The organism is Amycolatopsis sp. NPDC114478 (genome assembly GCF_055633805.1).
On sequence record NZ_JBVKDO010000006.1, the window covers coordinates 167,894 to 222,210 of the forward strand.

Below are 54,317 nucleotides of genomic sequence, written 5' to 3' on the forward strand. Positions count from 1 at the left end.
CTTCAGCGGCCAGCTGCCCACACGCCGCGGCGACCTCCTGGCCCCGCGTGTCGCGCACCGTGCACGCTACTCCGCCCGCGTTGACCAGCCGCACGAACTCCCGCTCCACCGGCTTCGGCGACGCATCCCACTTGCTACCCGGCGTCGGGTTCAGCGGGATCACGTTGACGTGCACGAGCTGACCCAGGTGCTTGCGCAACCGCTTCGCGAGCAGCTCGGCTCGCCACGGCTGGTCGTTGATGTCCCGGATCAACGCATACTCGATCGAGACCCGCCGCCCCGACGTGTCCGCGTAGTACCGCGCCGCCGACAAAACTTCGTCCACCGACCAGCGCTCGTTCACCGGCACCAGCGTGTCCCGCAGCTCGTCATCCGGCGTGTGCAGCGACACCGCCAGCCGAACCTGCATCTTCTCGTCAGCCAGCTTCCGGATCGCCGGCGCCAGACCCACCGTCGACACCGTCACCGAACGCTGACCGATCCCCAAACCACCCGGAGCCGGGTCGGTGATCCGCCGAACCGCAGCCACCACGCGCTTGTAGTTGGCCAGGGGCTCGCCCATCCCCATGAAGACGATGTTCGACAGCCGCCCGGGACCGCCGGGCATCGTGCCGTCGCGCATGACCGCCGCCGCCGAACGGACCTGGTCCACGATCTCCGCCGTCGACAGGTTCCGGTCCAGACCACCCTGGCCGGTCGCGCAGAACGGGCACGCCATGCCGCAGCCCGCCTGGCTCGAGATGCACAGCGTCGCGCGGTCCGGGTAGCGCATCAGGACGCTCTCCAGGAGCGTGCCGTCGTGCGCGCGCCACAGCGTCTTGCGCGTCGCGCCCCTGTCAGCCTCCAACGCGCGGACCTCGGTCAGCAGCGTCGGCATCAACGACTCGACGAGCCGGGAGCGCGAAGCCGCCGGGATGTCCGTCATCTCGGCCGGGTCGACCGTCAGGCGGGAAAAGTAGTGGTTCGAGAGCTGCTTCGCCCGGAACGGCTTCTCCCCCAGTTCCGCCACCGCGGCAGCGCGCTCGGCCACGGAAAGGTCGGCGAGGTGGCGCGGCGGCAGGCCGCGCTTGGGGGCGTCGAAGACGAGCGGGAGGGCAGTCATAACCTGACCAGTGTCCCACGCGCCCACCAGCACCGCCCGAACCGCCCTGGCGGAATGTACGCCAGGTCACCGGCGAAACCGGGAAGGCCGTCCGGGAGTCCAACAGCGGACGAAAGAGGTGAGCCCGTGTCCTTCCGGCACAGCGTCCTGGCCATCGCGGTGGTCCTGAGCGCCGCCGCCTGCAGCACGTCGACCGCCGGGCAGGCGCAGCCCGTGCCGACGGTGACGAAGGCCGCCGGGCCGCAGGTCGTCGTCGGGACGATGCACGTCACGCTGCCTCCGGGCGCGAAGTACACCCAGGCGAGCGAAGACGGCCTGCTCGACGGCTGCCTCGCCGAAGGCACCGTCGTCTGCGAAGCGCGGCTCCTCGACCTGCACGAAGCGACCGCGGACCCCAACGCGCCCATCAACCTCCCGAGCGCGAAGCGGCCCTTCGGCTGGTACACGGGCACCGACGTGCCGACGTGCATCACGCCCGCCTCGCCGCCCGGGCAGGCCGCGGAGGCGACCGGAAGCAACCTCGTCGAGTCCGGCTTCAAGCCGATCGGCCCGAAGACGGCCGAGTACGGCCGCTGGGAAGTCACCTGCAAGGACGAGACGCAGAACAACCAGGTCCGGATGTGGTGGCTGCCGACGAGCAAGATCCTCGTCGTCCAGTACGGGGCGTTCGAAGGCTGGAACGAGAAGATGGACGCCCTGCTCGCCGGCGCGACCTTCAGCTGACGGCGTCGAGCGCGGCCCGGATGATCGCGTCCGTGTCGATGCCGTGGTAGCGGTAGACGTCCTCCAGCGATCCCGACTGCCCGAACTGCGTGACGCCCAGCGCGACCGACGGCACCCGGTTGACCCCGGCCAGGAACGCCAGCGTGTGCGGGTGCCCGTCGAGCACCGTGACCAGCGGCTTCGCCCGCGAAGCCGGGAACACCTGGTCGAGGATCCACGACTCGCCGCCGCCCCGGCCCGACCGCGCCTGGACCGCCTCGAACAGCAGGCCCGGGCTGGTCACGCACACGACGTCCGCCTCGACGCCCACCTGCGCCAGCCGCTCGGCCGCCGCCAGGGTGTCCGGCACCAGCGCGCCCATCGCCGCGAGCGTGACCGAAGGCTCCGAAGCCCGCCGAAGCAGGTACGCGCCCGCGACGACCTGACGGCGACGGCGTTCGCGCGCGGCCGGGTCGGTGGGCACCGCGGCGAGCGTCTGGTCGACCGGGCGCGTCGAGAGCCGGAAGTACGACGACGTCCCGCCCGGCTTGCCGAGCCGGCCGAGCGCCGCCAGCAGCGTCCACTCGGTGTCGATCGCGAACGCCGGTTCGTAGCTGACGCAGCCGGGCTGCTCGATGCCGATCGACGGCGTGGTGATCGACTGGTGCGCGCCGCCCTCCGGGGCGAGCGTGACGCCGGACGGCGTGCCGATCAGGATCGACTGCCCGCCCGCGTAGATGCCGAACGACCACGGCTCGAGCGCGCGCTCGACGAACGGGTCGTACATGACGCCGATGGGCAGCAGCGGCTCGCCCCACCGGCTCCAGGTCGCCCCCAGCTCGCCCAGCAGGCCGACCAGGTTCGTCTCGGCGATGCCCAGCTCGACGTGCTGCCCAGTGGGCTTTTCGCGCCAGTGCATGATCGTCTCGGGGTCGTCCTCGAACCAGTCACGGCGCTCGGTGGCCGACCAGACGCCGACCTTGTTGACCCAGCCGCCGAGGTTGGTCGTCGAGCTGACGTCCGGGCTGACCGTCACGACGCGCTTCGCCGCTTCGGGCGCTTCGCGCGTCAGGTCCAGCAACACGCGGCCCAGCGCCGCCTGCGTCGTAGCGGTCCCAGACGGCGTACGCCCGATGTCGACGGGCAGTTCCAGCGAAGGCGCCGAAGGAACGTCCGGACGGCGAAGACGCGAAGCGACTTCAGCGCACAACGCGGCTTCGGGCGATCCATCAGCGAAGCCCTCCCACGGCGAAGCGAGGTCCGCACCCAGCGAAGCAGCCAGTTCTTCCATCTGCGAAACGGTCAGCAGCGACGAGTGGTTCTGCGGGTGCCCCTGGGTGGGCAGACCGCGTCCCTTGACGGTGTAGCAGAAGATCACCGTCGGCCGGTCGTCCGCGATGGACGCGAAGACCTCGTCGAGCGAGCCGAGGTCGTGGCCGCCGAGGTTCCGGATCGCGGCCAGCAGCGTCTCGTCGTCCAGCGACGCGACCAGCTCGGACAGAGCGGCGTCCCCCGCGGGCAGCCGGTCGCGCACCTGCGCGGCGTCGCAGCGCAGCAGCCGCTGGTACTCCGGGTTCGGCATCCCGTCGATCCGGGCGCGCAGCTCGGCGCCGACGGGCCGGGTGAACAGCTCCTCCAGCAGCCGCCCGTACTTCAGCGTCAGCACCTGCCAGCCGGCGGCGTCGAACATGCCCTGCAGCCGCCCGGCGGCGATGTTCGGGACGACGCGGTCGAGCGACTGGCGGTTGAGGTCGACGATCCAGACGATCTCGCCCAGTTCGGCGACGGCCGGGTCGAGGATGGCCTCCCAGATCGCGCCCTCGTCCAGCTCGGCGTCGCCGACCAGCGAGTACTGGCGTCCGGTGCCCGCGTCGGACCCCCGGGTCGTCAGGTAGCGGCGCGCCAGCGCGCCCCAGATCGGGGCGGTCGCGCCGATGCCGACCGAGCCGGTCGAGTAGTCGACGGGGTCGGGGTCCTTGGCGCGGCTCGGGTAGCTCTGCAGGCCGCCGAACTCGCGCAGTGTCGGCAGGTGGGCCTCGTCCAGCTCGCCGAGCAGGTAGTTGATCGCGTGGAGCACCGGCGACGCGTGCGGCTTCACCGAGACGCGGTCCTCGGGACGCAGGTGCCGGAACCACAGCGACGTCATGATCGACACGAGCGACGCGCACGACGCCTGGTGCCCGCCGACCTTCAGCCCCGACGGGTTGGGCCGGACCCGGTTGGCCTGGTGCACGATCGCCGTGGCGAGCCACAGGACCCGCTGCTCGATCGCGGTGAGCGCCGGGGCGGTCACGGGGGCATGGGTCATCGTCGACTCACCTTTCGTGCAGGAAGCGCACACCAGGACAGCACTGGTGCGCGCTTCGCACAACCGATACCACCGTGAGTGCGCAGAATGCCCACCGAAAGCGAACGGCTCAGGTCTCCGGGTGCGCAGAATGCACGCGCGCCAGCAGGGGCGTCAGGCGGTACGGGACGAGCTCGCGCATGACGAGCGAGATGTTCGTGCGCTCGACGCCCGGCGAGGCGAGGATGCGCCCGGCGATGCGGTAGAGGCCGTCGGCGTCGACGGCCACCACCTGCACCATCAGGTCGCTCGCCCCGGTCAGCCCGCACACCTCGGTAACCTCGGGGATCGTAGACAGGGCGTCGGCGATCTCGGCCAGGCGCCGCTGGTCGACCATCGCGTTGACGAAGGCCCGCAGCGGGTAGCCCAGGCGGGCCGGGTCGATGCGGCGTTCGAACGACCGGAGGACGCCGCGCTGCTCGAGCCGTGCGAGCCGGGCCTGCACGGTGTTGCGGGACAGGCCGAGCCGCTCGGCCAGCGCGACCGCCGTGGCCCGGGGGTCCTCCCCCAGCGCTTCCAGCAGGCGCGCGTCGATCTCGTCGATGGTTTCGGGCACGCCGCCGATCATCCCAGTTCGGAGCCGGGTTGCCATCCGACTGTTTCCGATATATCGTGAACGTGTCGCAACCGTTCGAGAAAGGAACAACCGACATGCGTAGGCAACGACACCCCTTCACACAAGAACACCCCTTCGCCCAGGAACGTGGGCGTGCACCCTTCGGTGGCTTCGGCGACTTCGGCCCGGGCTTCGGGCCGGGTTTCGGTCCGCGCGGCGGACGCGGCCGGGGACACGGACCGGGCCGGCGGGGTCACGGCGGACGGCGCAGCCGCCGCGGTGACGTCCGCGCCGCGATCCTGGCGCTGCTCGCCGAGCAGCCCCGGCACGGCTACGAGATCATCCGCGAAATCGGCGAGCGCTCCGGCGGCTTCTGGCGGCCCAGCCCCGGCTCGGTCTACCCGACGCTGCAGCTGCTGGCCGACGAAGGCCTGGTCATCAGCAAGGACGAGCACGGCAAGAAGCTCTTCGAGCTGACCGACGCCGGCCGCACCGCCGCGGAAGAGCAGGACAGCACCCCGCCGTGGGAGCAGATCGCGCAGGACGTCGACCCGAGCGAGGTCGGGCTCGCGAAGGCGGGCAAGAACCTGGCCGCCGCCGTCGTGCAGATCATGCGCGCGGGCTCCGAGAGCCAGCAGGCCCGCGCGGCCGAGGTGCTCAACGACGCCCGGCGCTCGCTCTACGGCATCCTCGGCGAAGACGAGGACGAGTCCTCGGCGCCCGGAGAGGCAGCCGAGTGACCTGGCAGGACGAGGCCGGTGGGCTTCACCCGCGTGTGGACGCGGTAGCCCACCGGCAGCGTCAGGTCCTGCGCGCGATTCCCGTTACGCTGCAAGGACTCCGCCATCGCCTGTTCGGCGACGCGCTTGCTGAACTCGATCTTCAGCACGGCTTCCAGGTCGGCGGCGGCCGGGAAACGCCATTCCGTGGCGACCCGGCGTAGGCCGAACCCGGCGCGGGCGAAGAACCGCTCCACTGCCACCGGGTCGTAGTGCGGCAGGTCGGCGCGCATCCAGCCGCCGTAGGGCTCGCTGGTCACGTCGAGGTCGACGATCACGATCGTCCCGCCCGGCCGCAGCACCCGCTCGGCCTCCGCGAGTCCCGGCTCGCAGCCCGGCCCGAAGAAGTACGCCGTGCGCGCGTGGACGACGTCGACGCTCGCGCTGCGGACCGGCAGCCGCTGGGCTCGGCCCATCCGGACGTCCACGTTCGACAGTCCCTCGACGCGCTTCAGCGCGCTTCGCACCAACGGCTCGTGCGGCTCGATCCCGAGCACTGAGCGGGCTTCGCGGGCGAAGCGCGGCAAGTGGAAGCCGTCCCCGCACCCGACGTCCAGCACGTCCCGGCCGGCCCAGCCGACTTCTTCGCGCAGCACGCGCCAGATCTCGCCGCCGCTGTCCTGCGCCCGGTTCTCCAGCTCGTAGTCGGCCGGGTGGTACCAGATGTTCGGACTCGGCACGACCTCCGCGCGCCGGGACGACCACCGCACCGCTGCTCCTTTCGGGCTCTCCTGCGCCGGCAGTGATTTTCCGGCGGCCGAATCTTGGCGGAAACCACACAGTTCACGCTTAGAATTCGGTGGGTCTCGGGAGGAGCACTTCATGTCGATCGGCCCGTCCAGTCCCCCTTCCCCGGTTCCGGCCGGGCTTCCGTGCTGGATCGAGCTGGCCTGCCGTGAGCAGGCCGTGGCGGAGAGATTCTACGGTGCCCTCTTCGGCTGGGAGTACACCACTCAACGGGATCCGGCGACGTCCGACGGCCGGTACGCCATCGCGTCGCTGACCAACCTCCCCGTCGGCGGCCTGTACCGCGCCGCGCAGGGCGCGCCGCTGGGGTGGATGCCGCACCTGTCCGTGCCGCACACCGCGAGCGCGGCCGAGTGGGTGGAGCACCTCGGCGGGCGGCTGACGCTCGGGCCAATGCCGATCCCGCGGCGCGGCACGATCCTGCACGCCTACGACGCGTGCGGCGCGCCGGTGGTGTTCTGGGAGGTGCCGCCGGACTGGGAGTTCGTCACCGGGATCCCCAACACCTTCAGCGGCGCGGACCTCAACACGCACGACGGCGTCGCGGCGGATCACTTCTACACCAAGCTCTTCACCTACGGCAGCCACCAGATCGGCGACGGCGAGTCCCTGGACTACGTCGAATGGCTCATCGAGCACGAGCCCGTGCTGTACCGGTACGTCATGGGTTCGGAGTACAGCCTCGACACCCCGCCGCACTGGCTCGTCTACTTCGACATCGACCCGGCGCGCGGCGTCGACGCCGTGGCGGGCGAGGCGCTCATGCACGGCGGCACCGTCGTGATCCAGCCCTACGACACACCGTTCGGCCGGATGTCGATCCTCGCCGACCCCGAAGGCGCCGTCTTCGCGGTGATCGACCACTCGCGCGTCTCCGAGGACTGGGGCCGCGCCGAGGTCGACGACCCCTACGACGACTGACGCTCGGCGAACGCCAGGCCCACGACCAGCGCGTACCCGCCCGCCACCAGCCACATCCCGGTGGCGGGCAGCAGCGCGCCGACGAGCGCGACCCCGATGGCGCCGCCGGTCTGGCGGGACGCGTTGAGCACGCCGGCGGCCAGCCCGGCCTTGCCCGGCAACGAGTTCATCGCCAGCGACGTCATCGCGGGCATGGCCAGCGAGCAGCAGCCGAAGACGACCGAGACCACGACGAACGGCACGAGCGCGCGTTCCGCGGGCAGCAAGGCGAGGCCGATCGCTCCGGCGAGGCCGGCCAGCGCGCCCGCGACCATCGGGACCCGCGGGCCGAACCGCCCGGTCAGCCGTCCGCTGAAGAACGCGTTGAGCCCGACCGCCATCGTCAGCGGCACCAACGCGAGCCCGGCCGCCAGCGCGCCCAGCGACCAGGCGCGTTGCAGGAACAGCGCGAGGCAGAAGAGCGTGCCGTAGAGGCAGAAGTTGAACAGGCCGCCGATCCCGGTCGCCACCGCGAAGTTGCGGATCCGCATGGTCTTCAGCGGCAGCACGGGTCCGGGGACGCGCTTCTCGACCGCGACGAACACCGCACCGGCCACCACTCCCCCGGCGAGCAACGCGAGCGTCGCCGGCGCGAACCAGCCGGCGTGCCCGGCTTCGATGAACCCGGCGACGAACGCGGCCAGCGACGCCGTGCCGAAGAGCTGCCCGGCGAAGTCGAGGTGGGTCTCCTGCCGCGGCGGTTCCGTGACCGCGCGGCGCGTCAAGACGATGGCGACGATCCCGACCGGGACGTTGACCGCGAAGACGAGCCGCCAGTCGGCGAGGCCGACCGCGAGCCCACCCAGCATCGGCCCGGCGGCCAGCCCGACGCCGCTCATGCCGCCCCACACACCGAGGGCGCGCGCCCGCTCCCGCGCGTCCGGGAACTGGTGGACGATCAAGGCGAGCGACGACGGCAGCAGCGCGGCGGCACCCGCCCCTTGGACCGCGCGTGCCGCGATGAGCCAGGTGGCGTCCCCGGCGAGCGCGCAGCCGACGGACGCGACGACGAAGACGGCGACACCCGCTTCGAAGACGCGTCGCGAACCCCACCGGTCACCGGCGGCGCCCCAGGTGAGCAGGAACGCGGCGAGCGTGACGGTGTAGGCGTCGACGACCCACTGCAGCGCGGCGATCGACGGCTCGCCGAAGTCGGTGCCGATCGCGGGGAGGGCCAGGTTCACGATGGTCGCGTCGAGCGTGATCATCAGGAAGCCCAGGCAGACGGCGGACAGGGCGAGCTTCGCCGGAGCGCGGGTTTCGGTGGTCATGCCCCCGAGTCAAACCCGCGGAAGCTTCGGCCGTCCACGAACCGTTGCCTCCGGGCTGGGAGGCTCAGGCTCCCACCGCGGGTCAGCCGATCGGGACGAACGCCGAAAGCAGCAGCCAGGAGACGACCGCCGAGGGCAGCAGCGAGTCGAGGCGGTCCATGATCCCGCCGTGCCCGGGCAGCAGCGTGCCCATGTCCTTGACGCCGAGGTCGCGCTTGATCAGCGACTCGACGAGGTCGCCCAGGGTCGCGGTGAGCACGATCGCGACGCCGAAGATCACGCCCTGCCAGACGTGCCCGTCGAGCAGCAGGCTCAGGGTGAGGGCACCGGCGACGACGCCACCGACCAGCGAACCGCCGAAGCCTTCCCAGGTCTTCTTCGGGCTGATGGTCGGGGCCATCGGGTGCTTCCCGCCGAGCACGCCGGCGATGTAGCCGCCGGTGTCCGACGCGACGACGCCGATCAGGAAGGTGAGCACGCGCCCGACGCCGTCCGACGGCGGCACGAGCATGGCCGCGAAGGCGCCGAAGAGCGGCAGGTAGGCGGCGGCGAACGTCGACGCGCTGATGTCGCGCAGGTAGCCCTTCGCGCCGCCGGGCAGGCGCCAGAGCAGGCAGGCGAGCACGGTGAGGACGAAGGCGGTGAGCGCGCCTTCGCGGCCGAACGGCCAGGCGAGCCAGATCATCGCCTGCCCGCCGACGAGCACCGGGATCATCGCGACCTTGGTGTCGGCGACCCGGCGCAGCACCCCGGCGAACTCGAAGGTGCCGACCGCGATCGCGATCGCGATGATCCCGATGAACAGGAAGCGCACGGTGAGCAGGGAAACGATGATCGCGGCGCCGAGCAGCAGCGCGACGCCGATGGCCGCGGGCAGGTTCCGGCCGGCTTTGGAGGCCTTCTTGGCCTCCGGCGCCGGTTCCGCGGCCGCCGGCACCGAGGTCGCCTCGGCAGCCCCGGCGGCCGACAACCGGCCGGCTTCGCTGGTTCCGGGGCCCGCGGGCACGGCCTGCGAGGTCGCCGAACCGGCCGCATCGCCGTTCGGCGAGGGCGCCGCCGAACCCGCGTCGCCGATCCGCGAGGTCGCCGAGCCGACCGCCTCGCCGGTCTCGACGCCCGCCGGAGCCACCCCGGCGGTACCCGGGAACTCCGGCGTGGCCGGGATGCCGGCGTTCGCCGGCCCCGGCGTCCCGGGAGCGCCGGCCGGTTCTTCTCCGGTCGCGTCCACCCGGTCCTCGCGTTCCTCGCTCACCTGTGCCATCAGACCTCGAGCAGCTCGGCTTCCTTGTGCTTGACCAGCTCGTCGACCTTGTGGACGTAGGTGTCGGTCAGGTTCTGCAGTTCCTTCTCCGCGCGCGCGACGTCGTCCTCGCCTGCCTCGCCGTCCTTGGCGATGCGGTCCAGCTCGTCCTTGGCCTTGCGGCGGATGCTGCGGATCGACACCCGGGCGTCCTCGCCCTTGCCCTTGGCGACCTTCACCATCTCCTTGCGCCGCTCCTCGGTGAGCTGCGGGATGACGATGCGGATGACCTGGCCGTCGTTGCTCGGGTTGACGCCGAGGTCCGACTCCCGGATCGCCTTCTCGATGGCGCCGAGCTGCGTCTGGTCGTAGGGCTTGATGAGCGCCATCCGGGCTTCCGGCACGTTGACGCTGGCCAGCTGGTTCAGCGGGGTCGGCGAGCCGTAGTACTCGACGACGATCCGCGCGAACATCGTGGAGGAAGCCCGGCCGGTGCGTACCGACGTCAGCTCGTCCTTGGCGACGGACACCGCTTTTTCCATCTTCTCCTCGGCATCGAGGAGGGTCTCGTCGATCACGGTCACTCCCGTAGTTGTGATGGGTGGCGCTTGCTGATCCCAGCAGGTCTAGGCCGGCACCCCGTCGGCGGGGGTGCTGACCAACGTGCCGATTCTTTCACCACTCACCGCGCGGGCGATGTTCCCCTCGGTGAGCAGGTTGAACACGATGATCGGCATGTTGTTGTCCATGCAGAGGCTGAACGCCGTCGCGTCGGCGACCTTGAGGTCCCGCTCCAGCACCTCGCGGTGGGTGATCTCGCGGAACATCTCGGCGGTGGGGTCGGCCTTCGGGTCCGCGGTGTAGACGCCGTCGACGGCCTTGGCCATCAGCACGGCCTCGCACCCGAGCTCCAGCGCCCGCTGCGCCGCCGCGGTGTCGGTGGAGAAGTACGGCATGCCGACCCCGGCGCCGAAGATCACGACGCGCCCCTTCTCCAGGTGCCGCTCGGCGCGGCGCGGGATGTAGGGCTCGGCGACCTGGCCCATCGTGATGGCGGTCTGCACGCGGGTGGGGAGGCCTTCCTTCTCCAGGAAGTCCTGCAGCGCCAGGCAGTTCATCACGGTGCCCAGCATCGCCATGTAGTCGGCGCGGTCGCGGTCCATGCCGCGCTGCGAGAGCTCCGCGCCGCGGAAGTAGTTGCCGCCACCGATCACGACCGCGACCTGGACGCCGGTGCGGGCGACGTCGGCGATCTGCTGCGCGACCGAGTGGACGACATCCGGATCGACGCCGATCGAACCACCGCCGAACATTTCGCCGCCCAGCTTGAGCAGCACCCGCCGGTAGCCACCTTCGACCCGGTCACCCATCTATGTCGCCTCCTACGCCCCTCGACCGCTGCAACTTCTCTGGACCCGACAGTGCCCCGTCCCCGATGGACGGAGACGGGGCACTGTGGGTCTGAAACCTACGCCCTGGCCTGAACTCAGGCCTGGCCGACCTCGAACCGCGCGAACTTGGTCAGCGTCACGCCGGCCTCGTCGAGCAGGGCCTTGACGGTCTTCTTGTTGTCCTTGACCGACGGCTGCTCGAGCAGGACGTTGTCCTTGTAGTACGCGTTGACCTTGCCCTCGACGATCTTCGGCAGCGCCTGCTCCGGCTTGCCTTCCTCGCGAGCGGTCTGGTCGGCGATGCGGCGCTCGTTCTCGATGATCTCGGCCGGCACCTCGTCGCGGGTCAGGTACTTCGCGCGCAGCGCGGCGACCTGCATGGCGGCACCGCGGGCGGCGTCGGCGTCGTCACCGGTGAACTCGACGAGCACGCCGACGGCCGGCGGCAGGTCCGAGCCGCGGCGGTGCAGGTAGGTCGCGGTCTGGCCCTCGAAGGCCACGACGCGGCGCAGCTCGAGCTTCTCGCCGATGCGGGCGGACAGCTCCTGGACGACCTCGTTGACGGTCTTGCCGTCGAGCTCGGCACCCTTGAGCGCCTCGACGTCGTTGGTCTTGAGGGTCTTCGCGACCTCGACGATCTTCGCGGCGAGCGCCTGGAAGTCGGCGTTCTTCGCGACGAAGTCGGTCTCGGAGTCGAGCTCGATGAGGACGCCGCCGTCGCCGGTGACCAGGCCCTCGGCGGTGGCGCGCTCGGCGCGCTTGCCGACGTCCTTGGCGCCCTTGATGCGGAGGAACTCGACGGCCTTCTCGAAGTCGCCGTCGTTCTCCTCCAGCGCCTTCTTGCAGTCCATCATGCCGGCGCCGGTCATCTCGCGCAGGCGCTTCACGTCAGCGGCGGTGTAGTTCGCCATTCTGGTAAATCCGTCCTTTGCAGGAAATCTGTGGGTTGCTACGCCGGTGCGGCCGACCCCAAAGGGCCGGCCGCACGGGCGGTGGGACATCAGGAGGAGGCGGTCGCCTGCTCGGTGGCGGCCTCGGTCGCGGCAGCGGCCTCGGTCGCGTCGGCGGCAGCGGTCTCGGAGCCGGCGAGCAGCTCCTTCTCCCACTCGGCCAGCGGCTCGTCGGCGGCGACGCCCGGCTCCGGCTTCGAGTCGGCCGAAGCACCGTTGCGGCTGGAGCGCTGCATCAGACCGGCGGCCGCGGCCTCGGCGACGACCTTGGTCAGCAGCGCGGCCGACCGGATCGCGTCGTCGTTGCCCGGGATCGGGTAGTCGACCTCGTCCGGGTCGCAGTTGGTGTCCAGGATCGCGACGACCGGGATGTTCAGCTTCCGAGCCTCGCCGACGGCGATGTGCTCCTTCTTCGTGTCGACGATCCACACGATGCTCGGCACCTTGGCCATGTCGCGGATACCGCCGAGGGTCTTCTCGAGCTTGTCCTTCTCACGGGTGAGCGTGAGGATCTCGCGCTTGGTGAGACCTTCGAAGCCGCCGGTCTGCTCCCGCGACTCGAGCTCCTTCAGGCGCAGGAGGCGCTTGTGGACGGTCTGGAAGTTGGTCAGCATGCCGCCGAGCCAGCGCTGGTTCACGTAGGGCATGCCCACGCGCGAGGCTTCGGCCGCGATGGCTTCCTGAGCCTGCTTCTTGGTGCCGACGAACATGATCGTGCCACCGTGCGCGACGGTTTCCTTGATGAACTCGAAGGCGCGGTCGATGTAGGTCAGCGTCTGCTGCAGGTCGATGATGTAGATGCCGTTGCGCTCGGTGAAGATGTAGCGCTTCATCTTCGGGTTCCACCGACGGGTCTGGTGCCCGAAGTGCACGCCGCTGTCGAGCAGCTGCTTCATGGTGACGACGGCCATTGCCGGAATCAACCTCTTCTGTGTCGCGCGCGCCCGCTGGACGCGCTGCTCGGTTTTGTCGCTCGCGGCCGGGTGGCCGTTCGCCCTGGTGCCCGTGCCGGAGCCCGGACCCTGAGGGGTGAGAACCCCAGGGACCGCCGGACCCCGTGCGTCTCCCGCGGTAGGAAAAAGTCGAGGGAACGCGCACGTGCACGCGAAGTCAGCCCGCTCACGCGGACCGCGCAGAAGATTCTACCCCCTGCCACCAGCCCCTCCCCCACCGGCGGCCGAGTTGTCCACACCGCCTCCGGAACGGCCCGAGTTGTCCACAGATTCGCGACCGGGCCCCCACGACCGCTCGGGGTGACGCAGGGTGGAGTCATGGAGTTGATCAACGGTTTCCGGTGGCGGGTGACGGGTCGTGTTTGGGGTGCGATTGCCCTGGTCACGGCGGGTTTTCTGGTAGGCGTCGGCGTGGTTGTTGCGGTACCGGCGGCCTCGGGCTGGGCGGCTGGCCCGAGCGCGGCGGCGGGGTCGGCCGGGCTGGGGATGCCTGACGGTGCGGCCGGCGGGTTCAGACCCCCACCGGCCCCACCGCCCCGAACGGGTGAGCCCCCACCGGCGGCGGCCGAAGGGTGGCTGGCCGAGCGCGCGAGAGCCGAGCTGCCGACGCCGGCCGAGGGGGCCACCGCGCTCGGATCAACCCCGCCCGAAACGGCCGGGCCGCTGGCCCTGCCTTGGCCCGCCGCGGCTCAACCGGCGCCGGGCGCGGCCTGGGCCACCGCACTCGTGGCGAGCCAGCCCTGGCCGACCTCGGCCACCTGGAGCTCGCCGGATTTCCTGCCAGCGGTGCACCAAGGGCGGCTCTCCTGGCCGTTATCACCCGTTCCGGTGGTCACCAAGTACTTCGACGCCCCCGAAACGCCCTACGGCGCCGGCCACCGGGGCGTCGACCTGGCCGCCGTCCCCGGGCAGGAGGTGCTCGCGGCCGATGCCGGGGTTGTCGTCTTCGCGGGGCTTGTCGGCGGCCGGCCCGTCATGTCCGTCGACCACGACGGGGGCCTGCGCACCACCTACGAGCCCGTCGAGCCGAAGGTCGCCGTCGGGGATCAGGTCTATCGCGGGCAGGTGCTCGGGACCGTTCTCGCCGGCCACCCCGGCTGTGCGATCGCCGCTTGCCTGCACTGGGGCGTGCGACGGGGCGACGAGTACGTCGATCCCCTCGCCCTCACCGGTGAGCTCGGCGAATTCCGCCTCAAGCCGTGGGGAGGTGGTCCCTGATCAGGAGCCGGTCTGCTCGACCAGCTTGGCGCGCAGCCGCATGACCGCCCGCGTGTGCAGCTGGCTGACCCGCGACTCCGTCACGCCGAGGACCTTGCCGATCTCGGCGAGGGTCAGGCTCTCGAAGTAGTAGAGGCTGACCACGATCTTGTCGCGCTCGGTCAGCTGCGCGATCGCCTGCGCGAGCTGGCGGCGGTTGTCCTGGTCGACGAGCACCGCGACCGGGTCGACGGCGTCGTCGTCGGGCAGCGTGTCGACCAGCGAGCCGCTGTCCTTGCCCGCGGCGACCAGGTCCTCCAGCGCGACGACGCTGGTGAGCTGCAGCTGACCGTAGAAGTCGCGCAGGTCGTCGAGGCCGATGCCCAGCTCGGCGGCCAGCTCCGCGTCGGTCGGGGTGCGGTTCAAGCGGGCGCCGAGCCGCTCCATCGCGCGCTCGGCCTCCTTGGCCTTGCTGCGGACCGCGCGCGGCACCCAGTCCTGCGAACGGAGGTCGTCGAGGATCGCGCCGCGGATGCGCTGCATCGCGTACGTCTCGAAGCGCAGGCCGCGCTCGGGGTCGAACTTCTCGATCGCGTCGACGAGGCCGAAGATGCCGGACTGCACGAGGTCACCGACGTCGACGTGGGTCGGCAGGCCGGTGCCGACCCGGCCCGCGACGTACTTGACCAGCGGGGCGTAGTGCAGCACGAGCCGATCGCGCGACGCCTGGTCGGGGCTGTCGGCGAACTGCCGCCACAGCGCCGCGATCCCGGCGTCGACGTCGTAGCCGGCGCGCGATTCCGCGGGCGCGGCGGAGTCACCGTGAGTGGTCACTCCGGCGGCTTCGGTCACGTGCGGTCCTGCGGTCATTGCACAGTCGTTCTCGGCATGCGGCTCAGTGTCGTCTCCGTGCTCGTGCGGATGCGCGTGCGCCGCCGGGCCCGCTTGTAGCGACCCCGGCGAGACTCCCCGGGCCGCCTCAGGCCCTGGGGTGCGCTCGGTCATGGATCGCTTTCAACCGGTCGACGGTCACATGAGTGTAGAGCTGCGTCGTGGCAAGCGTAGCGTGACCGAGCAGTTCCTGAACGCTCCTGAGATCGGCACCCCCCTCCAGCAGATGCGTCGCCGCCGAATGCCGCAGGCCGTGAGGCCCCATGTCGAGCGCTCCGGGCACCGCCGAGACGGCGTCGTGCACCACCCGGCGCACCGCCCGCGGGTCGACGCGTTTTCCCCGGACACCGAGGAAAAGCGCGGGCTCGACGCCGTCACCGGCGGTTTCCGCGACGATCTTCGGCCGCCCCTCGGTGATCCAGTCGTCGAGCGCTTGCGCCGCCGGGACGCCGAACGGCACCACGCGTTCCTTGCCGCCCTTGCCGAGCACGGTCACGACACGACGGGAGAAGTCGGCTCCACCGAGGTCCAACCCGCACAACTCGGACACGCGGATTCCGGTGGCGTAGAGCAGTTCGACGATCGCGCGATCACGCAGGGCGACCGGATCGCGTTCGGCCGCCCCGGCCGCCGATGCCTGCATGACCTCCCCCGCCTGCGCGGCGCGCAGCACCCCCGGCAGGGTGCGGTGCGCCCGCGGCGCGGCCAGCCGGCCACCGGGGTCGGTCGCGAGGACGCCGGTGCGGTGCGCCCAGGCGGTGAAGGTCCGCGCCGAAGCGGCGCGCCGCGCGAGCGTCGTCCGGCTCGCCCCACCGGTCTGCTGGGCGGCGAGCCACGACCGCAGCCGCGCGAGGTCCAGCTCGGCGAGCGCACCGCCACCGTCCACGACGAACCCGAGCAGCGACACCGCATCGCCGACGTACGCCCGGACGGTGTGCGCGGACAGGCCGCGTTCGAGCCCGAGGTGCCGTTCGTACGCGGTGACGACGTCCTGGACCGGCTCGGGCAGCCCGGCCCGGAGCGCGCGCAGGTCCGGACGGCCTCCTCGGCCGGAGTGTGATGGCGGCGGCATGGATGTCACGCTGCGCGAACAACCGCCTCCGGTCAAGGATCGCCACGCGGGCACACCGGACCGGCCGAACACCTTCGACGATTTCGCCCGGATTTCGTGGCGTTCACGCGCTTTCCCTCCGTCGTCGCCAGCCCGCGTCTCCGCGGACGGCGAATCCGTCGATCTCCAGCGCCGGCAGCAGGGCTCGCACTTTCCGCAGCGGCAGGCCGGACTCGGCCGCGATTTCGGAGTCGGACCGGTCGGCGCGTGCGGCAAGCGCCTCGTAGGCGCGCAGCGCCTCGGGGCCCAGCCGGTCGGTCGGGCGTTTCGGCCGGGCGGCGGGGTCCTCGGCGATGCCGAAGCGGCCGACGGTCTCGAGGATCTCGTCGACGGTCGAGACGAGCGTCGCGCGGGAGTCGCGGATCAGGTCGTGGCAGCCGACGGACATCCCCGACGAGATGGGCCCCGGCACGGCCATGACGACCTTCCCAAGGACCCCGGCGGTGCCGGCGGTGTTGCGCGCACCGCTGCGTTTCCCTGCTTCGACGACCAAGGTGCCCTCGGTGAGGGCGGCGATCAGCCGGTTGCGGACCAGGAACCGGTGCCGGGCGGGCGGCGTGCCGGGCGGGTATTCGCTGACGACGGCACCGCCGTTGCGGACGATCCGGTTCAGCAGCCCGACGTGGCCGGCCGGGTAGCCGGCATCGACGGCGCAGCCGAGCACCGCGACGGTGACTCCCGAAGCGGCGAGCGCACCGCGGTGGGCGGCGCCGTCGATGCCGTAAGCCGCGCCCGAGAAGACGGGAACGCCCCGGGTGGCCAGGCCGTAGGCCAGCTCGGCGGCGTGGTGCTCGCCGTACTCGGTCGCCGCCCGAGCCCCGACCACGGCGACGGCGCGGTCGGCGGCGGCGCCCAGCGCGACCTCGCCGGAGACCCACAGCGCGAGCGGAGGAACGGCTTCGGACACACCACGCCGAGCCGCTTGCTCGAGGGCGAGCAGCGGCCAGGCGGGCCACTCATCGTCTTCCGGGACGACGAGCCGAGCACCGGCCGCGGTGGCTCGCGCGAAGTCCTGATCGACGAGGTCGTACTCACGGCGCGCCTCCGTCGCCTTGAGCACTTCGGGCGGACAGTCGCCTCGACGGACCCGGGCGGCCGCCTCGACCGGGCCATGTGCGGCGACAAAGGCGCTCAGCGCCGCGGCTGGGGGTTCCGCGACCCGTAGGAGGTAGGCGCGGGCCCGGCGCAGCTCGTCGGCGCTCATGCCGCCACCCGCTCGCGGAACGCAAGGGCCGAGCTGACCTGGTCGGCGCCGGGACGGGGTTCGCCGTCCAGATCGGCCAAGGTCCAGGCGATGCGCAAGCACCGGTCGGCACCGCGGCCGCTCAAGGCACCTCGATCCAGAGCCCGGTCCAGGAGGACGGTCGCAGCCGGTGGCAGCGTGAACTTCCGCCTCAGGGCCGGACCGGGTACCTCCGAGTTCGACCGCCAGCCGTGCTCGCTCCACCGTCGCGCGGCGCGCTCGCGCGCCTGCAGCACCCGGCCGCGGACGATTTCCGAGGACTCCGACGGACCGGTGTCGTGCGCGCTTATCGCGCTCAACGGCCGCAGTTGAACCCGCAGGTCGACGCGGTCCAGCAGCGGTCCGGACAGCCGGCCCAGGTAGCGCCGCCGCGCTGTCGGCGAGCACACGCAGTCAGCGTCCTTCGGTGGTGCGCACGCGCACGGGTTCGCCGCCAGCACCAGCTGGAACCGCGCCGGGTAGGTGATCGCGCCCTTCACGCGCGCGATGCGCACCTCGCCTTCTTCGAGCACCGTCCGCAGCGACTCGAGGCATTGACCGCCGAACTCGCAGACCTCGTCGAGGAACAGCACGCCGCGGTGGGCGCGGCTGATCGCCCCGGGCATCGCGATTCCGCTCCCGCCCCCGATGAGGGCGGCGATGGAGATCGAATGGTGGGGTGCGACGAACGGTGGCACGGTGACGAGCGGCGAGGACTTCGACAGCGAGCCGTCGACCGAATGCACCGCCGTCACTTCCAACGACTCGTCGGACGACAACCTCGGCAACAGGCCCGGCAGCCGCTTCGCCAGCATCGTCTTCCCGACGCCTGGTGGCCCCGTCAGCAGGAGGTGGTGGCCACCCGCCGCGGCGACCTCCAGCCCCCACCGTGCCTCCGGCTGGCCGACGACGTCGGCCAGGTCGGGAGTTTCGGGTACCGCCGCCGGGGAGGGCGGGGACGGCGCCGGGAGGTCGAGCTCGCTCTTCAACCACGCCACCAGGTCTCGCAGGTGCGGCGCTCCCGCGACCTCGATGCCGTCCACCAGGGCCGCCTCCGCCAGGGAGTCCTGCGGCACGACGGCGCGCCCGTATCCCGCGGCGCGCGCCGCCAGCAGGCCGGGCAGGATGCCGCGGACCGCGCGGATCCGCCCGTCCAACGCGAGTTCGCCCAGCAGCACGGTGCCGAGCAGCCGCGTTGCCGGCACGGCGCCCGTCGCCGCGAGGATCGCGGCCGCGATCCCCAGGTCGTACGCCGAACCGACCTTCGGCAGGTTCGCCGGCGAGAGCCCGAGGGTGACCTTGCCGTCAGGCCACGGCTGGCCCGAGTTGCGGATGGCGGACCGGACGCGGTCCTTGGCTTCGCGCAGCCCGGCGTCGGGAAGCCCGACGAGCGTGACCCTGCTGAGCCCGCCGCCCAGATCCGCCTCGATCTCGATGATCCGGCCGTCGATCCCCAGGAGGGCGGCGGACCAGGCTTTGGCGATCGGCATCAGAACGCCGCCTCGATGTGCTGGACGCGGGGGCGTCTGCCCGGCTCCGCGAGGATCGTCACGACGTCGTAGCGGACTGGGCACCAGCCGATCCGGTACTCGCGCAGCCACCGCTCCGCCGCCCGGCGTACTCGGCCCGCCTTCTCCTCCGTCACCGTCTCCGAGGGCAAGCCGAACTCCGTGCCCGTGCGCGTCTTGACCTCGCAGAACACGACGCGGGTGCGGTCGGTGAGGATCAGGTCGATCTCACCTTCGCGGCAGCGCCAGTTGCGGCCCAGCAGGACCAGGCCGCTGTCCTGCAGATGCCGGGACGCCAGGTCTTCGCCCCACGTGCCCAGGTCGCGGCGGTGTCTTGCGAGCTGGTCGGTGCCCGTCATCGTGTCGCCCCCTCGTCGGTGCGCCCGTCACCGGGGCGGTCCCGGCGATCACGGTGCGTGTGCGTTCGACGATGCCAGGGGGCGGCACGGCGAAACCAGGCCGGAATCGCCGGGCTGTGGACAACCGGGGGTATGTGGACAACTCGTCCACGGATCGCCGCGGGACGGCCGGAACTGTCGGGCCGCTGTGCTACGGGGGCGAAGAAAAACCCGCGCCGGTTCGTCCAGGACTGGACGAACCGGCGCGGGTGGCGAAACGGGAGCTCAGCCCGAGAACGGGCCGTCCTCGGGCAACCTCAGGTCCGGCTTGTCCAGCTCTTCGACGTTGACGTCCTTGAACGTGATGACCCGGACGTGCTTGACGAACCGGGCGGGGCGGTACATGTCCCAGACCCACGCGTCGGACATGCGGACCTCGAAGTACACCTCGCCGCCGCCGTCGCGGACCTGGACGTCGACCGCGTTCGCCAGGTAGAACCGCCGCTCGGTCTCCACCACGTACGAGAACTGGCCGACGATGTCGCGGTACTCGCGGTACAGCGAGAGCTCCATCTCGGTCTCGTACTTCTCGAGATCCTCTGCGCTCATGAAATCCGCGCCCCTCCTCGGGCTCGTGCTGCTCCGGCGGAGCGTTCATTGTGACCCACACCCGCGCCCGGGGCATGCAGCGGCAGGCTGAGTTGTGGCTCGAGTGCCTCGTCGAGGACCGCGGTCAGGCTCGCCGCGGTCCCGGACTCCATGGCCTTCTCCAGCGCCGCGTACGTCAGCACGACCGGCCGCGAAGGCCGCAGGCCGTGCTTGACGGCCACCGTCGCGACGTTCGTGTACGACCACCGGTGGACGTCGCTGGGGCCGTGCTCGCGCAGCGCCGCCAGGTGGTCGGACGTGCTGTAACCCTTGTGCACGTCGAAACCGTAGTGCGGGAGGTCGTCGTGGTAGCCCGCCATGATGCGGTCTCGCGTCACCTTCGCCAGTACCGACGCGGCCGCGATGCACGCCACCGAGCGGTCGCCCTTGATCACCGCCGCGTTCGGCGCCGTCAGGCCCGGGACCCGGAACCCGTCGGTCAGGATGTAGCCCGGCGACACGCGCAGCGCCGCCGCGGCGCGCCGCATGCCCTCCAGGTTCATCACCCGGATGCCGTAGAGATCGACCTCGGCTGTGGGGATGACGATCACGGAGTAGTCGACGGCCCGCTTGAGGATCAGGTCGTAGACCCGGTCGCGCGCCTTGGCCGTCATCAGCTTCGAGTCCGTCAGCTCGGTGAGCTTCGCGTCCCCCTGCTTGAGCACGCAGGCCGCGACCACCAGCGGCCCCGCGCACGCCCCGGCACCGGCTTCGTCCACACCGGCGACCGGGCCGAGGCCACGGCGGTCGAGCGCGCCCTGCAGGCCCCAGAAGAGGTCGCCGCGCACCACGGCCCGCGGCGGCCGGATGGGCTCGGCCGCGGTGAGGGGAACGGGAAGAGTCAAGGCTGGATCACCCGTCTGCCGACACGGATCGGGGTGGCTAGCGTTTCCGGCGCAGTCCGGACTTGAGCTTGCGCCCCACGAAGAGCGCGGGCCAGGCCGCCGCGATGCCGGCGCCGAGCGGGACGCCGCTCTGCCAGGCCGGCGCGCCGAGCGCCACCGGCTGGGCCGCTTCCTGCGGGTTGTGGTCGGTGATGCCGCCCCACCGGCTCGGCGGCAGGACGATGATCCGCGCCTTGCCGATGATGTTGTCCACGGGGACCGCGCCGTTCACGCCGCCGCCGCCCTGGAACCGGGAGTCGTCGGAGTTGTTCCGGTTGTCACCCATGACCCAGACCGTCCCCGCGGGGACCTTGACCGGTTCGAAGGGACGCTCCGTCTGGTTGGCCGGGTCTTCCCAGTGGACGTACGGCTCGTCGAGCCCCTTGCCGTCCACGACGACCCGGCCCTGCGTGTCGCAACACTGGACGGTCTGGCCGCCGACCGCGATCACGCGCTTGACGAAGTCGCGCTCGTCCGGCGGGGCGAACCCGACCAGCGAGCCCAGACCGCGCAGGCCCTGGACGACGATGTTGCTCGACTCCTGCGGCGCGATCTCGTTGTTGACCCACGCCGGCGGACCCTTGAACACGATCACGTCGCCCGGCGAGGGCTCGGTGAAGTCGTAGGTGACCCGGTCCACGAGGATCCGGTCACCGGTGCAGCCGGGGCACCCGTGCAGGGTGGCCTCCATGGACCCCGAGGGGATCATGAAGACCTTCGCGAGGAATGTCTGGATCAGGATCGTGAGCACCAAGGCGATCACGAGCAGGATCGGCAGTTCCTTCCAGAACGACCGTTTCTTGGCGGGCTTGGCTCGCCGCCGTCGGGACCCCCCGCGCTCCTCGGAGCGGGACCGCCTCGGCTGGTCCTCCTCGGAGCGATCGGGGTCATCCTCAGGAGCGTTCTGGGACACGGGTTCGGCCACGTCGTCAGGCTACCGGTAACCGGGTTGTGACTCAGTTAGCCGAGGCCGTCTCGCGGTTCTCGCGGCGCTCCTTGATCTTGGCCTTCTTGCCGCGCAGGTCGCGCAGGTAGTACAGCTTCGCGCGCCGCACGTCACCGCGCTTGTGGACCTCGACCTCGGCGATGTTCGGCGAGTGCACCGGGAAGGTGCGCTCCACGCCGACACCGAAGGAGATCTTGCGAACGGTGAAGGTCTCCCGGATGCCACCGCCCTGACGACGGATGACCACGCCCTGGAAGACCTGGTTGCGCTCGCGGTTGCCCTCGATGACGCGGACACTCACCTTGAGCGTGTCGCCCGGGCGGAAGTCCGGGATGTCGGAACGCAGCGACTGCTTGTCCAGCGCGTCCAGGGTGTTCATCGGTGGTCCGTCCTCGTCTTCGTATGGCTTGCGTACACGTCCCGAAGGCCGCACAGCGCGCAACGGTGAAGCTGCGGGCGACCCAAGGGGGCTGATGGCGGGATCGTGAACGAGGAGGTCCACTCACGCCAACCTGTCAAGTATTACAGACCGGGATCGGGCGGCGGGAACCGGCCCTGAGCCTGCTCGGGGTCCAAGCCCTCCAGGACCCCTCGATCGTGCTTGTCGAGACTACCTTCCGGCAGGCCGGCCAGGAGATCGGGGCGGCGGCGGGCCGTCCGCTCCAGGGCCTGGTCGCGCCGCCAGCGGTCGATCAGCGCGTGGTTGCCGGAGCGCAGGACGTCCGGCACCGCCAGGTCGCGCCACACCTCCGGGCGGGTGTAGCTGGGCCCTTCGAGCAGGCCGTCGGAGAACGAGTCCTCGGCGGCCGAACGCGCGTTGCCGAGCACCCCGGGCAGCAGCCGGACGACGGCCTCGACGATGACCAGCACCGCCGCCTCGCCGCCGACCAGCACGTAGTCGCCGATCGACACCTCGTCGACCGGCATCCGGCGCGCGGCGTCGTCGACGACCCTCTGGTCGATGCCCTCGTAGCGGCCGCAGGCGAACACCAGGTGCTTTTCCTCGGCGTACGCGTGCGCCAGTTCCTGCGTGAACGGTTTGCCCGCCGGCGTCGGCACGACGAGCCGCGTCTCGGAAGTGCAGACGTCGTCCAGCGCCGGACCCCAGATCTGCGGCTTCATCACCATGCCGGGGCCGCCGCCGTACGGCGCGTCGTCGACCGCGCGGTGCACGTCGTGGGTCCAGTCGCGCAGGTCGTGCACGCCGACCTCGATCAGGCCGCGGTCGATCGCCCGGCCCAGCAGCGCGGCGCGCAGCGGGTCGAGGTACTCGGGGAAGATCGTGACGACGTCGATGCGCACCCGGTCACCAGTTCCAGTACTCGGTGGCCTCGGCGTGCCACGGCGATTCGACCTGCTGGTCGATCGTGAAGGCCATGCCGAGCCCCTGCGCGATCCGGACGTCCCGGCGCTCGGTCTCGTGGATCGGCGAGCCGGCCGGGAGGTCCTTGTCGTCCCACCAGGACTCGCTCTGCGTGATGCAGGTCCGCGCGCCGAACCGGGCGGACGCGCACGGCGCCGGCGCGTGCCAGGTCTGCTCGTGCTTGAAGAGGAACGTCTTGCCGCTGCTCTGCTCGGTGACGGTCCCGTTCGCGACGAGCCGGTAGTCCGAGGACGGCACGGTCCACCGGACGTAGTGCTGCTGTCCCCCGTGCGACGGGATCGGCGTGCAGGCACTCCCCCGGCAGAGCGACTCGCCGGTCACGCGTTCGGTGTAGTAGGTGCCGTTGCCGCCCCAACCGTCGAGCAGCACCCAGTCGCCGTCGCGGACGAAGTGCTCCGCGTAGGACGGCGGCCAGGTGACCGGGTCACCCCAGGAGATCTGCGATTCGGTCGCCGACTGCGGCGACCAGGCCCACTGGTACGCCTTCTCCCCCGGCGGCGCGTACTGGCCCGCGCTGCGCTGGAACATCAGCGAGAAGTCGCCGTAGGTCGGGCCCGCCGCCTGGGCCGGGGGCGCGAAGACCGAGACGATCAGCAGTGCCGCGAGAACGGCCGTCCAGCGCCTCATGCGTCGAGCAGGCCTTCCGGCGGGTCGAGGACGACGCGGCCGCCGTCGACGTCCACCGTGGGCACGATCGCGCGGACGAACGGGACCAGCACCTCACGGCCGTCGACGTCCAGCTCCAGCAACTCGCCCGCGGGCGAGTGGACGACCTCGACGACCTTGCCGACGACCGTCCCGTCCGCCAGCTCGGCCCGCAGGTCGGCCAGCTCGTGGTCGTAGAACTCGTCCGGGTCCGATGTCGGCGGCAGCGTGTCGGTGTCGGCGAGCAGGAGCGCGCCCCGCAGCGTCTCGGCGACGTCGCGGGTCAGCACCTCCTCGAAACGCACCAGCAGCCGCCCGCTGTGTTCGCGGGCGGCTGCGATGGTGAGTTCCCTCTTGCTGCCGTCACGCAGCTTCGTCGTCACGGCCGCGCCGATCCGGAACCGCTCGTCCGGCGAGTCCGTGCGCACGTCCACCGCGAGTTCCCCGCGGATGCCGTGCGCCTTGGCGATGCGGCCGACTACGACGTCCATCCTGACCGTTTTCCGAAGAGGCTCAGCGATCGGTGTCGACGACGTCCACGCGGACGCCGCGGCCACCGATGCCGCCCATGACGGTGCGCAGGGCGGTCGCCGTGCGACCACCCCGGCCGATCACCTTGCCGAGGTCGTCGGGGTGCACGTGCACCTCGAGCGTGCGGCCACGGCGCGTGGTCAGCAGCTCGACCCGGACCTCGTCCGGGTTGTCGACGATCCCGCGCACCAGGTGCTCGAGGGAGTCAGCCAGAAAGCTCACTCGGCCTTCTCACCCTCGGTGGCTTCGGCCTTCTCGGCCTCGGCCTTCTTGGGGGCGGACTTCTTCTTCGGCGTGGTGGCCTCGCCGGAGGGCTCCTCGCCGGCCGCGGCGAGCGCCGCGTTGAACAGGTCCTGCTTGGACGGCTTCGGCTCGGCCACCTTCAGGGTGCCCTCGGCGCCCGGCAGGCCCTTGAACTTCTGCCAGTCACCGGTGATCTCCAGCAGGCGCTGGACCGGCGCGGTCGGCTGCGCGCCGACCTTCAGCCAGTACTGGGCGCGCTCGGAGACGACCTCGATCAGGCTCGGCTCTTCCTTCGGGTGGTACTTGCCGATCGTCTCGATGGCCTTGCCGTCCCGGCGGGTGCGCGCGTCGGCGACGATGATGCGGTAGTACGGCGCACGGATCTTGCCGAGGCGCTGCAGCTTGATCTTGACGGCCACGGGTGTGGGTTCTCCTCGAGTCTCTCTGGTGCTGGGCTGGGCGCACGCGGGCCGAGTGGGGACACGGACGCGGGCACCCGAAGGTCAGGAGCTTTCGCGCGGTGAGAGGGTCCGGCGGAAGCAGGCAGTGACCCATTCTGCCAGACGGCACCCGCGCACTCAGAAAGAGGCCACCCCGAGCGCCCCGAGCAGGATGGTCAACGCCGGGAGGAAGTTGTTCACCTGGTGCGCGACGATACTGGCCGGCAGCCGGCCGGTGGCCAGCCGGGCCAGGCCGATCGGCACCGCGATGACCAGCAGCAACGTCGTCCGCAGCGGCTCGAGGTGGCTGGCCGCGAACACCGCGGTCGACAGGAGGAACGCCGCGACGCGGCCCCAGCGCTCGCTGCGCCACTGCAGCTGCTCGGCGGCGCCCCAGAGCAGGCCGCGGTAGATGATCTCTTCGCAGATCGGGCCGAGCAGCCAGAGGTAGACGAACATCACGACGGCGGCCGAGATGGACATCTTCCGGTCCTCGACCAGCGCGCTGATCGCCGACGTCGCGTTGGCGTTGCCGACCAGCTGCGTCCACAGGTACGCGCCGAGGGTGGTGAAGACGAGGCCGATGCAGCCGTAGCGGAACCCCGTGCGGACGTCGGCCCAGCGCCACTCCAGCCGCAGGTCGGCGACGGGACCGTTGCCGCGCAGGTAGGTGATCAGCACCGCGACGCCGGCCGCGATCATCGTCGGCAGCATGGTGCCGAGCAGCACGACCCGGATCGGCAGCGGGCCGGGACCGGTGTCGCCGACCAGCACCGACACGAACGCCGCCGACGCGAGCAGCACGGCCTCGACGAGCAGGAAGGCCCCGAAGCCCCAGCGGTGCCGCCGCTCAGGCTCGAGGAACGCTGCCGGCTCCTCGGGTTCCGGCAGCGCGTCGGAAGCCGGGTCCCGGGGCTGGGAAGTGGTCACGCCTGGCCCTCCGCGGTCGCTCGGCTCCTGCCGACGAGCCTAGCGGCCGCAATGTGATCGCACAGTATCCGTCCGACTACTGTCCACGATCTTCGCAACACTCAGTGCGCGACGAACAGCAGCACCGCGGGCGGCAGGTTGTTGGCCGCGTGCGCGATCACCCCGGCGCTCACCCGGCCGGACAGGTGCCGGGCCAGCCCGATCGCCATGCCCTGGCCGATGAGCGCGATCGTGCGCGTCGGCTCGCCGTGCAGCTGGGCGAACACCACCGACGTGACCAAGAGCACCACCCACGGCGGGACCCGGTGGAACGCCAGAGCCTTCCACAGCGTGCCGCGGACCAGCAGTTCCTCGGTGATCGGCGCGCCCGCGATGACGATCACCGCGGCGAGCACCAGCCAGACCGTGTCGCCGTCGAAGGTGTCGGCGAGGTCGGTCAGCGGGCTGTCGGAGACGTCGTCGGCGCCGTAGACGGCGATCAGCACGAGGTTGAGCCCGTAGCCGACGACCAGCGCGAGCGCGCCGCAGGCGAGGCCGATCCGGACGTCGCGCCAGGTCGGCTTCAGCCCGAAGTCGGCGCGCAGGCCCTCGCCCCAGTGCCACGAGCCCGCCGCCGGGCCGAGGCCGAGCAGCAGGTTGGGCACGAACGCCAGGAGCAGCAGCGGGCCGATGTCGTGCAGCTCGAGGGGGTCGAACTCGCCGACGTTGCGGTTGACCGCCGCGGCGATCACGAGGTTGATCAGGTAGTAGCCGGCGATCCCCGCGAAGAACGCCACGAAACACCAATGCGCACCCAGCACGCGCCGTGCGCCGTCGTCGTCCGTCACAGGGCCAACGCTAAAGTGCCGACCCCACAAGGAAAACAGCGGGGGTCACGCGTACACGACACCGCCGAGCACGATGTGCTCCGGGTGCCGCAGGACGCCCAGGTCCTCGCGGGGGTCGCTCGCGTAGACGAGCAGGTCGGCGGGCGCGCCGTCCGCGATGCTTGGGTGGCCGAGCCAGTCGCGGGCGGCCCAGGACGCGCTCGCCAGCGCCGCCTCGCGGGTCATGCCCGCGCGGTGCAGCGCCTCGATCTCGTCGACGAGCCTGCCGTGCTCGACCATGCCGCCCGCGTCGCTGCCCGCGAAGACGCGTACGCCCGCTTCGATCGCCGTCGCGACCATCTCGCCGACGCCGGCGTGCAGCGCCCGCATGTGGTCCGCGTACACCGGGTACTTGCCGGCCTTGTCCGCGATGCCCGGGAAGTTGTCGATGTTGATCAGCGTCGGGACCAGCGCGACGTCGTGGCGCGCCAGTTCGGCGAGCTGGTCGCCGCTCAGGCCGGTGCCGTGTTCGAGGCAGTCGATGCCGGACGCGATCAGGCCGGGCAGCGCGGCTTCGCCGAACACGTGCGCGGTGACGCGGGCGCCGTTCTCGTGCGCGACCTTGACGGCTTCGGCCAGGACGTCGTCCGGCCACAGCGGCGCGAGGTCCCCCACGCCGCGATCGATCCAGTCGCCGACGAGCTTGACCCAGCCGTCGCCGTCCCGCGCCTGCTCGGCGACGGCGTCCGGCAGCTGCGAGGCGTCTTCCAGCTCGACGCCGAGGCCGGGGATGTACCGCTTGGCCAGCGCCAGGTGCCGGCCGGCTCGGATGATCGTCGGCAGGTCCGCCCGCTCCTGCAGCGGCCGGACGTCGATCGGCAGCCCGCAGTCGCGGATCAGCAGCGTCCCCGCGGCGCGATCGGTGAGCGCCTGCTCGGTCGCCTCTTCGAGCGAGACCGGGCCGCCGACGCCGATGCCGGGGTGGCAGTGCGCGTCGACCAGACCCGGCACCAGGAAGACGTCCCGGCCCAGCGTCTCGGCGTCCGGCACCGGCTCGAACGAGATCCGGCCGCCGGTGATCCACAGTTCACGGGACTCGCCGCCGGGCAGGACCACCCCGGCGGCGTGCAGAGTTTTCCCCGACGCGATGCTCAATTGTCCTTGGGGTTCTTCGGCAGCTTGAACTTCGACGGGTCGAAGCCCGGGACGTCGTTCATGCCGCCCAGCTGCGAGAGGTCGGGCATGCCGCCCGGCATCTGCCCGCCCGGGGGCAGCATCGGCATGCCGCCGGGGAAGCCGCCGCGGACCTTGGGCTGCGTCGGGCCGCGGCCCTTCTTGCCCTTCTTGCCCTTGCGCGACTTCGAGCCGCCCCCGCCGCCGAAACCGAACCGGCCGGCCATCTGGGCCATCATCTTGCGGGCCTCGAAGAACCGGTTGACCAGGTCGTTGACCTCGCGGACGGTGACGCCCGACCCGTTCGCGATGCGCAGCCGGCGCGAGCCGTTGATCATCTTCGGGTCTTCGCGCTCGGCCGGGGTCATGCCGCGGATGATCGCCTGCAGCCTGTCCAGGTGCTTGTCGTCGACCTGGGCGAGCTGGTCCTTCATCTGGCCGGCACCCGGGAGCATGCCGAGCAGGTTGCCGATCGGGCCCATCTTGCGGACCGCGAGCATCTGCTCGAGGAAGTCCTCCAGGGTGAGCTGGCCGCTGGACAGCTTCGCCGCGGCCTTCTCGGCCTGGTTCTGGTCGAACGCCTGCTCGGCCTGCTCGATCAGGGTGAGCACGTCACCCATGCCGAGGATCCGCGACGCCATCCGGTCCGGGTGGAAGGTGTCGAAGTCCTCGAGCTTCTCGCCGTTGGAGGCGAAGAGGATCGGCTGGCCGGTGATCTCGCGGACGCTCAGCGCGGCACCACCGCGGGCGTCGCCGTCGAGCTTGGTGAGCACGACGCCGGAGAAGCCGACGCCGTCCTGGAACGCCTGGGCCGTGGTCACGGCGTCCTGGCCGATCATCGCGTCGACGACGAACAGGACCTCGTCGGGGCTCACCGCGTCGCGGATGTCCGCGGCCTGCTTCATCAGCTCTTCGTCGACACCCAGGCGGCCCGCGGTGTCGACCACGACGACGTCGTGCTGCGCGTGCTTGGCCTCGGCGATGGCGCGGCGGGCGACGTCGACCGGGTCGCCGACGCCGTTGCCCGGCTCGGGCGCGAAGGTGACGACGCCGGCGCGCTCGCCGACGACCTGCAGCTGCGTGACGGCGTTCGGGCGCTGGAGGTCGCAGGCGACCAGCATCGGCGTGTGGCCCTGCTTCTTCAGCCAGAGCGCGAGCTTGCCGGCGAGCGTCGTCTTACCGGCACCCTGCAGACCGGCGAGCATGATCACGGTCGGCGGGTTCTTGGCCAGGTTCAGCCGGCGCGTCTCACCGCCGAGGATGCCGACGAGCTCCTCGTTGACGATCTTGATGACCTGCTGCGCGGGGTTGAGGGCCTGGGAGACCTCGGCGCCCTTCGCCCGCTCCTTGATCTTCGCGATGAAGGTCTTGACCACGCCGAGGGCGACGTCGGCCTCCAGCAGCGCGATCCGGATCTCGCGCGCGGTGGCGTCGATGTCGGCGTCGGACAGCTTCCCCTTGCGCGTGAGCGTCTGCAGGGCGGCGGTGAGCCGATCGGACAGGGTGTCGAACACGGGTGTGCACGCTCCAGCTGGGTCGAGAGTGGCGCGCCGGACAAGGCCGGCCCTCCCGAGGGTAGTCGCTCCGGCTCCTCGGCCTCACGGGTACACGCACCTTATAAGCGCATGCGTACTACTTTTCCGGGAGTTTCCGGAAATTTATTGGCCATCCCTCAACAGATAAGTAAACATGTGTGTATGACCTCTGCGACCAGACCCCGGCCGTCGCTCGCCGAACCGGCCGCCGACACCGACGAGCCGGTGCCCCTCCGGCGGATCGCCGGCCTCTTCCGCGCCCACCGCCGGCCCCTCGCCGCGCTGTTCGCGCTGATCGTCGTGCAGGCCGGGCTCGGCGTCGCCTCGCCGTTCCTGCTGCGCGAGATCCTCGACGACGCCCTCCCCCACCGCGACACGCTGCTGCTGAGCCTGCTGGCCGGCGGGATGATCGCCTGCGCGGTCGGCAGCGCGTCGCTGGGCGTGGCCACCACCGGGCTGTCCAACACGATCGGGCAGCGCGTGATGAACGAGCTGCGCGTGGCGGTCTACGGCCACCTGCAGCGGATGTCGCTCGGCTTCTTCACCCGGACGAAGAGCGGCGAAGTGCTCTCGCGGGTCTTCAACGACATCGGCGGCGTCGACAACGTCATCACCACGACCGCCGGGTCGATGGTGCAGAACCTGACGACGACGACCGCCATCACGGTGGCTCTGATCCTGCTCGACTGGCAGCTCGCGGCGCTCTCGCTGATCGTCGTCCCGCTGTTCCTGCTGTTCACGCTGCGGCTGGGCAAGAAGCGGCGGAACCTCGCGCGCGGCCGGACCCGGCGGATGGCCCGGCTGACGACGATGGTCGAGGAGTCCCTGTCGGTCACCGGCGTGCTGCTCGCCAAGACGATGGGCAACGAACGGGCGATGCGCGAGCGGTTCGGCGCCGAGTCGCGGGAGATCGCGTCCCTGGAACGCGCCGCCGCGCTGGCCGGCCGCTGGCAGATCGCGTCGCGGGCGATGAGCCTGACCGTCATCCCGGCGCTGGTCTACTGGATCGCCGGGCTGGCGCTGGCCGGCGGGGCGGCCCCGATCTCGCTCGGCACCGTCGTGGCGTTCACCAGCATGCTCAACCGGCTGGTCGCGCCGGCCAGCGCGATGCAGACCATCGGGCAGAACGTGGCGACGTCGAAGGCACTGTTCGGACGCATCTTCGAAGTCCTCGACCTGCCGGTCGAGATCAGCGACAAGCCCGGCGCCGGCACGCTGGAAGTGCGCCGCGGCGACGTCGCGATGCGCGGGGTCTCGTTCCGCTACGACGACGAGGGCCCGCTGACCCTGAAGGACATCGACCTCGAGGTCCCGGCCGGGACCACGACGGCGCTCGTCGGCTCGACCGGTTCCGGCAAGACGACGCTGGCCTACCTGGTGGCGCGGCTGTACGAGGTGAGCGACGGCTCGGTGACGATCGACGGCACCGACGTCCGCGACGTCACCCTGGCCTCGCTCGCCGCCGGCGTCGGGATGGTGTCGCAGGAGACCTACCTGTTCCACGACACCGTCCGCGAGAACCTGCGCTTCGCGAAGCCGGACGCGACCGACGAGGAGATCGAGGCCGCCGCGAAGGCCGCGCACATCCACGACACCCTCGCCGGGCTGCCCGAGGGCTACGACACCGTCGTCGGCCAGCGCGGCTACCGCTTCTCCGGCGGTGAGAAGCAGCGGATGGCGATCGCGCGGATCCTGCTGCGCAACCCGCCGGTGCTCATCCTCGATGAGGCGACCAGCGCGCTCGACACCCGCACGGAACGCTCGGTGCAGGCCGAGCTCGACCGGCTCGCCGCGGGCCGCACGACGCTGACGATCGCGCACCGGCTGTCCACTGTGGAGCACGCCGACCAGATCGTCGTGCTGCACGAGGGCCGGATCGTCGAACGCGGGACGCACGACGACCTGCTGGCGCGCGGCGGGCGTTATGCCCGGCTGGTCCGGGGAACCGCCTAACCTGGGGCCATGCAGCCCGAACCCGACGTCGCACCACCGGTCAGCGCGGACCCGGAGCTGGCCGACCTGGCCCGCCGGGTCCGCGAGGGCGTCGGGCGGCTGAACTGGCGGATGCGCGCGGAGCGGGACCCGAACGGCCCGGGCCCGGCGGTGCTGGCGGTGCTGAGCAGGCTCTACCGGGCGGGGACGCACACGCCGACCGAGCTGGCCGAGGCGGAACGGCTGCAGCCGCAGTCGCTGACGCGGATCCTCGCGTGGGTGACCGAACGCGAGCTCGTGACGCGCACGCCGGACCCGCGGGACGGGCGCCGTTCGCTGGTGAGCATCACGCCGGCCGGGCTGGCGGTGCTGCGCGAGTACAGCGTCCGGCGCGAGCGCTGGCTGGCCGGCGCGATCGAGGCGACGCTCTCGCCGACCGAACGGCAGCTGCTGAGCCTGGCCTCGGAACTGATGTTGCGGGTGGCGGACGCCTAAAGCCGCCGCGGAGACCCCTCGATCCCTCCACGGCGGCTTCGGCGTTCGCGCCGCCTCCCCGCGGTGCGATGCGGGTTCCGGGAACGGGCCGCTCCTCCGTCGGCCCGCCCCGGAACCCTGGTCCCCGGACGGCTCACCTCCCCAGGGGCCGTCCGGTTCTCCCCCCCTGCCGGCGGTCCGGTACCCGCTGGCAGGACGAAGTCTGCCGCGCCCCGTGCCCGGCCAGCAGTGGGAGAACCCTCAATTACCCGTGGGTAGTAATACTCAAGGCGTCTTCGTGCGGTTGCGGGTGGCCGCTCGCTTCGCCGTCGTACGCGCCTTCGCCGCCCTCGCCGCGGCGGCTTTCGCCTTCGCCACGGCCGCGTTGCGCGCGTCCTCGGCTTCGGACGCCGTCTCCTGCAGGGCCGCCAGCAGCCGCGTGACGCCCTCGGCCTGTTCGGCCGCCGTCGGCTGGACGACCTCCGCGCCGTCGATCTTCGCCTGGACCAACGCCTGGAACGCCTCGCGGTAACGGTCGGGGTAGCGGCCCGGGTCGAACTCGCCGGTCAGCTCCTCGACGAGGTTCACCGCGCGCCGGAGCTCACCCGGCCGGATGTCGACGTCGGCGTGGCGGAACGGGAAGTCGGGCGCGCGCACCTCGTCCGGCCAGAGCGCTCACCCGGCCGGATGTCGACGTCGGCGTGGCGGAACGGGAAGTCGGGCGCGCGCACCTCGTCCGGCCAGAGCATCGTCTCCAGCACGATCACCTGGTCACGCACGCGCAGCGCGCCCAGGGTCTCGCGGCGGCGCAGCGCGACGGTGACCAACGCGATCCGCCCGGACTGCTGCAGGGCCTCGCTGAACAGCACGTACGGCTTCGTGCCCGCCGGCTCCGGCTCGAGGTAGTAGCTCTTCGCGAACCAGACCGGGTCGACGTCGGCGAGCGGCGCGAACCCGCGGATCGCGATCGTGCGGCCGGGCATCGGCAGCGACGCGAGCTCGTGGTCCGACAGCAGCACGACGTCACCGCCCGGGACGGCGTATCCGCGGACCATCTGCTCGGGCGGCACCTCGGCGCCGTCGACCTCGCAGACCCGCTTCACCCGGACGCGGCCGCCGTCGGCCTCGTGGACCTGGTGCAGCGGGATCTCGCGGTCCTCGGTCGCGCTGTACGCCTTCACCGGAATGGCGTAGCTGCCGAACCCGATCGTGCCCGTCCAGACTGCGCGCATGCGAGCCACCTCCGCAGCTCCAGGCTAGGCAAACGACCTCGCGCGCCGACAGCTACAAACGGGTGTCAGGCGCGACGGATTCGCTCACACATTCGAACGACGGCGTGACCTCGTCGAGCGCTTCGGCCGAACAGCGGGCCGCGATGGCCGCCGCGCGGAGCACCTCGGTGACGACTTCGACGTCCAGGGGCGGGGCCGCGGCGAGCGCGTTGGTGCCGCCCTCGACGCGGGCGGCGAGGCCGGCGAGCGCGTGGGAGATGGCCTCCTGACCGGCGATCAGGTGGGCGACGACGTCGGTGAGCTCGGCGGTCGTGGCGCCCGGGCCGCCGCAGCGCAGGCTCGCGGCGAGCTCCTCGGCGCAGGAGCGCAGGTGGGTGGCGACGACCGTCGGCGGCAGCGTCACGTCGTGCATCACTCACCCCCTCGGGCCGGTCAGAGCAGCCATGGTGCCACCGCACCCGCCGTCGGCTACGGCGACACACCGCGAGGCTTTTATTTGACCGATCGTTCTCGAAAGAAGTAGGGTTCCGAGCATGTCCCGGGTCAAGGAGTTCGACGTCGACGAAGCCTGCGACGCCGCACTCACGCTCTTCCGGCGTCAGGGCTACGAAGCGACGTCGGTCAGCGACCTCGTCACGCACGTCGGCGTCGCGAAGGCGAGCTTGTACGCCACCTTCGGCACGAAGCACGACTTCTACGTGACGGCGTTGAAGCGGTACGCCGCGCGCACCGACGCCCGCGTCGTGGCCGAGCTGTCGGGGCCGGGCTCCGGCGTGGCCGCGGTACGCCGGCTTTTCGACGGCTACCGGGCCGAAATCCTCGGTGACGAGAGCCGGATGGGCTGCTTCGTCGTCAACGCGGCGATCGAGCTGCTCCCCCACGATCCCGAGGTCGCGCGGCTGGTGGAGCGCAGCTGGGACACCCTCGAGGTCGCGCTCACCATGGCGCTGGAACGCGCTCGATCCCAAGGCGAACTGCCGGACGACAGCGACCCGGCAACGCTGGCGCGGTTCCTGCTCACCGTGCTCCAGGGACTGCGCGTCCTGGGCAAGGGCACGGACGCCGCGAGCCGGCTGGACGCGGCCGTCTCGCAGGCCATGCGGCTTATTCAAGACTGATCGGACCAGAAAGAAGGCACACGATGGGGGCACGGTTCGCGGGCAAGGTCGTCCTGGTGACGGGCGGCGGCTCTGGCATCGGACGCGAAGCGGCGCGCGCGTTCGCCGCGGCGGGCGCGACGGTGGTCGTCGCCGGGCGCGACGAGCAGCGGCTGGCGGCCGCGGTGAACGAGATCGGCGGGGACGCGAGCGCGGTGACGGTCGACGTCACCGACTCGGCGGACGTGGCCCGGCTGGTCGAGACGGTCGTCGCGCGGCACGGCGGGCTGCACGTCGCGTTCAACAACGCGGGCATCCTCGGCTCGCCGGCGCCGGCCGCGGACCTCGGCGAGGACGCCTTCGGCGCGGTGCTGGCCACGAACGTCACGGGGACCTGGCTGTGCCTGAAGCACGAGGTCGCGCACATGCGGGCGCACGGCGGCGGCGCGATCGTGAACATGGCGTCCAACATCGGCGCGCACGGCCGGCTGCCGAACATGGCGGCCTACGCGGCGTCGAAGGCCGCGGTGAGCGCGCTGACCCGCACGGCGGCGCGCGACCACATCGCCGAGGGGGTCCGCATCAACGCGGTCAGCCCGGGCGCGACCGACACGGACATGTCGCGGCGCCCCGGCGAGACGGACGCCGATCGCGCGGAGCGGGTGAAGGGAGCGATCCCGCTGGGCCGGGTGGGGGCCACCGCCGAGGTGGCCGCCGCGGTGCTGTGGCTGGCTTCGGACGAAGCGGCCTTCACCGTGGGGCACGACCTGGTGGTCGACGGCGGCGCGACCGCCTGAGCGGCCCCACCCGGGCCGGCGGCTCCTTCAGGACTCACGGTTGCGCATGGTGACGATCCCCTCTCGTGCGGGACGGACTGGGTGGCGGCGGGGTCAGGACTCGCGGTTGCGCACGGCGCGGCTCCTTCCGGGGGTGCGGACGGCTGACCTGCGGGTTCAGGACTCGCGGTTGCGCACGGGGCTCTCCTCTCGCGCGTAGTGACGGGGTGCCGGCTCTCAGGACTCGCGGTTGCGCACAGTGCTCTCCTCTCGCTCTCGCGCGTGGCGGCGGCGGGTGGTCTCAGGACTCGCGATTGCGCACGGCACGGCTCCTCTCGGGCGCTGGGGCTGGACGGCGGCAGCTCAGGACTCGCGGTTGCGCACAGGGCTCTCCTCTCGCACGGAGCAGCAGGACGTCGGATCTCACGACTCGCGGTTGCGCACGGCACGGCTCCTCTCGGGCGCAGGGACTGGACGGCAGCGGCTCAGGACTCGCGGTTGCGCACGGCAGATCTCCTCTCGAGCGGCGGGACTGGGGGTGGCGGTTCAGGACTCGCGGTTGCGCATGACGGCCTCCTTCCGGCGTAGCGCGGACATCGGCCGGGCGTCAGGACTCGCGGTTGCGCATGGCGGCGGCCTCCCTTCGCTGCTCCGATCGTGTGGCAATCGTCGATCGCGGTCGCCCAATGTGGTGAAGTGGACGCGGATCGTCGGATCACCCAGGGGAGTTGCACCGCCTTGAGTATGGACGGCGCCCGTCCGGCCGAACCCCGCGTGGGCCGGATCCGTGGGGCGCTGAATCCTGCTCACTGGACCCTCTGGCAGCAGCGCGGATCGCTGATCGCCTACTGCTTCCTCGTCGAGTCCGTGGCGCTCGTTGCCACCGTCTGGTCCGCCGCCACCGAGCCCACGCACCGTTGGGACCTGGTCGTCTTCGCCGTCCTCGCGTGCCTCGGCGTGCTGCAGGCCGAGCTGGGCCGCAAGATCGAGCGCGTCCGGCGGCTGGTGTCCGACACGCCGCACATCAACCTGACGTCGGTCTGGACGTTCGCCGGCGTGCTGCTCCTGCCGCCCGCGCTCGTCACGGCCCTGATCGTCGTGCTCTACACGCACCTGGCGACGCGCAGCCTCGCGCGGATGAAGCGCGTCCCGCCGTTCCGGACCACGCTGAACGCGACGCTCGTCGTCATCACCTGCTACTCCGCCGAGCTCGTCCTGAACCGCCTCGGCATCCCGGACATGTACACGGCGCTGACGGCGGGCTGGCGCGGCGTCACGGCCATCACCCTGTCCGCGGTGACGTATTTCCTGGTCGCGGCGATCACGATCGTCCCCGCGCTGACGATCACGAAGCGCACGATCAAGGCGTTCTTCGGCGGCCTCGGCGACAACCTCCTCGAGGTCGCGACGCTCTGCCTGGGCCTGCTGACGGCGTTGACGCTGGCGACGCTGCCCGCGCTCGCCGTCGCGATCGTGCCGCCGCTGCTGGTGCTGCACCGGGCGGTGCTGATCAAGCAGCTGGAGATCGCCGCGACGACGGACGAGAAGACGGGCCTGTTCAACACGACCGGGTGGCACCTGCTCGCTTCGCGCGAACTGGCCCGCGCCCAGCGCAGCACGCGCAGCACGTTCGGCGTGCTGATGATCGACCTGGACTACTTCAAGCTGATCAACGACGAGCACGGGCACCTCGCGGGCGACACCGTGCTGCGGGCAGTCGCGGCGACGATCAAGAGCGCGGTCCGCGACTACGACTCGGTCGGCCGCTTCGGCGGCGAGGAGTTCGTCGTCCTGCTGCCGGACATCGGGCCGGCGGCGGTGCTGGCGGTGGCCGAGCGCATCCGGTCGGCGATCGAGTCCCTGCGGGTCGAGTACGAGGACGGGAGCCACATCCGCGCGATCGGCGGCCTGTCGGCCTCCATCGGCGTCGCGACCTACCCGGACGGCGGCACAGCCGTCGACCGGCTGCTGCAGGCCGCGGACAAGGCCCTGTACCGAGCCAAGGACGCGGGCCGCAACCAGGTCGTCGACGGCACCGCGCCCGCCTGATCCACCCCTTCTCCCCCGCGCTGACCAGGCGACTTGTCAGATTTGCTCGACTGAGCTAAATTTTGCTCATGCGAGCAAGAACGTTCACCGAGTCCGGCCGGCGAGCCCAGATCGTGCGGGCGGCGATCGAAGTGATCGCCGAAGCCGGCTACCTCAAGGCGTCGTTCAGCCGGATCGCGAAGCACGCCGGCCTGTCGAGCACCGGCATGATCAGCTACCACTTCGCGGGCAAGGAAGACCTGCTCAAGGCGTGCGTCACCGAGATCGAAGAGGTCACCGGGGCGTTCATGCAGCCGCGCATCGACGCCGCCGTCGGGCACGTCGCTCAGCTGCGCGCCTTCGTCGAGTCGAACGTCGAGCTCGTCGGCGAGCACCCCACCGAAGTGCGGGCGCTCATCGACCTCGTCAAGAACGCCGGCTCGCAGAGCGCCGCCGTCAACGGCCGGCTCGCGCTGTTCGAAGAGCACTTCCGCACCGGGCAGGCGGCCGGCGCGTTCGGGCCGCTCGACGCCCGGACCACGGCGCTCGCCCTGACCGCCGGCCTCGACGCGGTCGTCGCCACGGCGGCCGCGGCCGGGCTGGAACCCACCGAGCTCACGCGCATCGGCCGTGAGCTCGCCGACCTCTACGTGCGGGCGACCGCACCCGAATCCGCTGGGGGATCCGCATGATGATCGAGCAGAAGACCGAACCCGACGCCGGCCTGCGCCGGGTCGTCCGCGCCAACGTGCGGAACGTCGTGTTCGAAGTGATCGTGCCGATGGCGCTGTTCTACGGCCTGCGCGCCGCCGGCGTGAGCCAGTGGTGGGCGCTGATGGCCGGTGTCCTGGTGGCCGCGCCGTACGTGCTGTGGACCATCGCCCGCACCCGCAAGGTCGACCTCGTCGCCCTGGTCACGCTGAGCGTGCTGGTGCTGTCGGTCGTGCTCGGCCTGCTGTCGGACGACCCGCGCACGCTGGTGATCCGCGAAGGCTGGACCGCCGCGCTGGGTGGCGTGTTCGGTGCGTGGATGCTGGTCTCGGTGTTCCTCGGCCGGCCGGCGCAGCTGACGCTGGGCCGCACGATCGCCGAGGTCAAGCGCGGCGCCGAAGGGGCGCAGGCGTGGGCGGCCCGCTGGGACACCGACGCCCGGTTCCGGCGCGGCCTGCGGATCAACACGGCTGCCTGGGGCGCGGTGCTGCTGGGCAGCGCGGTGGTGCACATCGTGCTCGTCTACACGCTGCCGATCGACCTCATCGCGCTGGTCACCAACGTGGCGTGGTTCGGCGCGCTGGCCCTGCTGATCGCCTGGCACGTCTGGTACCTCCGCAAGGAGAACCTCGATGCCTGACGTCCTGGTCGCCGGGGCGGGCCCGACCGGCCTGCTGACCGCGTTCGAACTGGAACGCGCCGGCGTCGACGTCCTGGTCCTCGAGCGCGACGCCGAGCCCGCCACCCAGTCGAAGGCCCTCGGCCTGCAGCCGCGGTCGGTCGAGGTGCTGGCCGACCGCGGCCTGCTCGCCGCGATCGAGCCGCACGTGCGGGCGAAGCTGCCCGCCGGGCACTTCTCCGGTGTCCCGATCGACTACACCGACCTGCCGACGTGCTTCCCGTACCAGCTCGGCGTGGAGCAGGCGCACGTCGCGGCGGCGATCGAGGCGCGGCTGCGCACGCCGGTGCTGCGCGACGCGGCCGTCACCGCCGTCGCGCAGGACGACGAGGGGGTCACGGTCACCGCGGGTGGGCGCGAGCACCGGGCCGGCTGGCTGGTCGCCGCCGACGGCGGCCACAGCACGGTCCGGACACTGCTCGGCGCGGCCTTCCCCGGCAGCTCGGCGCGGATCTCGCTGGTCGTCGCCGACATCACCTTGGCCGCCAAGCCCACCGGCCTGGCCGACGACTGGACCCTGCCCTCGTCGGGGTCTGGCTACCTGCTGCCGCTGTCTGGGGGCCGTTACCGCACGATCGTGTTCGGCGAGGAACAGCAGCGGCTCGGCCGCGACGCCCCGGTCACGGCCGACGAGGTGCAGCGCGCGCTGACCGCGGCGCACGGACCCGAAATCCGCGTGGGCGACGTGCTGTGGGCGTCGCGGTTCGGCGACGCGTCCCGGCAGCTGGAGCGCTACCGCCACGGCCGCGTGCTGTTCGCCGGCGACGCGGCGCACGTCCACCTGCCGGTCGGCGGCCAGGGGCTCAACCTGGGCCTGCAGGACGCGGTGAACCTGGGCTGGAAGCTGGCCGCGACGGTCCACGGCACGGCACCGGCCGGGCTGCTCGACAGCTACCACGACGAGCGCCACCCGATCGCGGCGCGCGTGCTGGTCAGCACGAGGGCGCAGGCGGTCCTCGGCGTACCGGACCCGGACGCGGCGGCGGTCCGCGAGGTCGTCACGGAGCTGCTGGCCGTTCCCGAAGCGCGGCGCGCGGTCGCCGCGGAGCTGTCGGGCCTCGGGGTGACGTACCCGGGGATCAGCGGCCGGGCCACGGATGTCCCGGCGAGCACCGACGGCCGCGCCGTGCTGGTGGGCGCGGCGGTGCCGGCGGGCTGGGCCGGGCGGGTCGAGGGCCGGGAGGGGGCGGCACCTCGGCTCGTCCGGCCCGACGGGTACGTCGCGTGGTCCGGCGGCCCGGGCCTGGACGAAGCGCTCCGCCGCTGGCTCGGGGCGCCGGTTTAAGGGGGGCGTCGGCAGGGCTTGCCGCGGGTCGGCACACCTCGCGGCACCCGCCAGCCGACCGGGCATGGCGCGGGTCCGCACCCCCCGCAGCACCCGCCAACCGGCCGCGCATGACGCGGGTCCGCACACCCCGCAGCACCGGCGGGCCAGGCCGCCGTCCGGCTTCCGCTCGCCCCGGTTCGAGCCGGGGCGAGCGGAGGGCGCACCGCAAGCCGTTCTCGCGGCAGCCCGGCTAGGAGGCCGCGGCCAGGATCGCCTGTTCCACTTCCCGCCGCCAGCCCGGCTCGATGCGGCCGCTCCGGGGCGTCACGGCGAACGAGTCCACCACCGCGCCGCCCAGCGTCGAGACCTTCGCCCAGCGGACCTCCGCGTCACAGCGGCGCAGCGCCCCCGCGACCCGGAACAGCAGGCCGATCCGGTCGGCGGCGCGCAGTTCGAGGACCACCGTGTCGGGGCCGCTCGTCTCGTCGTCGAACCAGAGGACCTTCGGTGCGACCGGAGCCGGTGAGCCGTAGTCGCGTTCCTTGGCCGCCAGGCGCTGGGTGAGTGGGAGCGTGCCGGCGACCGCGCGGGCGAACTGCTCGCGCAGCAGCGTCGCGTCCGGCAGCGAGCCGAACTTCGGCGACGCCGTGAACACCCCGGCGCGGCCGCCGTCGTGCCCGCGCAGGACCGCGGAGTGCACTTCCATCGAGTTCAGCGCCAGCACGCCGGCCGCCGGGGCGAGCAGCTCCGCGCGGGCCGGCACGGCCAGCAGCACCGTGACCACCTTGCCCTGGGAGCTGATCCGGATCTCGCCGTTGCCCGAAGCGACGGCTTGCTTGACGAGCTCGCGTTGTTCGTCGTCCATCGGCTCGGGTGCGGTGAACCCCTTGCCGCGCAACACTTCCTCGCAGCCGGTGACGAGCTGGGCGAGCAGCCGCGCCTTCCAGTCCGTCCAGACGCCGGGGCCGGTGGCCAGCGAGTCGGCCTGGGTGAGCGCGTGCAGCAGCTCGACCAGGACGATGTCGCCGTCCAGGGTCTTCACCACCCGCGAGACCGTCTCCGGCTCGCTGATGTCGCGGCGCGTCGCGGTGTGCGGCAGCAGCAGGTGGTGGCGGACCACCGCCGACACCGTCGCCGCGTCCGCCGGGCTCAGCCCGAGCCGCATCGCGACCTGGGCGGAGATCTTGGCGCCCAGCTCGGAGTGGTCGGCGTCGCGCCCCTTGCCGATGTCGTGCAGGAGCGCGCCGATCAGCAGGAGGTCCGGCCGCGGCACCGTCGTGGTCAGCTTCGCCGCTTCGACGCAGGTGCGGATGAGGTGCCGGTCGACGGTCCACTGGTGCACCGGCGAGCGCGGCGGCAGGTCGCGGACCGCCCCCCACTCGGGGAACAGCCGGGCCCACAGGCCGGTCCGGTCGAGCGACTCGACCGCGTCGACCAGGCCCTCCCCCGCGCCCAGCAGCTCGACCAGGGCGTTCAGCGCGTCGGGCGGCCACGGCGCCCGCAGCTCGGGCGCCGATTCCGCGAGCGCCTTGAGCGTGCCGAGCGCGATCGGCTTGCCCGTGCGCGCCGACGCGGCGGCGACCCGCAGCAGGAGCGCGGGATCCTTCGCCGGGACGGCGTCACGCGCCAGCGAGACCTCGTTCCCGTGCAGCACCACGCCTTCGGCGAGCGGCGTGCGCGACGGCCGCCGTCCGAACCGCGGCTTCGGCGGCTCCACAGTGGACCGGAGAGCGACGTCGAGGGCGTACGCGATCGTGCGCCCCGCGCCGGAAAGCTTGCGCGCCAGGTTGAACCGGTCACCGAAGCCGAGTTCGGCGGCGACCAGCTCGGCCTCCGGTGCGGACAGGATGTCCCGTTCGCGCCGGATCTCCCGGCGCAGCTCGGTGCGGACGTCGAGCAGGAGTTCCTTGGCTTCCAGCAGTTCTTCGCCGGGCCGCGCGGTGAGCTGCGCCGCGGCCAGCGCCTCCAGGACGGCGAAGTCGCGCAGCCCGCCCCGCCCGTGCTTGAGGTCGGGTTCGGCGGACTGCGCGATCTCGCCGCTGCGGCTCCAGCGCTGCCGGACCGACGCCGTCATGTCCGGGATCTGCTTGCGCGCGGTGCGCCGCCACTGGTCGCGCGCCGCGGAAACCAGCCGGCCGGTCAGCTCGGCGTCCCCGGAAAGGTGCCGGGCGTCGAGCAGCCCCATCGCCGTGCGAAGGTCCTCCGAAGCGACCTTCAGTGCTTCGCCGGGCGTGCGGACCGAGTGGTCCAGCCCGACTTTCGCGTCCCACAAGGGATACCAGAGTGCGTCCGCGATCTCACCGACGTTGCTGTTGCCGTTGTGCACCAGCACCAGGTCGAGATCGGAGAACGGCACCAGCTCCCGGCGGCCGAGCCCGCCCACGGCGACCAGCGCGACACCCGGTTCCGCGGTGTCGACGCCGGCCGCCGAGGCTCCCCTGCTCAGCCAGAACTCGTAGAGGTCGACCAGGGCCGCCCGCAGTGCGGACGCCCCCAGCCTCCCGTGCCTGCCCTCGAGCAAACGCTCGGTGGCTTTGACCAGTTCGCCCCCGTCGGCCATTTCCCAGTCGCCTATAGCGCGTCCGTGCCGCGCTCGCCGGTCCGTACCCGGATGACCGTCTCGACCGGGGTCACCCACAGCTTGCCGTCGCCGATCTTGCCGGTGTGGGCGGCCGTGGTGATGGCCTCGAGGACCTTCTCCACGTTGGTGTCGTCGGTGACGACCTCGATCTTCAGCTTGGCCACGAAGTCCACCGAGTACTCGGCGCCGCGGTAGACCTCGGTGTGGCCCTTCTGCCGGCCGTAGCCCTGGACCTCACTGACCGTCATGCCCAGCACGCCCAGCTGCTCCAGCGCGGAGCGGACGTCGTCGAGCGTGAACGGCTTGACAATCGCCGTGATGAGCTTCATGCCTTGCTCTCCTCGAGTTTCGCGGCCGGGCCGGTCTTGACCGGGATGGTGGACGGTGCGCCACCGCCGGACAACCCGGTGAAGTCGTACGCGCTCTCCGCGTGCTGAGCCTCGTCGATACCGGTGACCTCGTCCTCGGTGCTGACGCGGAAGCCGCCCGCCTTCTTGATCACGAAGGCGATGATGAAGGACAGGACGAACGAGTACGCGAGTACCGCACCGGCTGCCGCCGCCTGCTTGACCAGCTGACTCCAGCCGCCGCCGTAGAAGAGGCCGTTGCCGCCCGCGCTGTTGGCGTCGGTCGTGGCGAAGAATCCGATGAGCAGGGTGCCGACGATGCCGCCGACCAGGTGGACACCGACGACGTCGAGCGAGTCGTCGAAGCCGAACCTGAACTTGAGCGAGATGGCCAGCGCGCAGACCGCACCGGCGATGACGCCGATGGCGATGGCCCCGAGCGGGCTCACGAAACCACACGCCGGGGTGATCGCGACCAGGCCGGCGACCGCGCCGGACGCGGCGCCGAGCGTGGTCGGCTTGCCGAACTTGAGCTGCTCCACGATCAGCCAGCCGAGAACGGCGGCGGCGGTGGCGACGGTCGTGTTGGTGAACGCTACGGCCGCGAGGTCGTTGGCGGCCAGCGCGGAGCCGGCGTTGAAGCCGTACCAGCCGAACCACAGCAGGCTCGCGCCGAGCAGCACGAACGGCACGTTGTGCGGGCGTCCGGTGTCCTTCGGCCAGCCCTTGCGCTTGCCGAGCACGATCGCCAGCGCGAGACCCGCGGCACCGGCGTTGATGTGGACCGCGGTACCACCGGCGAAGTCGAACGCCTTGAGCTTGTTGGCGATCCAGCCGCCGCTGAAGTTCGCGCCCGTGAAGCCGTCGAACGAGAACACCCAGTGCGCGACCGGGAAGTACACGACCGTCACCCAGATGACGACGAACAGCGTCCAGCCCCAGAACTTCGCGCGGTCGGCGATGGCGCCGGAGATCAGCGCGGGCGTGATGATGGCGAACATCAGCTGGAACATGACGAACGCGAGCACCGGCAGCGCGTCGGAGCCCGGCCACGCGACCGCGGGCGACGAGCCGCTCGCGGCTGTCGCTAGACCGACCAGCTTGCCGATCGAGTCGCCGAGGCCGGCGAAGTGGAAGTTACCGACCAGCCCGCCGAAGGCGTCGTCGCTGAACGACATCGAGAAGCCGTACAGCGCCCACAGCACCCCCACCACGGCCAGCGCGATGAAGTTCATCATCAGCATGTTCAGGACGCTCTTCGCGCGGACCATGCCGCCGTAGAAGAAGGCCAATCCTGGGGTCATGAGCATGACCAGCGCGGCGCTGGCCAATACCCATGCGGTGTCTCCTGCGTTCAGCACATCGTCCTCCCGTGCCCTGGGTCTGTGCGATGGCAGTTTTGGCGCGCGGTGTTTCACGGGGCGGCGCGAGAGGTTTCGCCCGCGTGAACTGTCCGCGCCCGGTTGTTACGGCCAGGTTTCCCGGGAGGTGTGCTGGAGTGTCCGGTTGCTTTACGTCGTGGTCGAATAGCCCCATGACGCGAGCCGACCACGGGAATGACCCACTGCCACCCCGGGTCGTCGACGCGTTGCGCTGTTCGGTGTGCGCGTCGCCACTGAAGAGTGTTGATCGCACGCTGCGTTGTTCATCGGGCCACTCGTTCGATCTAGCCCGCCAGGGGTACGTGAACCTGTTGCACGCGCGAATCCCGGCCGGAACGGCGGACACGGCCCCGATGGTCGCCGCCCGCGCGGACTTCCTGGCCACCGGCGCCTACCTCCCGCTGGCGGACGAGCTGGCCCGCGTGTGCGCGGACGCCGAGGGCCTGGTGATCGACGCGGGCGCGGGAACGGGCTACTACCTGGCGCACGTCCTGGAGACGGCTCCCGCCGCGTTCGGTCTCGCGTTGGACGTTTCCGCGGTGGCCTTGCGCCGCGCGGCCCGTGCCCACCCGCGGCTGGGCGCGGCGGTGTGGAACCTGTGGGAGCCGTGGCCGGTGGGCGACGAGGTGGCCTCGGCGGTGCTGAACGTCTTCGCGCCCCGCAACGGGCCGGAGTTCCACCGCGTCCTGCGTCCCGGCGGCCTGCTGACGGTCGCGGCCCCGGACCCGGACCACCTCCGCGAGCTGGGCGACCTGGTGCTGTCGGTGGACGAGCGCAAGGAGGAGCGCCTGGACGGCACCCTCGGCGAGTATTTCGCCCGCACCGGCCGCACCGAGGTCCGCCGGACGACGGAGCTGACGCCCCGGCAGGTCCGCCAAGCCGTCGAGATGGGCCCGACCGCCTTCCACCTCGACCGCGGCGACCGGCGGTCCCGCCTCGAGGCGCTGAGCGAGCCTCAAGCCGTGACGGTGTCCTTCACCGTCTCCACCTACCGGCGGCTGTGACGGCCGTTCTGGAAGGCTGGGTGCCGTGAAGCCCGACTGGACCGCGCCCGCGACCCTGCTCGCAGACGCCGAGTGGGTGCGCGCCCGCATCGGCGGCGCGGCCAAGCTCTACGGCTGTGCCCGGCCGGAGGTGCTCGGCACGATCTGGTGGTACTCGCTCTCATCGGTGCTCGTGGCTCCCGCGGTCGAAGGTCTGGTCGCCGGGGCGCCGGCCGACCCGTCGCTCGACGCCGTGGAGATCGACCTCCTCGCCGACGGCCGGTTCCTCGGCGCCCGGTCCACCCGGCGTCTCGCCGGTGGGCTGCCCGAGCTGGGCGCCGCGTTCGCTTCGGCGCTGGGCACCGCCATCGCGACGATCGCTGCCGTCACCGGGGCGCGTGAGCGTGCCCTCGGCGCCATCGCCACCGACTCGATCGGCAACCGGCTCCTGTGGACGTCCGACCCCGAACGCGCGATGGCCCTGGCCGAGCCGCTCGTCGCCGCGATCGGCCTGGGCCTGCCGAAGCCCCGGTTCGTGCGCGTCGGCCGGACGCCTGCGGTGCGTCGCGCCTCGTGCTGCCTGATCTACGAGGTCGGCAACCCGAAGTGCGTGAGCTGCCCGCGTCAGACGCCGGCCGAGCGCGACGCGCGGCTCCGCGCCGCCCTGGGCTGACCCAGGTCCCAGCTCAGTCGAGGACGGCCAGCTCCAGCCCGCGCAGCCGCTCCGGGTCGGCGATGACGTCGATGCCGGTGATCCGGTCGCCGTCGACCCGGAACGCCAGGACGACCGACAGCCGCCCGTCGCGCAACCACAGCAGCCCCGGCGAGCCGTCCACGAGGGCCAGCTCGCTGGCGCGGGCCCGTTCGGAGGCCAGCACCGCGCCCTTGCGCACGTTTTCGACGCCGCGCAGCACGACCGGCGCGGGGCTCGGGCCGACGAACCGGTCCGCGTGCAGTACCACGTCCGGCGCGAGAAGCGCGAGCAGCGCTTCGAAGTCACCGCCGCGCGACGCCGCCAGGAACGCCTCGACGACCTTGCGCCGCCGCGGCAGGTCCGCGGCCACCGCGGAGCCGCCCTTGACCCGCCGCCGGGCCCGGCTCGCCAGCTGGCGGGCCGCCGCCGGCGTCTTGTCGAGCATCGGCGCGATCTCGTCGAACGGCACGGCGAACATGTCGTGCAGCACGAACGCGACCCGTTCGGCCGGCGCCAGCGCGTCGAGCACGACCAGCAGCGCCAGCCCCACCGTGTCGGCCAGCTCCGCCTCCTGCTCGGGGTCCCGGCGGTCCTCACCCTGCTCGGGCCGGCCCTCCAGGGGCTCCTCGCGGTGGTTGCGCCGCGTCCGCAGCATCGACAGGCACACCCGGGCTACGACGGTCGTCAGCCACGCGCCGACGTTCTCGACCTCAGCCAGGTCGGTGCGGTCGAACCGCAGCCAGGCCTCCTGGACGGCGTCGTCGGCCTCGCTCGCCGAACCGAGCATCCGGAAGGCGACCGCGCGCAGCCGCGGCCGCTCCTGCTCGAACCGTTCGGTCAGCGTGTCCACCGTGCCTCGTTCCCTCCGTCGCGGTCGTAGCAGTAGACCCCGCGGCGGCGGCCGATGTGACGAGAACGCAGAGACGTCGTCCGTGATCTGGATCATCCGGCCCGGTCAGCTACCCATGAACCACCCTCCTCGGCTCGCACCACGTCTCCCCCACGGGCTCGCCCGCCATGTTCCAGCTCCACGAAATCCGCGGGGTGATCCGCGTGTACAGCCCCGGCCCACCAACCCGGTCCGTTCCACCGGATCGTCCGCCTCGCCGTACACGCGGATCGCCCGTGCGATGAACGGTTGCAGCGACACCAAGTCGTCCACCACCAAGGCGACTTTCCGCCGTCCGTCGCCGATGTTCCGGAACTTGCGGGTGGCCGCCACGGCCGCGCCGGTCCCGCCGACCCAGAAGTGCTCGCCGTCGAACTCGAACGCGAGCGGGACGACGTCCGGCTGCTCGCCGGCGCCGAGCGTGGCCACGCAGGTCCGGCTCCACCTCCTACACGAACGCGCCGCCCCGGGATCGACAACTCAGAGCACGCAGAACTCGTTGCCCTCCGGATCCGCCATCACGACGTGGTCCGGACGACCGTCCAGCACGTCTTCGCGCAGCACGGTCGCGCCCGCCGCGGTGAGGCGGGCGACCGCCTCGACGACCCGCTCCCACCGCGTCTCCCACGCAACGTCGCGGCCGCCGCCGGCCTGGACGTCCAGGTGCACGCGGTTCTTGGCGACCTTGCCCTCGGGCACCTTGAGGAAGCTCAGGTTCGGCAGCACGCCTTCCGGATCACTCAGGTAGGCGCCGTCGTCCCATTCCGCCTCGGGCACATCGTGGTGCGCGAACCAGTCTTCCCAGCTCGCGAACCCCGCGGGTGGTGGCCGCTCGATATAGCCGAGGGCCACCGCCCAGAACCTCGCCAGCACGCGGGGTTCCGCGCAGTCGATCGTCAGGCTCCACCTCACCGTCACGGACGAAGCGTAGCCGCGAGGAGCGCCACCGCGCCCTTCGCGACGGCGATTCCCCGTGCCGCCACGTGGTTTTCGTCCAACGCGGTCACCGGGTCCGACACCATCACGCTGGTGACCAGCGAGCGGCCGTCCGCCGTGCGCGCCAGGTAGTTCAAGGTCAGCACGCCGGGTTCGCTGCCGCCCTTGAACCAGACGTCCGGGAACTTCGCCCGGTCGAGGCCGAGGCCGCCGTCGTTCAGCGACAACGCGTGCTCGATCTCCGGCTGGTTCTCCTTCTGCAGCCCGGAAAACGCCCGGCAGATGTCGTCCGGCGAACCGAACCACTCGATGTCGTCGATCTTCTCGGGTGCCATCCAGCCCTGCAGTCCGGTGAGCGGAAGCCGTTCCAGCCCCGCGACCGCCGCGGGACGCGCCCAGCGCGGCAACGCCAGGTAGGCGTCGGCGCGAGCCGGGTACTGCGTGGCCTTGAGCTCGAACATCGCCTTCGTGGTCAGGAACGGGATGTTCGCCGCCGGTCGCTGGTTGCCGAACGCGGTGAGCTGCCGTTGCACGGCATCCCGCCCCAGCCGGTGGATCAAGTGGTCGGTCGCGGTGTTGTCGCTGATCGAGATCATCTTGTCGGCGTAGGCGGACAACGGCAGCTGAGTGCCGGCCGGTTCGTTCTGCAGCACCCCGGACGGCAGGCTCTTCCAGTCGTCCCGGATCGCCAATTGCTCGGTCCAGGACGCTTTGTGCTCGGCGACCGCTTTGCCGAGCGCGCCCAGGACGTAGAGCTTGAACGCCGAACCCAACGGCCGCTGCACGTCATCGCGGACGCCGTGCACGTCCCGGCAGCGCCCGTCCGGGAGGATCTCCGACGCGCCGAACGACACCCGGCCGCCGAGGGCCGCCAGCTGCGCGTCGACCTCCGGCCACGAAGCGGGGACCGGGTCGTCCGGTTTCGCCGCGAGCCCGTCGATCAGCCCGGCCTGGTCCACGTGCAGGCCGAGCAGGTAGTCGTCGGCGGTCCCGTGGACCGCCGCTTCCACGTGGTCCGGGGCCTCGGTGACGATCCGTTTCAGTTGGAGCGGCCCCAGCTTCCCGAGCGCGCCGTTGACTCCCGCCGGGCCGCCCACAGCGTCCAGCATCACCTGGGCGACGTGCGCACGGACTTCGGTGTCGGGCACCGGGACGCGCCCGGTCGCGTCGACCACCCACTCGAGCTGTTGTGTCGCCGTGGGCACCTCGGCGGCTTGGGCGGCCGGGGCCACCAGTGCCGCCAAGAGCGCGACCACGCCCGCTATGGCTGTCTTCATTCGTCCCCCTGTGCTTCCATCGTTCCCCCTTGGTCACCGGCTACTCTTCGGCCGGCCTGATCCACAACCCGGCCACCCGGCCGTCTTCCCGGTAGGTCACCTGCACGGTCCGCTCGCCCGCCTCGAAGGCCAGTGGCATGTGGACGACCGTGTAGTCACCCATGGACCGCGCGTACGGTTCCCCCGTCCGCTCGTACCGCCCGACCGCCCCGGCCACCTGGGCCCAGGCGAGCTTCAGCTCGTCCTCGCCGACCGCCTCGCGCATGCGGTCGTCGAAGTCCCGGCGGACCTCTTGCCACTGGCAGCCGACGAGCTCCGCCACGAGCTCTTCGGCGCGGTGAAGCACGTCCGGCGGCTTCAGCTCCGTCATGGACTCCCCCGTCGTCGGATCAACCGGCCGGCCGAACCGCTGGAAGGCGGCCTGGCGGCTGGTGCCCAGGAGATTGCCGATCTCCTGCCACGTGTGCCCGGCCGCCCGGGCCGCGTCCACCGCGTCCCGCAGCGTCGCCTCCGCGTCGCGGACCTTCTCCACCGCTTCGCCGACCGCGGCCAGCGGGCCGTGTTTCGGCACGCTGTCAAGGATGAATTGACGATCCACGAATGTCAAGTCAATCTTTACGCTCTCGCGTCGGCGGCGGGCGGCGCTCCGGCACGTAGCATCACAATACCGGCGATTTCGCCCGGAACCCCGGCGAGGTGGCAGCGGCTTGCCACAGGCGGCGCATTTCATGCTTTCGAGTGTAGCGCACGGAATGCCAAAGCGTGCTAACGTCGGAAGCACGAAATGACCGCGCCCACCACCTGGGAGGCGTGGCCATCCGAGGGGGAGGACGGTTACGGTGAGAACCGATGAGTGAACGCACCTGGGGCTTCCGGACCCGCGCACTGCACGCGGGCGGCACCCCCGACCCGGCGACCGGCGCGCGGGCCGTGCCGATCTACCAGACCACGAGCTTCGTCTTCGAAGACGCCGCCGACGCGGCGAACCTGTTCGCATTGCAGAAGTACGGGAACATCTACAGCCGGATCGGGAACCCGACCGTGGCCGCGTTCGAGGAGCGGATCGCCAGCCTCGAAGGCGCCATCGGCGGCGTGGCGACCGCGAGCGGGCAGGCCGCGGAGTTCCTTACCTTCAGCGCACTCACCGAGGCGGGCGACCACATCGTGTCGGCGAGCGGCCTCTACGGCGGCACGGTCACGCAGCTCACCGGCACGCTGCGGCGCTTCGGCGTGGAGACGACGTTCGTCAGCGGCGGCATCGACGACTACGCGGCCGCGATCACCGACCGGACCCGGCTGCTCTACACCGAAGTGATCGGCAACCCCCGCGGCGGCATCGCCGATCTCGCGGCACTGGCGGACCTCGCGCATTCCCACGACATCCCGCTCGTGGTGGACGCGACGCTGGCGACGCCGTACCTGTGCCGCCCGATCGAGCACGGCGCCGACATCGTGCTGCACTCGGCGACGAAGTTCCTCGGCGGGCACGGGACGACGCTCGGCGGGATCGTCGTCGAGTCGGGGAAGTTCGATTGGGGCAACGGGAAGTTCCCCCGGATGACCGAGACCGTCGAAAGCTACGGCGGCCTGAAGTACTGGGAGAACTTCGGCGAATACGCGTTCTGCACCCGGCTGCGCGCCGAGCAGCTGCGGGACATCGGCGCGGTCCTGTCACCCCACTCGGCTTTCCTGTTGCTGCAAGGGGTCGAGACGCTTCCGCAGCGGATGGACGCGCACGTCGCCAACGCGCAGGCGGTCGCCGAATACCTTCAAGCGGATCCACGAGTGACGTGGGTGTCGTACGCCGGGCTGCCTTCGCACCCGCACCACGACCTGGCGAAGAAGTACCTGCCCGCCGGGCCGGGCGCGGTGTTCTCGTTCGGCATCGACGGCGGCCGGGCGGCGGGCGAGAAGTTCGTCGAATCGGTGGAGCTGTTGTCGCACCTGGCGAACGTCGGGGACGCGCGGACGCTGGTGATCCACCCGGCGTCGACCACGCACGCCCAGCTGTCGGAGGAACAGCTCGCGGCGGCGGGCGTCAGCCCCGACCTGATCCGGCTGTCGATCGGGCTGGAGGACGTCGACGACATTCTCTGGGACCTCGACCAGGCGCTGGGCAAGGCGGTGGCCGGATGACACATGAGGTGGGTGCCGTCGGACGGCGGGCGATCCTGAACCGGACGAAGTCGGTGACGCTGGTGGGTGCGTCCGCCAATCCGGCGCGGCCGAGCTACTTCGTCGCGACCTACTTGCTCTCGTCGACGCGGTACGAGGTCAACTTCGTCAACCCGCGACTGGACACGCTGTTCGGGAAACCGGTGTACGCCTCACTGAAGGACCTACCGGGTGAACCGGACCTGGTCAGCGTCTTCCGGAGGCACGACGACCTGCCCCAGGTGGCCGAAGAGGTGATCGACGCCGGCGCGCGGACGCTGTGGCTGCAACTCGGGCTGTGGCACGAGCCGGTGGCCGACCGGGCGCGGGAAGCCGGGCTGGACGTCGTGATGAACCGGTGCGTGAAGATCGAACACGCGCGTTTTGCGGGCGGACTTCACCTGGCCGGGTTCAACACCGGCGTGATCAGCTCCCGGAGGCAGTCGGCACCCTAGGGAAGAGAACGCCCGTTCCCGCTGTTGGCCCTGGGCATGACCGAAAAGCTGGGGATCACGTTGTCCGGCGGCCCGACCGCGCTCCTGGAGCTGGGCGGCGTGCGGCTGCTGATCGACCCGACCTTCGACGCGCCCGGCAACCACCCCGTCGGCGACCGCGTGCTGGTCAAGACCGAGGACTCCGTGCTGACCGAAGAGGCGGTCGGCGTGGTGGACGCGGTCCTGCTGTCCCACGACCAGCACCCCGACAACCTGGACGACCGCGGCCGCGCCTACCTCGGGACGGTGCCGCTGACCTTGGTCACGCGCAGCGGAGCCGAACGGCTGGGCGGCACCGCGCGAGGTCTGAAGCCCTGGGAGGAGACACAGGTCGGACCGCTGACGGTGACGGCAGTCCCGGCGCTCCACGGCCCGGAGGGCGCCGAGCCGACGACCGGCGAGGTCACGGGGTTCGTACTGAGCGGCAGCGGCCTGCCGACGGTGTACGTGAGCGGCGACAACGCGTCGGTGGAGCTGGTGCGGGAGATCGCGTCGAGGTTCCGCATCGACATCGCGGTGCTGTTCGCCGGCGCCGCCCGAACAAAGCTCTTCGACGGCGCACCTCTGACGCTGACCAGCGCAAACGCAGTCGAGGCGGCAAAGGTACTCGGCGCGGCCAAGGTAGTACCGCTGCACTTCCGCGGCTGGCAGCACTTCACCGAGGGGCCAGAGGTGCTGCACAAGGAATTCGAGACGGCCGGCCTGACCGACCGGCTGATCCTGCTCGAACCCGGCCAGCGCGCGGAGATCTGAGGACGGCAAGAGGGGGCGGGGCGGGGCGGGGCGGGGCGGGGCGGGGCGGGGCGGGGCGGGGACGAGTAAATCCCGCCGCCGGCCAGCGCAAGCCCGCCAGGCACCTTGGAGGCGCGCGCCAAACCGGCACGCGGCCTGACCCACCCGAGGCGAACGACTCTGCCCCGGCGCCCATCGGACGCAAGCCCGGCTAAAAACCGGCGGGCGCGTGCCGGACCGGCCCGGACCGGCCCGGCCCCGCCTCAGACGAGCCACTGCCACCGCAGCGATCGAGCGCGAACTTGCAGGCGCAGGACGGCCGCGCCGCGGCTGGCGCACGTCCTCGGGAGCGAGCGCCCGTTACCGCACCCGCGGGCGGCCGCCGGCGGGCCCCAGACGAGCCACAGCCCCCGGCGACGTTCGAGCGCGAACCTGCAGGCGCAGGACGGCCGCGGCTGGCGCATGCCCTCGGGAGCGAGCAGCCCGTTACCGCACCCGCGGCCGGCCGCCGGCGGGCGCGCCGGACCGGCACGGCCCCCAGGCCCTGGCAGCGTTCGAGCGCGTACCTGCGCCGCCGCCGGCGCACACCCGCAGGAGCTGGCGGCCCGCCGCAGCACAGACGCGTGGGCACGCGGCAACCTCCGAACGCACCCGTGAGAGGCTGTCGGCATGGCCAAACCGACCCCGCTGCAGTTCCGGAACATCCTCGTCGCCTTGTTGGCGGCGGCGGGCTTCGTCTGGAGCATCGTGGCCGGGCTCCAGTGGTGGGTCAGCGCCATCATCGGCTGCGCCTGCGTGCTCTCGCTGGCCTCTGCCTACCTCAACCGGCCCGGCGCTGACAACTAGCGCGTCTTGGAATAGCGGGCCTTCAGATTCGTCCGGCCTGCCTCGGTGAGCCGGCCGAACAAGCGCAACCGCGCCAAGCCGCCGTCCGGGTAGATGTCCAGGCGGGCCTCCGTTACCTCCGGGCCGTCGCTCAACGCGAAACGGTGGCGGGTGTCCGGCTGCAAGCGGGTCTTCGGCAGCAGCTCGACCCACTCGCCGTACGTGTCGCGGCCGCTCACCGATGCCCAGCCCGGCGCGTTGCCCTTGAGGTTGCTCGTGTCCAGCTCGGCGAACCGGACGATGCCCGCGCCCGCGAGGCGGAGCGTCACCCAGTCGTTTCCGTCGTCGCGGCGGCGGGCCGTCTCCCAGCCCTCTGCCTGGTGCGCCGCGAGTCCGGGCGACAGCAGGTTGTTCGGCGAGGAATAGAACTTGTTGCTGCAGCCCGTGACGATGGCGCCGTTCTCCAGCGCCGCCAGGTCGAGCGCGTCCAGATCCAGGAGGTCCGGGTCCGGGATCGGCGTGCCGTGGACGCGCAGGCGGGCTACGCCGCCGTCCGGGTGCTGCGTCAACCGGACGTGCGTGTAGCGGCGCGAACCGTTGACCGCGTAGAAGTTCTCCGTGTGGCCGGCCGCCGGGGCGCGGTCCACCAGGACGTCCCAGTCCGCCGTCTGCAGCTCCGCCGCCGACGGGTAGCCCGGCACCGAGGCCGCCTCGACCGAGACGAACGGCGGGTAGTTGCCCTTGAAGAACGCCGTGTCGACGATGACGCCGGTGACCGTGCCGGCCAGGCCGAGCCTGACCACCGCCTGGTCGTCGCCCGGTTCGCGGTGGCGGCGGGTCTCCCAGCCGTCGTAGACCTGGCCCTTCGGGCCGAACGTCTCGGCGCGGTGCGCCGGCGTCCACGGGTTGACCAGGTTCTCCTTCTCGGCGAACAGCTCGTCGGTCGCCCACATCACCGTCCCGCCGAAGCGGCGTGACGCGAGGTCGGGCAGTTCGGTCCACTCAGGACGGTCGGACAAGGCAGCCTCCATTTCAGCAGTCCCCCCGGGTCAGCAACGCGCCGCGGGGCTCGTCGCCGGTGATTTCGGTGCCCCGCAACCACGTCGAGCGCACGACGCCGGCGAGCGGGCGCCGGTCGTAGGCGCTGACCGGGTTGCGGTGCTTCAGTTTCGCGACGTCGACGACGAACGCCTCGTCCGGCGCGAACACGCAGAAGTCGGCGTCGTACCCCGCCGCCAGGTGACCCTTGCGGCGCATCCCGGCCTGCGCGGCGGGCCGTTCGGCCATCCAGCGGACGACGTCGGTGAGCGCGAACCCGCGTTGCCGCGCCTGTGTCCAGATCGCCGACAGGCCCAGCTGGAGGCTCGAGATCCCGCCCCAGGCGAGCCCGAAATCGC

General features: G+C 71.6%; 60 protein-coding genes (2 of these 60 running past the window's edge). 19 read left to right on the forward strand and 41 right to left on the reverse strand.

The features are described 5' to 3' along the window. On the reverse strand, nt 1-1,102 hold the 5' portion of the coding sequence (gene rlmN, locus ACZ7OH_RS19310) for a dual-specificity RNA methyltransferase RlmN (RefSeq protein WP_470282010.1). The gene continues 5 nt to the left of window position 1, outside the view; 1,102 of the gene's 1,107 nt are visible here — the first part of the coding sequence; the start codon lies at nt 1,100-1,102; its stop codon lies off the left edge, out of view. A gap of 126 nt (nt 1,103-1,228) precedes the next feature. Here rlmN and ACZ7OH_RS19315 point away from each other — a divergent pair, with 126 nt between their 5' ends. Continuing rightward, nucleotides 1,229-1,825: a hypothetical protein gene (locus ACZ7OH_RS19315; RefSeq protein WP_470282011.1), complete on the forward strand. Its 597-nt coding sequence runs from the start codon at nt 1,229-1,231 to the stop codon at nt 1,823-1,825. On the opposite strand, the gene ACZ7OH_RS19320 is transcribed toward ACZ7OH_RS19315, so the two are convergent. Both ACZ7OH_RS19320 and ACZ7OH_RS19325 read right to left on the reverse strand, forming a co-directional pair. Beyond that, nucleotides 1,818-4,112: a transketolase-like TK C-terminal-containing protein gene (locus ACZ7OH_RS19320; RefSeq protein ID WP_470282012.1), complete on the reverse strand. Its 2,295-nt coding sequence runs from the start codon at nt 4,110-4,112 to the stop codon at nt 1,818-1,820. The two genes, ACZ7OH_RS19315 and ACZ7OH_RS19320, sit on opposite strands and share 8 nt — an antisense overlap. A 109-nt stretch (nt 4,113-4,221) precedes the next feature. Further along, complete coding sequence (locus ACZ7OH_RS19325) at nt 4,222-4,707, reverse strand: Lrp/AsnC family transcriptional regulator (RefSeq protein ID WP_470282013.1); 486 nt, start codon at nt 4,705-4,707, stop codon at nt 4,222-4,224. 95 nt (nt 4,708-4,802) lie between these two features. Between ACZ7OH_RS19325 and ACZ7OH_RS19330 the strand changes: the two genes are divergently transcribed. Next, nucleotides 4,803-5,447: a PadR family transcriptional regulator gene (locus ACZ7OH_RS19330; RefSeq protein WP_400903732.1), complete on the forward strand. Its 645-nt coding sequence runs from the start codon at nt 4,803-4,805 to the stop codon at nt 5,445-5,447. Here ACZ7OH_RS19330 and ACZ7OH_RS19335 read toward each other — a convergent pair. After that, entirely contained in the window at nt 5,387-6,196 is an 810-nt protein-coding gene (locus ACZ7OH_RS19335) for a class I SAM-dependent methyltransferase (RefSeq protein WP_470282014.1), read from the reverse strand. The two genes, ACZ7OH_RS19330 and ACZ7OH_RS19335, sit on opposite strands and share 61 nt — an antisense overlap. A 112-nt stretch (nt 6,197-6,308) precedes the next feature. Here ACZ7OH_RS19335 and ACZ7OH_RS19340 point away from each other — a divergent pair, with 112 nt between their 5' ends. After that, nucleotides 6,309-7,154: a VOC family protein gene (locus tag ACZ7OH_RS19340; RefSeq protein ID WP_470282015.1), complete on the forward strand. Its 846-nt coding sequence runs from the start codon at nt 6,309-6,311 to the stop codon at nt 7,152-7,154. Here ACZ7OH_RS19340 and ACZ7OH_RS19345 read toward each other — a convergent pair. The 6 genes from ACZ7OH_RS19345 to rpsB all read right to left on the reverse strand — a co-directional run bounded on the left by ACZ7OH_RS19345 (nt 7,142) and on the right by rpsB (nt 12,956). Then, entirely contained in the window at nt 7,142-8,464 is a 1,323-nt protein-coding gene (locus ACZ7OH_RS19345) for an MFS transporter (RefSeq protein ID WP_470282016.1), read from the reverse strand. The two genes, ACZ7OH_RS19340 and ACZ7OH_RS19345, sit on opposite strands and share 13 nt — an antisense overlap. An 82-nt stretch (nt 8,465-8,546) precedes the next feature. Continuing rightward, nucleotides 8,547-9,434, reverse strand: a complete 888-nt coding sequence (locus ACZ7OH_RS19350) for a phosphatidate cytidylyltransferase (protein WP_470282245.1) — start codon at nt 9,432-9,434, stop codon at nt 8,547-8,549. A gap of 290 nt (nt 9,435-9,724) precedes the next feature. Then, nucleotides 9,725-10,282: a ribosome recycling factor gene (frr, locus tag ACZ7OH_RS19355; RefSeq protein WP_086855890.1), complete on the reverse strand. Its 558-nt coding sequence runs from the start codon at nt 10,280-10,282 to the stop codon at nt 9,725-9,727. A 48-nt stretch (nt 10,283-10,330) separates the two neighbouring features. After that, nucleotides 10,331-11,074, reverse strand: a complete 744-nt coding sequence (gene pyrH / locus ACZ7OH_RS19360; protein WP_003065595.1) for a UMP kinase — start codon at nt 11,072-11,074, stop codon at nt 10,331-10,333. Between the two features lie 116 nt (nt 11,075-11,190). Next, nucleotides 11,191-12,006, reverse strand: a complete 816-nt coding sequence (gene tsf, locus ACZ7OH_RS19365; protein ID WP_470282017.1) for a translation elongation factor Ts — start codon at nt 12,004-12,006, stop codon at nt 11,191-11,193. 89 nt (nt 12,007-12,095) lie between these two features. Next, nucleotides 12,096-12,956: a 30S ribosomal protein S2 gene (rpsB, locus tag ACZ7OH_RS19370; RefSeq protein ID WP_400903721.1), complete on the reverse strand. Its 861-nt coding sequence runs from the start codon at nt 12,954-12,956 to the stop codon at nt 12,096-12,098. A 360-nt stretch (nt 12,957-13,316) separates the two neighbouring features. Here rpsB and ACZ7OH_RS19375 point away from each other — a divergent pair, with 360 nt between their 5' ends. After that, nucleotides 13,317-14,216, forward strand: a complete 900-nt coding sequence (locus ACZ7OH_RS19375) for a M23 family metallopeptidase (RefSeq protein ID WP_470282018.1) — start codon at nt 13,317-13,319, stop codon at nt 14,214-14,216. Here the strand turns inward: ACZ7OH_RS19375 and ACZ7OH_RS19380 are convergent, their stop codons facing one another. From ACZ7OH_RS19380 to ffh, 18 genes are all read right to left on the reverse strand, one after another. Continuing rightward, nucleotides 14,217-15,065, reverse strand: coding sequence for a FliA/WhiG family RNA polymerase sigma factor (locus ACZ7OH_RS19380; RefSeq protein WP_470282019.1), 849 nt, complete (start codon nt 15,063-15,065; stop codon nt 14,217-14,219). Between the two features lie 109 nt (nt 15,066-15,174). Beyond that, entirely contained in the window at nt 15,175-16,158 is a 984-nt protein-coding gene (locus tag ACZ7OH_RS19385; RefSeq protein ID WP_470282020.1) for a tyrosine recombinase XerC, read from the reverse strand. A gap of 103 nt (nt 16,159-16,261) precedes the next feature. Then, nucleotides 16,262-17,401 carry a DNA-processing protein DprA gene (gene dprA, locus ACZ7OH_RS19390; protein WP_470282021.1) on the reverse strand — a complete coding sequence of 380 codons (1,140 nt, stop codon included), beginning with the start codon at nt 17,399-17,401 and terminating at the stop codon, nt 16,262-16,264. Next, entirely contained in the window at nt 17,398-18,909 is a 1,512-nt protein-coding gene (locus ACZ7OH_RS19395) for a YifB family Mg chelatase-like AAA ATPase (protein ID WP_470282022.1), read from the reverse strand. Before ACZ7OH_RS19395 ends, dprA begins: the two co-directional genes overlap by 4 nt. Further along, nucleotides 18,909-19,286 (reverse strand): YraN family protein, encoded by a 378-nt coding sequence (locus tag ACZ7OH_RS19400; RefSeq protein ID WP_470282023.1) that lies wholly within the window; start codon nt 19,284-19,286, stop codon nt 18,909-18,911. The genes ACZ7OH_RS19395 and ACZ7OH_RS19400 overlap by 1 nt, the downstream gene beginning before the upstream one ends. A gap of 264 nt (nt 19,287-19,550) precedes the next feature. Further along, the gene (locus ACZ7OH_RS19405) at nt 19,551-19,874 is read right to left on the reverse strand and encodes a DUF2469 domain-containing protein (RefSeq protein ID WP_003096226.1); all 324 of its coding nucleotides are present in this window, start codon (nt 19,872-19,874) and stop codon (nt 19,551-19,553) included. Then, nucleotides 19,871-20,704: a ribonuclease HII gene (locus tag ACZ7OH_RS19410; protein ID WP_470282246.1), complete on the reverse strand. Its 834-nt coding sequence runs from the start codon at nt 20,702-20,704 to the stop codon at nt 19,871-19,873. Before ACZ7OH_RS19410 ends, ACZ7OH_RS19405 begins: the two co-directional genes overlap by 4 nt. 91 nt (nt 20,705-20,795) lie before the next feature. Beyond that, the gene (lepB, locus tag ACZ7OH_RS19415) at nt 20,796-21,722 is read right to left on the reverse strand and encodes a signal peptidase I (RefSeq protein WP_470282024.1); all 927 of its coding nucleotides are present in this window, start codon (nt 21,720-21,722) and stop codon (nt 20,796-20,798) included. Nucleotides 21,723-21,753: 31 nt separating this feature from the next. Then, the gene (gene rplS / locus ACZ7OH_RS19420) at nt 21,754-22,122 is read right to left on the reverse strand and encodes a 50S ribosomal protein L19 (protein WP_003103119.1); all 369 of its coding nucleotides are present in this window, start codon (nt 22,120-22,122) and stop codon (nt 21,754-21,756) included. Between the two features lie 143 nt (nt 22,123-22,265). After that, nucleotides 22,266-23,045: a tRNA (guanosine(37)-N1)-methyltransferase TrmD gene (gene trmD, locus ACZ7OH_RS19425; protein WP_470282025.1), complete on the reverse strand. Its 780-nt coding sequence runs from the start codon at nt 23,043-23,045 to the stop codon at nt 22,266-22,268. A gap of 4 nt (nt 23,046-23,049) precedes the next feature. Further along, the gene (locus tag ACZ7OH_RS19430) at nt 23,050-23,754 is read right to left on the reverse strand and encodes a hypothetical protein (RefSeq protein ID WP_470282026.1); all 705 of its coding nucleotides are present in this window, start codon (nt 23,752-23,754) and stop codon (nt 23,050-23,052) included. Next, complete coding sequence (gene rimM / locus ACZ7OH_RS19435) at nt 23,751-24,263, reverse strand: ribosome maturation factor RimM (RefSeq protein WP_470282027.1); 513 nt, start codon at nt 24,261-24,263, stop codon at nt 23,751-23,753. The genes ACZ7OH_RS19430 and rimM overlap by 4 nt, the downstream gene beginning before the upstream one ends. 22 nt (nt 24,264-24,285) lie before the next feature. Continuing rightward, complete coding sequence (locus ACZ7OH_RS19440) at nt 24,286-24,525, reverse strand: RNA-binding protein (protein ID WP_003103110.1); 240 nt, start codon at nt 24,523-24,525, stop codon at nt 24,286-24,288. Further along, nucleotides 24,522-24,965 carry a 30S ribosomal protein S16 gene (gene rpsP / locus ACZ7OH_RS19445; protein ID WP_470282028.1) on the reverse strand — a complete coding sequence of 148 codons (444 nt, stop codon included), beginning with the start codon at nt 24,963-24,965 and terminating at the stop codon, nt 24,522-24,524. The genes ACZ7OH_RS19440 and rpsP overlap by 4 nt, the downstream gene beginning before the upstream one ends. 159 nt (nt 24,966-25,124) lie before the next feature. Then, nucleotides 25,125-25,916, reverse strand: a complete 792-nt coding sequence (locus ACZ7OH_RS19450; RefSeq protein ID WP_470282029.1) for a lysostaphin resistance A-like protein — start codon at nt 25,914-25,916, stop codon at nt 25,125-25,127. Nucleotides 25,917-26,017: 101 nt separating this feature from the next. Continuing rightward, nucleotides 26,018-26,743 carry a lysostaphin resistance A-like protein gene (locus ACZ7OH_RS19455; protein WP_470282030.1) on the reverse strand — a complete coding sequence of 242 codons (726 nt, stop codon included), beginning with the start codon at nt 26,741-26,743 and terminating at the stop codon, nt 26,018-26,020. Nucleotides 26,744-26,788: 45 nt separating this feature from the next. After that, nucleotides 26,789-27,871: an amidohydrolase family protein gene (locus ACZ7OH_RS19460; protein ID WP_470282247.1), complete on the reverse strand. Its 1,083-nt coding sequence runs from the start codon at nt 27,869-27,871 to the stop codon at nt 26,789-26,791. 2 nt (nt 27,872-27,873) lie between these two features. Continuing rightward, entirely contained in the window at nt 27,874-29,409 is a 1,536-nt protein-coding gene (gene ffh, locus ACZ7OH_RS19465; RefSeq protein ID WP_400903697.1) for a signal recognition particle protein, read from the reverse strand. 183 nt (nt 29,410-29,592) lie between these two features. Here ffh and ACZ7OH_RS19470 point away from each other — a divergent pair, with 183 nt between their 5' ends. After that, nucleotides 29,593-31,383, forward strand: coding sequence for an ABC transporter ATP-binding protein (locus tag ACZ7OH_RS19470; RefSeq protein WP_470282031.1), 1,791 nt, complete (start codon nt 29,593-29,595; stop codon nt 31,381-31,383). 9 nt (nt 31,384-31,392) lie between these two features. Next, the gene (locus ACZ7OH_RS19475; protein ID WP_400903694.1) at nt 31,393-31,857 is read left to right on the forward strand and encodes a MarR family winged helix-turn-helix transcriptional regulator; all 465 of its coding nucleotides are present in this window, start codon (nt 31,393-31,395) and stop codon (nt 31,855-31,857) included. Between the two features lie 264 nt (nt 31,858-32,121). Here ACZ7OH_RS19475 and ACZ7OH_RS19480 read toward each other — a convergent pair whose 3' ends face one another. The 3 genes from ACZ7OH_RS19480 to ACZ7OH_RS19490 are packed head-to-tail and all read right to left on the reverse strand — an operon-like array spanning nt 32,122 to nt 33,480. Beyond that, nucleotides 32,122-32,424: a hypothetical protein gene (locus tag ACZ7OH_RS19480; protein ID WP_470282032.1), complete on the reverse strand. Its 303-nt coding sequence runs from the start codon at nt 32,422-32,424 to the stop codon at nt 32,122-32,124. Continuing rightward, nucleotides 32,421-33,068 (reverse strand): non-homologous end joining protein Ku, encoded by a 648-nt coding sequence (ku, locus tag ACZ7OH_RS19485; protein ID WP_470282033.1) that lies wholly within the window; start codon nt 33,066-33,068, stop codon nt 32,421-32,423. The genes ACZ7OH_RS19480 and ku overlap by 4 nt, the downstream gene beginning before the upstream one ends. A gap of 52 nt (nt 33,069-33,120) precedes the next feature. Continuing rightward, nucleotides 33,121-33,480 (reverse strand): hypothetical protein, encoded by a 360-nt coding sequence (locus ACZ7OH_RS19490; protein WP_470282034.1) that lies wholly within the window; start codon nt 33,478-33,480, stop codon nt 33,121-33,123. 121 nt (nt 33,481-33,601) lie between these two features. Between ACZ7OH_RS19490 and ACZ7OH_RS19495 the strand changes: the two genes are divergently transcribed. From ACZ7OH_RS19495 to ACZ7OH_RS19520, 6 genes are all read left to right on the forward strand, one after another. Beyond that, on the forward strand, nt 33,602-34,186 hold the full coding sequence (locus ACZ7OH_RS19495) for a TetR/AcrR family transcriptional regulator (RefSeq protein WP_470282035.1): 585 nt from the start codon (nt 33,602-33,604) through the stop codon (nt 34,184-34,186). Nucleotides 34,187-34,209: 23 nt separating this feature from the next. After that, nucleotides 34,210-34,962, forward strand: coding sequence for a glucose 1-dehydrogenase (locus ACZ7OH_RS19500; RefSeq protein ID WP_470282036.1), 753 nt, complete (start codon nt 34,210-34,212; stop codon nt 34,960-34,962). A gap of 723 nt (nt 34,963-35,685) precedes the next feature. Next, a complete protein-coding gene (locus ACZ7OH_RS19505) occupies nt 35,686-36,990 on the forward strand; it encodes a GGDEF domain-containing protein (RefSeq protein ID WP_470282248.1) in 1,305 nt (434 codons plus the stop codon). A gap of 68 nt (nt 36,991-37,058) precedes the next feature. Then, nucleotides 37,059-37,661, forward strand: a complete 603-nt coding sequence (locus ACZ7OH_RS19510) for a TetR/AcrR family transcriptional regulator (RefSeq protein WP_470282037.1) — start codon at nt 37,059-37,061, stop codon at nt 37,659-37,661. Continuing rightward, nucleotides 37,658-38,320: a VC0807 family protein gene (locus ACZ7OH_RS19515; RefSeq protein WP_470282038.1), complete on the forward strand. Its 663-nt coding sequence runs from the start codon at nt 37,658-37,660 to the stop codon at nt 38,318-38,320. The genes ACZ7OH_RS19510 and ACZ7OH_RS19515 overlap by 4 nt, the downstream gene beginning before the upstream one ends. Continuing rightward, a complete protein-coding gene (locus tag ACZ7OH_RS19520) occupies nt 38,313-39,644 on the forward strand; it encodes an FAD-dependent oxidoreductase (RefSeq protein WP_470282039.1) in 1,332 nt (443 codons plus the stop codon). Before ACZ7OH_RS19515 ends, ACZ7OH_RS19520 begins: the two co-directional genes overlap by 8 nt. A 232-nt stretch (nt 39,645-39,876) precedes the next feature. Here the strand turns inward: ACZ7OH_RS19520 and ACZ7OH_RS19525 are convergent, their stop codons facing one another. From ACZ7OH_RS19525 to ACZ7OH_RS19535, 3 genes are read right to left on the reverse strand one after another with little or no spacing between them, the layout of a single operon-like run. Next, nucleotides 39,877-42,186 (reverse strand): [protein-PII] uridylyltransferase, encoded by a 2,310-nt coding sequence (locus tag ACZ7OH_RS19525; protein ID WP_470282040.1) that lies wholly within the window; start codon nt 42,184-42,186, stop codon nt 39,877-39,879. Between the two features lie 11 nt (nt 42,187-42,197). Further along, the gene (locus ACZ7OH_RS19530) at nt 42,198-42,536 is read right to left on the reverse strand and encodes a P-II family nitrogen regulator (protein WP_086855863.1); all 339 of its coding nucleotides are present in this window, start codon (nt 42,534-42,536) and stop codon (nt 42,198-42,200) included. Then, nucleotides 42,533-43,915 (reverse strand): ammonium transporter, encoded by a 1,383-nt coding sequence (locus tag ACZ7OH_RS19535; RefSeq protein ID WP_470282041.1) that lies wholly within the window; start codon nt 43,913-43,915, stop codon nt 42,533-42,535. The genes ACZ7OH_RS19530 and ACZ7OH_RS19535 overlap by 4 nt, the downstream gene beginning before the upstream one ends. Between ACZ7OH_RS19535 and ACZ7OH_RS19540 the strand changes: the two genes are divergently transcribed. Genes ACZ7OH_RS19540 through ACZ7OH_RS19550 form a run of 3 tightly spaced genes read left to right on the forward strand, consistent with a single transcriptional unit; the run spans nt 43,857 to nt 45,592 of the window. After that, the gene (locus ACZ7OH_RS19540; RefSeq protein WP_400904058.1) at nt 43,857-44,084 is read left to right on the forward strand and encodes a hypothetical protein; all 228 of its coding nucleotides are present in this window, start codon (nt 43,857-43,859) and stop codon (nt 44,082-44,084) included. The two genes, ACZ7OH_RS19535 and ACZ7OH_RS19540, sit on opposite strands and share 59 nt — an antisense overlap. 4 nt (nt 44,085-44,088) lie before the next feature. Continuing rightward, nucleotides 44,089-44,940 (forward strand): putative RNA methyltransferase, encoded by an 852-nt coding sequence (locus tag ACZ7OH_RS19545; RefSeq protein WP_470282042.1) that lies wholly within the window; start codon nt 44,089-44,091, stop codon nt 44,938-44,940. Between the two features lie 25 nt (nt 44,941-44,965). Beyond that, nucleotides 44,966-45,592 carry a (2Fe-2S)-binding protein gene (locus ACZ7OH_RS19550; protein WP_470282043.1) on the forward strand — a complete coding sequence of 209 codons (627 nt, stop codon included), beginning with the start codon at nt 44,966-44,968 and terminating at the stop codon, nt 45,590-45,592. 13 nt (nt 45,593-45,605) lie between these two features. Here the strand turns inward: ACZ7OH_RS19550 and ACZ7OH_RS19555 are convergent, their stop codons facing one another. The 5 genes from ACZ7OH_RS19555 to ACZ7OH_RS19575 all read right to left on the reverse strand — a co-directional run bounded on the left by ACZ7OH_RS19555 (nt 45,606) and on the right by ACZ7OH_RS19575 (nt 49,286). After that, complete coding sequence (locus ACZ7OH_RS19555) at nt 45,606-46,463, reverse strand: sigma-70 family RNA polymerase sigma factor (protein ID WP_470282044.1); 858 nt, start codon at nt 46,461-46,463, stop codon at nt 45,606-45,608. 105 nt (nt 46,464-46,568) lie between these two features. Further along, nucleotides 46,569-46,931, reverse strand: coding sequence for a PNPOx family protein (locus ACZ7OH_RS19560; protein WP_470282045.1), 363 nt, complete (start codon nt 46,929-46,931; stop codon nt 46,569-46,571). A 51-nt stretch (nt 46,932-46,982) separates the two neighbouring features. Then, nucleotides 46,983-47,420: a VOC family protein gene (locus tag ACZ7OH_RS19565; protein WP_400903670.1), complete on the reverse strand. Its 438-nt coding sequence runs from the start codon at nt 47,418-47,420 to the stop codon at nt 46,983-46,985. Beyond that, a complete protein-coding gene (locus tag ACZ7OH_RS19570; RefSeq protein ID WP_470282046.1) occupies nt 47,417-48,715 on the reverse strand; it encodes a serine hydrolase in 1,299 nt (432 codons plus the stop codon). The genes ACZ7OH_RS19565 and ACZ7OH_RS19570 overlap by 4 nt, the downstream gene beginning before the upstream one ends. A gap of 40 nt (nt 48,716-48,755) precedes the next feature. Next, nucleotides 48,756-49,286, reverse strand: a complete 531-nt coding sequence (locus ACZ7OH_RS19575) for a DUF3887 domain-containing protein (RefSeq protein WP_470282047.1) — start codon at nt 49,284-49,286, stop codon at nt 48,756-48,758. A 278-nt stretch (nt 49,287-49,564) separates the two neighbouring features. On the opposite strand from ACZ7OH_RS19575, the gene ACZ7OH_RS19580 reads away from it, so the two are divergent. From ACZ7OH_RS19580 to ACZ7OH_RS19595, 4 genes are all read left to right on the forward strand, one after another. Continuing rightward, nucleotides 49,565-50,851 (forward strand): O-acetylhomoserine aminocarboxypropyltransferase/cysteine synthase family protein, encoded by a 1,287-nt coding sequence (locus ACZ7OH_RS19580; RefSeq protein WP_470282048.1) that lies wholly within the window; start codon nt 49,565-49,567, stop codon nt 50,849-50,851. Next, nucleotides 50,848-51,324 carry a CoA-binding protein gene (locus ACZ7OH_RS19585; RefSeq protein WP_470282049.1) on the forward strand — a complete coding sequence of 159 codons (477 nt, stop codon included), beginning with the start codon at nt 50,848-50,850 and terminating at the stop codon, nt 51,322-51,324. The genes ACZ7OH_RS19580 and ACZ7OH_RS19585 overlap by 4 nt, the downstream gene beginning before the upstream one ends. A gap of 36 nt (nt 51,325-51,360) precedes the next feature. Continuing rightward, on the forward strand, nt 51,361-52,116 hold the full coding sequence (locus ACZ7OH_RS19590) for an MBL fold metallo-hydrolase (RefSeq protein WP_470282050.1): 756 nt from the start codon (nt 51,361-51,363) through the stop codon (nt 52,114-52,116). 648 nt (nt 52,117-52,764) lie between these two features. Further along, a complete protein-coding gene (locus ACZ7OH_RS19595) occupies nt 52,765-52,941 on the forward strand; it encodes a hypothetical protein (RefSeq protein WP_470282051.1) in 177 nt (58 codons plus the stop codon). Here the strand turns inward: ACZ7OH_RS19595 and alc are convergent. Continuing rightward, on the reverse strand, nt 52,938-53,951 hold the full coding sequence (alc, locus tag ACZ7OH_RS19600) for an allantoicase (protein WP_470282052.1): 1,014 nt from the start codon (nt 53,949-53,951) through the stop codon (nt 52,938-52,940). The two genes, ACZ7OH_RS19595 and alc, sit on opposite strands and share 4 nt — an antisense overlap. Before the next feature lies 1 nt (nt 53,952). Beyond that, nucleotides 53,953-54,317 carry the end of an allantoinase AllB gene (gene allB / locus ACZ7OH_RS19605; protein WP_470282053.1) on the reverse strand. Its footprint extends 964 nt past the window's final position, so only the last 365 of its 1,329 coding nucleotides appear in the window; its start codon lies off the right edge, out of view; it ends in the stop codon at nt 53,953-53,955.

What these genes read in the sequence shown, in the direction of transcription:
- ACZ7OH_RS19320 (WP_470282012.1), bottom strand. Translation starts at nt 4,112, where the DNA reads ATGACCCATGCCCCCGTGACCGCCCCGGCGCTCACCGCGATCGAGCAG.
- ACZ7OH_RS19330 (WP_400903732.1), top strand. Translation starts at nt 4,803, where the DNA reads ATGCGTAGGCAACGACACCCCTTCACACAAGAACACCCCTTCGCCCAG.
- ACZ7OH_RS19340 (WP_470282015.1), top strand. Translation starts at nt 6,309, where the DNA reads ATGTCGATCGGCCCGTCCAGTCCCCCTTCCCCGGTTCCGGCCGGGCTT.
- ACZ7OH_RS19345 (WP_470282016.1), bottom strand. Translation starts at nt 8,464, where the DNA reads ATGACCACCGAAACCCGCGCTCCGGCGAAGCTCGCCCTGTCCGCCGTC.
- pyrH (WP_003065595.1), bottom strand. Translation starts at nt 11,074, where the DNA reads ATGGGTGACCGGGTCGAAGGTGGCTACCGGCGGGTGCTGCTCAAGCTG.
- tsf (WP_470282017.1), bottom strand. Translation starts at nt 12,006, where the DNA reads ATGGCGAACTACACCGCCGCTGACGTGAAGCGCCTGCGCGAGATGACC.
- rpsB (WP_400903721.1), bottom strand. Translation starts at nt 12,956, where the DNA reads ATGGCCGTCGTCACCATGAAGCAGCTGCTCGACAGCGGCGTGCACTTC.
- ACZ7OH_RS19375 (WP_470282018.1), top strand. Translation starts at nt 13,317, where the DNA reads ATGGAGTTGATCAACGGTTTCCGGTGGCGGGTGACGGGTCGTGTTTGG.
- ACZ7OH_RS19380 (WP_470282019.1), bottom strand. Translation starts at nt 15,065, where the DNA reads ATGACCGCAGGACCGCACGTGACCGAAGCCGCCGGAGTGACCACTCAC.
- ACZ7OH_RS19385 (WP_470282020.1), bottom strand. Translation starts at nt 16,158, where the DNA reads ATGCCGCCGCCATCACACTCCGGCCGAGGAGGCCGTCCGGACCTGCGC.
- dprA (WP_470282021.1), bottom strand. Translation starts at nt 17,401, where the DNA reads ATGAGCGCCGACGAGCTGCGCCGGGCCCGCGCCTACCTCCTACGGGTC.
- ACZ7OH_RS19395 (WP_470282022.1), bottom strand. Translation starts at nt 18,909, where the DNA reads ATGCCGATCGCCAAAGCCTGGTCCGCCGCCCTCCTGGGGATCGACGGC.
- ACZ7OH_RS19400 (WP_470282023.1), bottom strand. Translation starts at nt 19,286, where the DNA reads ATGACGGGCACCGACCAGCTCGCAAGACACCGCCGCGACCTGGGCACG.
- ACZ7OH_RS19405 (WP_003096226.1), bottom strand. Translation starts at nt 19,874, where the DNA reads ATGAGCGCAGAGGATCTCGAGAAGTACGAGACCGAGATGGAGCTCTCG.
- rplS (WP_003103119.1), bottom strand. Translation starts at nt 22,122, where the DNA reads ATGAACACCCTGGACGCGCTGGACAAGCAGTCGCTGCGTTCCGACATC.
- ACZ7OH_RS19430 (WP_470282026.1), bottom strand. Translation starts at nt 23,754, where the DNA reads ATGAGGCGCTGGACGGCCGTTCTCGCGGCACTGCTGATCGTCTCGGTC.
- rimM (WP_470282027.1), bottom strand. Translation starts at nt 24,263, where the DNA reads ATGGACGTCGTAGTCGGCCGCATCGCCAAGGCGCACGGCATCCGCGGG.
- ACZ7OH_RS19470 (WP_470282031.1), top strand. Translation starts at nt 29,593, where the DNA reads ATGACCTCTGCGACCAGACCCCGGCCGTCGCTCGCCGAACCGGCCGCC.
- ACZ7OH_RS19475 (WP_400903694.1), top strand. Translation starts at nt 31,393, where the DNA reads ATGCAGCCCGAACCCGACGTCGCACCACCGGTCAGCGCGGACCCGGAG.
- ku (WP_470282033.1), bottom strand. Translation starts at nt 33,068, where the DNA reads ATGCGCGCAGTCTGGACGGGCACGATCGGGTTCGGCAGCTACGCCATT.
- ACZ7OH_RS19490 (WP_470282034.1), bottom strand. Translation starts at nt 33,480, where the DNA reads ATGCACGACGTGACGCTGCCGCCGACGGTCGTCGCCACCCACCTGCGC.
- ACZ7OH_RS19495 (WP_470282035.1), top strand. Translation starts at nt 33,602, where the DNA reads ATGTCCCGGGTCAAGGAGTTCGACGTCGACGAAGCCTGCGACGCCGCA.
- ACZ7OH_RS19500 (WP_470282036.1), top strand. Translation starts at nt 34,210, where the DNA reads ATGGGGGCACGGTTCGCGGGCAAGGTCGTCCTGGTGACGGGCGGCGGC.
- ACZ7OH_RS19505 (WP_470282248.1), top strand. Translation starts at nt 35,686, where the DNA reads ATGGACGGCGCCCGTCCGGCCGAACCCCGCGTGGGCCGGATCCGTGGG.
- ACZ7OH_RS19510 (WP_470282037.1), top strand. Translation starts at nt 37,059, where the DNA reads ATGCGAGCAAGAACGTTCACCGAGTCCGGCCGGCGAGCCCAGATCGTG.
- ACZ7OH_RS19515 (WP_470282038.1), top strand. Translation starts at nt 37,658, where the DNA reads ATGATGATCGAGCAGAAGACCGAACCCGACGCCGGCCTGCGCCGGGTC.
- ACZ7OH_RS19520 (WP_470282039.1), top strand. Translation starts at nt 38,313, where the DNA reads ATGCCTGACGTCCTGGTCGCCGGGGCGGGCCCGACCGGCCTGCTGACC.
- ACZ7OH_RS19525 (WP_470282040.1), bottom strand. Translation starts at nt 42,186, where the DNA reads ATGGCCGACGGGGGCGAACTGGTCAAAGCCACCGAGCGTTTGCTCGAG.
- ACZ7OH_RS19530 (WP_086855863.1), bottom strand. Translation starts at nt 42,536, where the DNA reads ATGAAGCTCATCACGGCGATTGTCAAGCCGTTCACGCTCGACGACGTC.
- ACZ7OH_RS19540 (WP_400904058.1), top strand. Translation starts at nt 43,857, where the DNA reads ATGAGCATGACCAGCGCGGCGCTGGCCAATACCCATGCGGTGTCTCCT.
- ACZ7OH_RS19545 (WP_470282042.1), top strand. Translation starts at nt 44,089, where the DNA reads ATGACGCGAGCCGACCACGGGAATGACCCACTGCCACCCCGGGTCGTC.
- ACZ7OH_RS19570 (WP_470282046.1), bottom strand. Translation starts at nt 48,715, where the DNA reads ATGAAGACAGCCATAGCGGGCGTGGTCGCGCTCTTGGCGGCACTGGTG.
- ACZ7OH_RS19580 (WP_470282048.1), top strand. Translation starts at nt 49,565, where the DNA reads ATGAGTGAACGCACCTGGGGCTTCCGGACCCGCGCACTGCACGCGGGC.
- ACZ7OH_RS19585 (WP_470282049.1), top strand. Translation starts at nt 50,848, where the DNA reads ATGACACATGAGGTGGGTGCCGTCGGACGGCGGGCGATCCTGAACCGG.
- ACZ7OH_RS19590 (WP_470282050.1), top strand. Translation starts at nt 51,361, where the DNA reads ATGACCGAAAAGCTGGGGATCACGTTGTCCGGCGGCCCGACCGCGCTC.
- ACZ7OH_RS19595 (WP_470282051.1), top strand. Translation starts at nt 52,765, where the DNA reads ATGGCCAAACCGACCCCGCTGCAGTTCCGGAACATCCTCGTCGCCTTG.
- alc (WP_470282052.1), bottom strand. Translation starts at nt 53,951, where the DNA reads ATGGAGGCTGCCTTGTCCGACCGTCCTGAGTGGACCGAACTGCCCGAC.